This is a genomic window from Leptospira wolbachii serovar Codice str. CDC (genome assembly GCF_000332515.2).
GTDB lineage: Bacteria > Spirochaetota > Leptospiria > Leptospirales > Leptospiraceae > Leptospira_A > Leptospira_A wolbachii.
Window position 1 is genome coordinate 1,279,043 of the sequence record NZ_AOGZ02000014.1, and the last position, 57,671, is coordinate 1,336,713.

General features: G+C 38.8%; 50 protein-coding genes and 2 pseudogenes (2 of these 52 running past the window's edge). 28 read left to right on the plus strand and 24 right to left on the minus strand.

Annotated elements, in window-relative coordinates; genetic code table 11:
• The 9 genes and pseudogenes from LEP1GSC195_RS20175 to LEP1GSC195_RS11420 form a co-directional block, all read right to left on the minus strand.
• Nucleotides 1–747, minus strand: the beginning of a protein-coding gene (locus tag LEP1GSC195_RS20175; protein ID WP_015681707.1) for an ABC transporter substrate-binding protein. It extends 1,422 nt beyond the left edge of the window; 747 of the gene's 2,169 nt are visible here — the first part of the coding sequence; its start codon is at nucleotides 745–747; its stop codon lies off the left edge, out of view.
• Between the two features lie 129 nt (nucleotides 748–876).
• A complete protein-coding gene (locus LEP1GSC195_RS11385) occupies nucleotides 877–1,419 on the minus strand; it encodes a PadR family transcriptional regulator (protein ID WP_015680864.1) in 543 nt (180 codons plus the stop codon).
• The gene (locus LEP1GSC195_RS11390) at nucleotides 1,403–2,308 is read right to left on the minus strand and encodes an alpha/beta fold hydrolase (RefSeq protein ID WP_015681499.1); all 906 of its coding nucleotides are present in this window, start codon (nucleotides 2,306–2,308) and stop codon (nucleotides 1,403–1,405) included. Before LEP1GSC195_RS11390 ends, LEP1GSC195_RS11385 begins: the two co-directional genes overlap by 17 nt.
• Nucleotide 2,309: 1 nt before the next feature.
• Nucleotides 2,310–2,906 (minus strand): NAD(P)H-dependent oxidoreductase, encoded by a 597-nt coding sequence (locus LEP1GSC195_RS11395; protein WP_015681840.1) that lies wholly within the window; start codon nucleotides 2,904–2,906, stop codon nucleotides 2,310–2,312.
• Nucleotides 2,907–3,033: 127 nt separating this feature from the next.
• Nucleotides 3,034–4,083, minus strand: coding sequence for a DUF1554 domain-containing protein (locus LEP1GSC195_RS11400; protein ID WP_015682529.1), 1,050 nt, complete (start codon nucleotides 4,081–4,083; stop codon nucleotides 3,034–3,036).
• Nucleotides 4,084–4,305: 222 nt separating this feature from the next.
• On the minus strand, nucleotides 4,306–5,187 hold the full coding sequence (locus tag LEP1GSC195_RS11405; RefSeq protein ID WP_015681818.1) for a DUF1554 domain-containing protein: 882 nt from the start codon (nucleotides 5,185–5,187) through the stop codon (nucleotides 4,306–4,308).
• A 148-nt stretch (nucleotides 5,188–5,335) separates the two neighbouring features.
• A complete protein-coding gene (locus LEP1GSC195_RS11410) occupies nucleotides 5,336–5,884 on the minus strand; it encodes an NADPH-dependent FMN reductase (RefSeq protein ID WP_015682501.1) in 549 nt (182 codons plus the stop codon).
• Nucleotides 5,885–5,926: 42 nt separating this feature from the next.
• Nucleotides 5,927–6,178, minus strand: a pseudogene (locus tag LEP1GSC195_RS11415) (LA_1737 family protein); the annotation flags it as partial.
• 33 nt (nucleotides 6,179–6,211) lie between these two features.
• Nucleotides 6,212–8,716: a methyl-accepting chemotaxis protein gene (locus tag LEP1GSC195_RS11420; RefSeq protein WP_015681128.1), complete on the minus strand. Its 2,505-nt coding sequence runs from the start codon at nucleotides 8,714–8,716 to the stop codon at nucleotides 6,212–6,214.
• Between the two features lie 977 nt (nucleotides 8,717–9,693).
• Here LEP1GSC195_RS11420 and LEP1GSC195_RS11430 point away from each other — a divergent pair.
• From LEP1GSC195_RS11430 to LEP1GSC195_RS11450, 5 genes and pseudogenes are all read left to right on the plus strand, one after another.
• The gene (locus tag LEP1GSC195_RS11430) at nucleotides 9,694–11,307 is read left to right on the plus strand and encodes an FAD-binding dehydrogenase (protein ID WP_015681930.1); all 1,614 of its coding nucleotides are present in this window, start codon (nucleotides 9,694–9,696) and stop codon (nucleotides 11,305–11,307) included.
• A gap of 34 nt (nucleotides 11,308–11,341) precedes the next feature.
• A pseudogene (locus LEP1GSC195_RS11435) lies at nucleotides 11,342–13,106 on the plus strand (thiamine pyrophosphate-binding protein).
• Between the two features lie 15 nt (nucleotides 13,107–13,121).
• Nucleotides 13,122–14,066, plus strand: coding sequence for a tRNA dihydrouridine synthase (locus tag LEP1GSC195_RS11440; RefSeq protein WP_015681446.1), 945 nt, complete (start codon nucleotides 13,122–13,124; stop codon nucleotides 14,064–14,066).
• Nucleotides 14,067–14,295: 229 nt separating this feature from the next.
• On the plus strand, nucleotides 14,296–14,949 hold the full coding sequence (locus tag LEP1GSC195_RS11445) for a response regulator transcription factor (RefSeq protein ID WP_015681990.1): 654 nt from the start codon (nucleotides 14,296–14,298) through the stop codon (nucleotides 14,947–14,949).
• A 135-nt stretch (nucleotides 14,950–15,084) separates the two neighbouring features.
• Nucleotides 15,085–15,714: a hypothetical protein gene (locus LEP1GSC195_RS11450; RefSeq protein WP_232227771.1), complete on the plus strand. Its 630-nt coding sequence runs from the start codon at nucleotides 15,085–15,087 to the stop codon at nucleotides 15,712–15,714.
• A gap of 41 nt (nucleotides 15,715–15,755) precedes the next feature.
• Here the strand turns inward: LEP1GSC195_RS11450 and LEP1GSC195_RS11455 are convergent, their stop codons facing one another.
• Together LEP1GSC195_RS11455 and LEP1GSC195_RS19740 are read right to left on the minus strand one after the other, a co-directional pair.
• A complete protein-coding gene (locus LEP1GSC195_RS11455; RefSeq protein ID WP_051122365.1) occupies nucleotides 15,756–18,047 on the minus strand; it encodes a sensor histidine kinase in 2,292 nt (763 codons plus the stop codon).
• Nucleotides 18,048–18,466: 419 nt separating this feature from the next.
• Nucleotides 18,467–18,631 (minus strand): hypothetical protein, encoded by a 165-nt coding sequence (locus tag LEP1GSC195_RS19740; RefSeq protein ID WP_156827653.1) that lies wholly within the window; start codon nucleotides 18,629–18,631, stop codon nucleotides 18,467–18,469.
• A 76-nt stretch (nucleotides 18,632–18,707) separates the two neighbouring features.
• Between LEP1GSC195_RS19740 and LEP1GSC195_RS11460 the strand changes: the two genes are divergently transcribed.
• Nucleotides 18,708–19,196, plus strand: a complete 489-nt coding sequence (locus tag LEP1GSC195_RS11460) for a DUF2721 domain-containing protein (protein WP_015680979.1) — start codon at nucleotides 18,708–18,710, stop codon at nucleotides 19,194–19,196.
• 230 nt (nucleotides 19,197–19,426) lie between these two features.
• Here the strand turns inward: LEP1GSC195_RS11460 and LEP1GSC195_RS11465 are convergent, their stop codons facing one another.
• Nucleotides 19,427–19,927, minus strand: a complete 501-nt coding sequence (locus LEP1GSC195_RS11465; protein WP_015680963.1) for a hypothetical protein — start codon at nucleotides 19,925–19,927, stop codon at nucleotides 19,427–19,429.
• The gene (locus tag LEP1GSC195_RS11470) at nucleotides 19,924–20,535 is read right to left on the minus strand and encodes a hypothetical protein (protein WP_015681235.1); all 612 of its coding nucleotides are present in this window, start codon (nucleotides 20,533–20,535) and stop codon (nucleotides 19,924–19,926) included. The genes LEP1GSC195_RS11465 and LEP1GSC195_RS11470 overlap by 4 nt, the downstream gene beginning before the upstream one ends.
• A 606-nt stretch (nucleotides 20,536–21,141) precedes the next feature.
• On the opposite strand from LEP1GSC195_RS11470, the gene LEP1GSC195_RS11480 reads away from it, so the two are divergent.
• From LEP1GSC195_RS11480 to LEP1GSC195_RS11490, 3 genes are read left to right on the plus strand one after another with little or no spacing between them, the layout of a single operon-like run.
• Complete coding sequence (locus LEP1GSC195_RS11480) at nucleotides 21,142–22,452, plus strand: 3-hydroxyacyl-CoA dehydrogenase NAD-binding domain-containing protein (protein ID WP_015680841.1); 1,311 nt, start codon at nucleotides 21,142–21,144, stop codon at nucleotides 22,450–22,452.
• Nucleotides 22,453–22,465: 13 nt separating this feature from the next.
• Nucleotides 22,466–23,731, plus strand: a complete 1,266-nt coding sequence (locus LEP1GSC195_RS11485) for an acetyl-CoA acetyltransferase (RefSeq protein WP_015681437.1) — start codon at nucleotides 22,466–22,468, stop codon at nucleotides 23,729–23,731.
• Between the two features lie 3 nt (nucleotides 23,732–23,734).
• On the plus strand, nucleotides 23,735–24,172 hold the full coding sequence (locus LEP1GSC195_RS11490) for a hypothetical protein (RefSeq protein WP_015682091.1): 438 nt from the start codon (nucleotides 23,735–23,737) through the stop codon (nucleotides 24,170–24,172).
• 82 nt (nucleotides 24,173–24,254) lie between these two features.
• Here LEP1GSC195_RS11490 and LEP1GSC195_RS11495 read toward each other — a convergent pair whose 3' ends face one another.
• Together LEP1GSC195_RS11495 and LEP1GSC195_RS11500 are read right to left on the minus strand one after the other, a co-directional pair.
• A complete protein-coding gene (locus LEP1GSC195_RS11495; protein WP_015682785.1) occupies nucleotides 24,255–24,674 on the minus strand; it encodes an OsmC family protein in 420 nt (139 codons plus the stop codon).
• Between the two features lie 30 nt (nucleotides 24,675–24,704).
• A complete protein-coding gene (locus LEP1GSC195_RS11500) occupies nucleotides 24,705–26,396 on the minus strand; it encodes a methyl-accepting chemotaxis protein (protein WP_015682108.1) in 1,692 nt (563 codons plus the stop codon).
• Between the two features lie 373 nt (nucleotides 26,397–26,769).
• Here LEP1GSC195_RS11500 and LEP1GSC195_RS11505 point away from each other — a divergent pair, with 373 nt between their 5' ends.
• The 4 genes from LEP1GSC195_RS11505 to LEP1GSC195_RS11520 all read left to right on the plus strand — a co-directional run bounded on the left by LEP1GSC195_RS11505 (nucleotide 26,770) and on the right by LEP1GSC195_RS11520 (nucleotide 31,977).
• Nucleotides 26,770–28,608, plus strand: coding sequence for a SpoIIE family protein phosphatase (locus LEP1GSC195_RS11505; protein ID WP_015682415.1), 1,839 nt, complete (start codon nucleotides 26,770–26,772; stop codon nucleotides 28,606–28,608).
• 81 nt (nucleotides 28,609–28,689) lie between these two features.
• Nucleotides 28,690–30,093 (plus strand): MFS transporter, encoded by a 1,404-nt coding sequence (locus LEP1GSC195_RS11510; RefSeq protein ID WP_040506668.1) that lies wholly within the window; start codon nucleotides 28,690–28,692, stop codon nucleotides 30,091–30,093.
• Nucleotides 30,090–31,658: an adenylate/guanylate cyclase domain-containing protein gene (locus LEP1GSC195_RS11515; RefSeq protein ID WP_015682507.1), complete on the plus strand. Its 1,569-nt coding sequence runs from the start codon at nucleotides 30,090–30,092 to the stop codon at nucleotides 31,656–31,658. The genes LEP1GSC195_RS11510 and LEP1GSC195_RS11515 overlap by 4 nt, the downstream gene beginning before the upstream one ends.
• Nucleotides 31,659–31,701: 43 nt before the next feature.
• A complete protein-coding gene (locus tag LEP1GSC195_RS11520; RefSeq protein ID WP_232227772.1) occupies nucleotides 31,702–31,977 on the plus strand; it encodes a hypothetical protein in 276 nt (91 codons plus the stop codon).
• Between the two features lie 11 nt (nucleotides 31,978–31,988).
• On the opposite strand, the gene LEP1GSC195_RS11525 is transcribed toward LEP1GSC195_RS11520, so the two are convergent.
• Nucleotides 31,989–32,474 carry a DUF4468 domain-containing protein gene (locus LEP1GSC195_RS11525; protein ID WP_015681196.1) on the minus strand — a complete coding sequence of 162 codons (486 nt, stop codon included), beginning with the start codon at nucleotides 32,472–32,474 and terminating at the stop codon, nucleotides 31,989–31,991.
• Between the two features lie 261 nt (nucleotides 32,475–32,735).
• Between LEP1GSC195_RS11525 and LEP1GSC195_RS11535 the strand changes: the two genes are divergently transcribed.
• Entirely contained in the window at nucleotides 32,736–33,029 is a 294-nt protein-coding gene (locus LEP1GSC195_RS11535) for a hypothetical protein (RefSeq protein ID WP_015681043.1), read from the plus strand.
• A gap of 1 nt (nucleotide 33,030) precedes the next feature.
• A complete protein-coding gene (locus LEP1GSC195_RS11540) occupies nucleotides 33,031–33,753 on the plus strand; it encodes a lysophospholipid acyltransferase family protein (protein ID WP_015681413.1) in 723 nt (240 codons plus the stop codon).
• Nucleotides 33,754–33,757: 4 nt separating this feature from the next.
• Here LEP1GSC195_RS11540 and dapF read toward each other — a convergent pair whose 3' ends face one another.
• Nucleotides 33,758–34,600 (minus strand): diaminopimelate epimerase, encoded by an 843-nt coding sequence (gene dapF, locus LEP1GSC195_RS11545; RefSeq protein ID WP_040507112.1) that lies wholly within the window; start codon nucleotides 34,598–34,600, stop codon nucleotides 33,758–33,760.
• A gap of 110 nt (nucleotides 34,601–34,710) precedes the next feature.
• On the opposite strand from dapF, the gene LEP1GSC195_RS11550 reads away from it, so the two are divergent.
• Nucleotides 34,711–35,562 (plus strand): class I SAM-dependent methyltransferase, encoded by an 852-nt coding sequence (locus tag LEP1GSC195_RS11550; RefSeq protein ID WP_015680912.1) that lies wholly within the window; start codon nucleotides 34,711–34,713, stop codon nucleotides 35,560–35,562.
• Here the strand turns inward: LEP1GSC195_RS11550 and LEP1GSC195_RS11555 are convergent.
• Entirely contained in the window at nucleotides 35,536–36,309 is a 774-nt protein-coding gene (locus LEP1GSC195_RS11555; RefSeq protein ID WP_015682740.1) for an HAD family hydrolase, read from the minus strand. The two genes, LEP1GSC195_RS11550 and LEP1GSC195_RS11555, sit on opposite strands and share 27 nt — an antisense overlap.
• A gap of 76 nt (nucleotides 36,310–36,385) precedes the next feature.
• On the opposite strand from LEP1GSC195_RS11555, the gene LEP1GSC195_RS11560 reads away from it, so the two are divergent.
• The gene (locus LEP1GSC195_RS11560) at nucleotides 36,386–36,601 is read left to right on the plus strand and encodes a hypothetical protein (protein WP_015682160.1); all 216 of its coding nucleotides are present in this window, start codon (nucleotides 36,386–36,388) and stop codon (nucleotides 36,599–36,601) included.
• On the opposite strand, the gene LEP1GSC195_RS11565 is transcribed toward LEP1GSC195_RS11560, so the two are convergent.
• Entirely contained in the window at nucleotides 36,598–37,560 is a 963-nt protein-coding gene (locus tag LEP1GSC195_RS11565) for a hypothetical protein (RefSeq protein ID WP_015682699.1), read from the minus strand. The two genes, LEP1GSC195_RS11560 and LEP1GSC195_RS11565, sit on opposite strands and share 4 nt — an antisense overlap.
• Entirely contained in the window at nucleotides 37,557–39,479 is a 1,923-nt protein-coding gene (fliD, locus tag LEP1GSC195_RS11570) for a flagellar filament capping protein FliD (RefSeq protein ID WP_015681069.1), read from the minus strand. Before fliD ends, LEP1GSC195_RS11565 begins: the two co-directional genes overlap by 4 nt.
• A 25-nt stretch (nucleotides 39,480–39,504) precedes the next feature.
• Here fliD and ppk1 point away from each other — a divergent pair, with 25 nt between their 5' ends.
• The 8 genes from ppk1 (at nucleotide 39,505) to LEP1GSC195_RS11610 (ending at nucleotide 50,750) form a co-directional block, all read left to right on the plus strand.
• Nucleotides 39,505–41,649: a polyphosphate kinase 1 gene (gene ppk1, locus LEP1GSC195_RS11575; RefSeq protein WP_015680592.1), complete on the plus strand. Its 2,145-nt coding sequence runs from the start codon at nucleotides 39,505–39,507 to the stop codon at nucleotides 41,647–41,649.
• 10 nt (nucleotides 41,650–41,659) lie between these two features.
• Nucleotides 41,660–43,072 (plus strand): FAD-binding oxidoreductase, encoded by a 1,413-nt coding sequence (locus LEP1GSC195_RS11580; RefSeq protein ID WP_015682518.1) that lies wholly within the window; start codon nucleotides 41,660–41,662, stop codon nucleotides 43,070–43,072.
• A 121-nt stretch (nucleotides 43,073–43,193) separates the two neighbouring features.
• Nucleotides 43,194–43,523 carry a hypothetical protein gene (locus tag LEP1GSC195_RS11585; protein ID WP_040507114.1) on the plus strand — a complete coding sequence of 110 codons (330 nt, stop codon included), beginning with the start codon at nucleotides 43,194–43,196 and terminating at the stop codon, nucleotides 43,521–43,523.
• Nucleotides 43,524–43,794: 271 nt separating this feature from the next.
• Entirely contained in the window at nucleotides 43,795–44,172 is a 378-nt protein-coding gene (locus LEP1GSC195_RS11590; RefSeq protein ID WP_040506673.1) for a hypothetical protein, read from the plus strand.
• 98 nt (nucleotides 44,173–44,270) lie between these two features.
• Complete coding sequence (locus LEP1GSC195_RS11595; protein WP_015682552.1) at nucleotides 44,271–45,689, plus strand: TolC family protein; 1,419 nt, start codon at nucleotides 44,271–44,273, stop codon at nucleotides 45,687–45,689.
• Between the two features lies 1 nt (nucleotide 45,690).
• Nucleotides 45,691–46,698, plus strand: a complete 1,008-nt coding sequence (locus tag LEP1GSC195_RS11600; protein ID WP_015682416.1) for an efflux RND transporter periplasmic adaptor subunit — start codon at nucleotides 45,691–45,693, stop codon at nucleotides 46,696–46,698.
• 1 nt (nucleotide 46,699) lies between these two features.
• Nucleotides 46,700–47,449 (plus strand): hypothetical protein, encoded by a 750-nt coding sequence (locus LEP1GSC195_RS11605; protein ID WP_015682090.1) that lies wholly within the window; start codon nucleotides 46,700–46,702, stop codon nucleotides 47,447–47,449.
• Nucleotides 47,442–50,750, plus strand: coding sequence for an efflux RND transporter permease subunit (locus LEP1GSC195_RS11610; protein WP_015681144.1), 3,309 nt, complete (start codon nucleotides 47,442–47,444; stop codon nucleotides 50,748–50,750). Before LEP1GSC195_RS11605 ends, LEP1GSC195_RS11610 begins: the two co-directional genes overlap by 8 nt.
• Nucleotides 50,751–50,843: 93 nt before the next feature.
• On the opposite strand, the gene LEP1GSC195_RS11615 is transcribed toward LEP1GSC195_RS11610, so the two are convergent.
• The 3 genes from LEP1GSC195_RS11615 to LEP1GSC195_RS11625 are packed head-to-tail and all read right to left on the minus strand — an operon-like array spanning nucleotide 50,844 to nucleotide 53,396.
• Complete coding sequence (locus LEP1GSC195_RS11615) at nucleotides 50,844–52,055, minus strand: porin (protein ID WP_015680811.1); 1,212 nt, start codon at nucleotides 52,053–52,055, stop codon at nucleotides 50,844–50,846.
• A gap of 40 nt (nucleotides 52,056–52,095) precedes the next feature.
• The gene (locus LEP1GSC195_RS11620; protein WP_015682792.1) at nucleotides 52,096–52,497 is read right to left on the minus strand and encodes a hypothetical protein; all 402 of its coding nucleotides are present in this window, start codon (nucleotides 52,495–52,497) and stop codon (nucleotides 52,096–52,098) included.
• Between the two features lie 20 nt (nucleotides 52,498–52,517).
• The gene (locus LEP1GSC195_RS11625; protein WP_015681299.1) at nucleotides 52,518–53,396 is read right to left on the minus strand and encodes a DUF455 family protein; all 879 of its coding nucleotides are present in this window, start codon (nucleotides 53,394–53,396) and stop codon (nucleotides 52,518–52,520) included.
• Nucleotides 53,397–53,463: 67 nt separating this feature from the next.
• Between LEP1GSC195_RS11625 and LEP1GSC195_RS11630 the strand changes: the two genes are divergently transcribed.
• Nucleotides 53,464–53,802: an MGMT family protein gene (locus tag LEP1GSC195_RS11630; RefSeq protein WP_015681471.1), complete on the plus strand. Its 339-nt coding sequence runs from the start codon at nucleotides 53,464–53,466 to the stop codon at nucleotides 53,800–53,802.
• Between the two features lies 1 nt (nucleotide 53,803).
• Nucleotides 53,804–54,604, plus strand: a complete 801-nt coding sequence (thiD, locus tag LEP1GSC195_RS11635) for a bifunctional hydroxymethylpyrimidine kinase/phosphomethylpyrimidine kinase (protein ID WP_015682423.1) — start codon at nucleotides 53,804–53,806, stop codon at nucleotides 54,602–54,604.
• An 8-nt stretch (nucleotides 54,605–54,612) separates the two neighbouring features.
• Here thiD and LEP1GSC195_RS11640 read toward each other — a convergent pair whose 3' ends face one another.
• The gene (locus tag LEP1GSC195_RS11640; RefSeq protein ID WP_408605928.1) at nucleotides 54,613–56,730 is read right to left on the minus strand and encodes a sigma-54-dependent Fis family transcriptional regulator; all 2,118 of its coding nucleotides are present in this window, start codon (nucleotides 56,728–56,730) and stop codon (nucleotides 54,613–54,615) included.
• 247 nt (nucleotides 56,731–56,977) lie between these two features.
• On the opposite strand from LEP1GSC195_RS11640, the gene LEP1GSC195_RS11645 reads away from it, so the two are divergent.
• Nucleotides 56,978–57,671 carry the beginning of a GAF domain-containing SpoIIE family protein phosphatase gene (locus LEP1GSC195_RS11645; protein ID WP_015681364.1) on the plus strand. It continues 1,235 nt past the right edge of the window, so 694 of the gene's 1,929 nt are visible here — the first part of the coding sequence; it begins with the start codon at nucleotides 56,978–56,980; its stop codon lies off the right edge, out of view.

Below are 57,671 nucleotides of genomic sequence, written 5' to 3' on the forward strand. Positions count from 1 at the left end.
TATTTCTGCTTGATGGCCCATTGCATATTGCCAACCACGAAGACTTGCTTCTCTAAACGCCTTTACTCTTTCTGGATGTTTTTGAACCTCGTCTTCACTGGTGAAAAAGTTATCACCATAAAAATCTATGCCGGCAACTCTCGGAGAATAAGCAACATACTGGAACTTTGCTTTTTTGAAATCATAAGTTTGTGTGGTCGCATAACCAGAATAGGCGTCTACCGCACCTTGGATCAGGTCATTCGGATTGAATCGGTGTTCTAACAACTGTAAATCGTGTAGGTTAATTCCTTCTTTCTTTAGATAAGCAACAATTTCATCCATGTGCGGAGTTAACATGACCTTCTTCCCTACTAGATCATGAATACTTTGTATATTTGATGTTTTTTTGAAAAAAAGAACAGAAGGTGAATGTTGAAAAATAACAGCAAGAACAACCACTGGTTTCCCTGCGTATCGTTCCTTAATTAATTCATTACTGCCAACACCGTATTGGCCTGTGGATCGGATTACCTTATCATGAATTCCTTTGATTCCAATTGTGCTTTCAATAATCTCAACATCAAGGCCAAGATCTTTATAATATCCTTTTTCGAGGGCAGCATAATAACCGGCGAACTGAAATTGGTGAAACCATTTGAGATGAAGAGTAACTTTTTCGATCCCGAAAATAGGGGAATGGAATAAAAACAGGAGGCAACCGAAGAAGATGCTACAAGATCTTTTAAAGGCACAACTCCTACCCATAGTTTTTTTATATCGATTGTTTTTCCCAAATCAATGAATTAAATCAAAATAGAATTATTTTATTCGAAAGAATACTATACGTTAATCTTAGTATGGATCATACTCTATCATCCCAAATGAAACAGAGACTCAGGCTTTGATTTTTGTCTTAACTTTTTCAATCCAATCCAGATTCAGTTTCGTTTGTTTTTCCGCATATTCGAGTGTCAAAGACCAATATTCTAAATCTGGGTGTTTATCCCAATCAGTATCCAGTTCTTTCTGAAAAAGTTTTAATGATTTTAAATCGTCTTTTTGTTTGCGAATCTCTTCTTCCAACTGTTGAGTTAATAGTTTCGGATTCATATGTCTTCCAAAGAATACCTTAAACAACAATTCGTTTCTCTTGTTTGATTGGATTGGTGATTCATCCATCCAACGCCGAAACGCTTCTAATCCGGGGCGAGTGATCTTATAAACTTTTTTCTTTTTCCCACTAACATCCGTTTTTTCCCATTCGCGAATCAAACCTTCTTCCTCTAACTTGGATAAAGTTGGATATATCTGACCAAAACTTTCACTCCAGAAAAAACTAATGGTAGATTCTATGTATTTTCGGATTTCATATCCATTCATTTCACATTGGGAAAGAATTCCCAATAATGCATACTGTGTTTTACTTTCTCGTTTCATTGGAATGTTCTAGATCTTTGTTAAATTGGTAGTATGTGGCGCAAACTTCTTCTGGCGACTCAATTTGTGGCCAGTGCCCAATAAGTTCTGACAAAAAATACACTGGCTTTGTGGGGTAACTTTCTGAAAAACGATTTGCCATTTGTCTCCCTGAATTTGGATCCGCTGGTCCACAAATATAACAGAATGGGATTTTGGTATCTGACATAGCCTCAATCCAACGTTTTTGATAATGGATCTTATCAAATACCAATCGGCCAATCAAATAAGCAATGGACCTGCCATCCTTAAAATTCAAAACTTCCCAAAAAATTCCAAGCCAATTAGAATCTGGTTGTGTGTTTGGTCCAAACACTCTGGACAAAGAAGATTCTACAGACTTACGACTCAAAATTTTACTTAAAAATTTTCCTATAACATTGGGAGTCTGCGATAACAACCGCTGGATTAGTCTGGGTTTATAAACATCAGTAAACAAACCTCCATTCATAAAAGCAACGGAACGAATGATAAATACATTTTTCTTTGGTGATGCGAACATTTCCTGAACTACACTCACAGCTAAGTCATGGGCTAAAATATCAGCCTCCAGTATATTTAGATGTTTTGCTACTGCGTTCACTATTTCTGCATATTCTTCAAATGAATATTTATGATGTTTAGGTTTATCGGAAAAACCCATTCCCAAAAAATCTAAAAGAATGATCTTCCTATTTTTAGATAATTTTGAAATGACCAAACTCCAATCGAAACTATTAAAAGGATATCCATGTAAGAGAAATAAATTTTCGCCTTCACCGATTGTACGATAAAAAATGGAATACCCTTGAAAATTCAAATACTGACCTTGGGCTTCAAATTCATTTAACTCTAGATTGGAAAAACTCATATCATTTACCTTGAATCGCCAATGACTCTACAAACTTCGTCCATTTGAAAAAATCTGGTTGTTTTCGAGTTCTCACCTGCCCGAAGATAGTTACTTTCACTGGAGATACTCCACAAAATTCTAATGTACCAAACTTTAACAATTGTACACCTGGAGATTTATTGAACCATTTATAATACCAACTGGGAGCATCCATTGTAACGAAGATACGAGCAGTTTTCCCTAACAGTAGTTTTTCGGGAAGTGGAGAGTTCTTTCGATACTTAAAAGTAACACCCGGTAGAAATACACGATCGATCCAAGCTTTCAAAATTGCGGGCATACTCGCCCACCAACTGGGGAAAACAAAAACTAAATGATCTGCTTCTGCTATTAAGTTTTGGCTCCGAATTATATCTGGTTCAAGAGTCTGAATGGTATCTTTTTTGTGACCCGAATACAAATTATAATCAAATTTTAACTCTGAAAGTTTCAGAAAACTAACGGTATGACCGGACGCTTTTGCCGAATTTACATAACTCTCTGCTAAATGACCACAAAGCGAATTTGGGTTCGGATGACCAAGGACAACAAGAATATTCCTTTCCTTTGTTTTCATAACAACTCCATATCTACCAGATATATTTCCCAGCTATATCTAATAGATATATTTTGTCAACAAAAAAAGAATTATAGGCTAATGGAACATTTCGAATTTTTTGAAATTTGCAGGATTTAACTTTGTCCTATTGCTCTACACAATAAAGAGGTAGATTACTGGAACAAGTAAATCCACCCAAAGCAATCGATGAAGTACCAGTCCCGCCAGAATCACCGGCCTGACCATTTCCAGAATTTAATCCCCAAGACCCGCAATGATTAGTTGTATGACTTGTCCAATCCGCACTAAGGCCCGTCCATATAGTGGAAGAGGAAGGTCGAATACCAACGACAGGAAAGGTAAAAAGAGAGTTTGCGGTCGTTGTGGCAATTACCGTCGGAGTGTCATTTCTTACGTAAGTTGAAAAAGGTTTCAACACCCAATCAATTTGCCCATCGCCAAGATTGGCTGTATTCGATGCCTGCCTGGAATCAGAACCAGCATCTACTAACATAGTTTTACAAATTTTACCCGCTGGACATTTTGCATCAGCTTGACAAATAGCATCCGCACCATATACTCCACCCAAAATTCCTGTATAAGTACCTGTAGTTATGAAAATAATTTTATCATTATCAACAATATCCATAGAAATGGTTTGGTCTTGCAATCGCATTGAAGTATCGTTTGAACTTGGAGAGAGTCCAATCGTAAAATTGCGAGTCCCATTGATGAATGTATCATTCACTGCTGTTACGGTAATATATCTTGAGACTTCCCAATCATTTGGTGTCCAAACAAATGATGTTGGCGAAACCGTAGCATAACTTGGATTACTAACTATGACTTGGACGGAAACTGTATCTTTGGGAGCAGCTCCCAAAAAGGATTCAAAAGTGAGCGCACTTCCTTGTATGGCATTGCCACCAAACTCAGAAATCTTTCCCCTGTAAGAACTTAGATTTAAACCAGGATTGGAAACGATCCGAACCCCTGGAAAACAAGGGTGTTTTTTTTCACCTAGTAAGCCTAATAAAATGGAGGTTTCACTATAGGCGCGAGAATTCGGGTCACACACGCTATTATAAACACTTTTTGCGCAAGAGACAAATGTAAAAAAGGAAACTAAAAACCAAAGTGTAATTTTCTTTGAACGAGAAATATATATTTTTTCAAGTTTAAGAACAAAAAGCATAAATAATTCAAATAATTTTTTTCTGCATTTTTTTACAAGTAACTACAAAAATCATCAAGCTAAAAAGTTAATACTCTACGCAGAATAAATTTACTGGGTTATTACAATTATAATTACCACCAAACAAGGTGCTATTTGTAAATTGTGTACGAAACATATAACCCGTAACCGTATTGGTATTGTCCGTCCAATCACTACAACTATTTGCTCCCAATATCCAACCTAAGTTACTACCAAGCCATGTCCCAGGAGCAGTGGCATCCATAACACTGAAAAAGGGAATTTGTAAAAGTGAAGAGGAATTTGTAAAAGTGAAGAGGAATTTGTATTTGCTATTAAAGTTATGTTGTTGGTGAGATAATAATGAGCATTAGGATGTAGAACCCAATCAACCTGACCGTCACCTAAATTTGCAGATTGAGTGGCTACTCGCGTTGAACCTAAAATCATCGCCTTACATGTCGAACCAGCAGGACATTTTATATCAGAAGAACAAATAGTATCTGCCCCAGAAATGCCACCAAAAGATCCACCCATATATGCGATTGTTGAAACAAATAATCGTTTTTCATTGTCCAAAACTTCAATCGGTATAACTATAGGTGTTAGATCTAAATCTGTATCATCCGATTTTGCTATGAGTTGCAGACTAATCTTTCGATTGCCATTCAACAGATTATCATTTTTCGCAGTGATATTAAAAGTCTGCGGAATCGACCACGATTGGGAATCAAATGTAAGATTAAATTGCGATACCGTAACATAAGTTAAATCCGAAAGCGCCAATTGGATTTCAACCTTCGATATAGGTTTTCTTCTTAGTTGGACTGTAAATGTTTGAGAACTGCCTAGTGTTAAATCTCCACCACCTTCGGAAACTTTTCCTTCTTTTCTATTCACAAAAATAATAGATGAATTGAAATCAACTATTCCAGCAGAACAATTACTACTTTGTACACCTAATAGATTATAAATAATAACAGAATTTTTGTAAGAGTCCGAATTTATATCGCATGCATTGTCTAATGATTTTTCTTTACAGTAGATTACAAAGAATAAAACAAAAAAATATCGAAAAATAAATATAGCCTTAACCCTTGGCATATAAAAACCAAAATCCGATTTTATTTACTGTAGCAAAACAAATAAATTATTTTTAATAATTTCACTATTTAAATGCACTCACACCTAAATACTAGTTAGTTGGTATAAGCCATTTACTTACATTAATAAAGCCATATAGATATATACTCTACTCGATTTTATTTCCTAGGGATTTCAGTAAGGAATTCATCAAATTTCCAATGGATTGTTTTGTAACTTCTTCGGTTATTTCACCATCCACAGAAACTTTTCCTTTCACTCCCGAAATCAAAAGGCTAGTCTCCTCGGAAAGTTTGGCACCTATCGTTCTTAAAACTAAAAGTAATGATTCATGTGCTTTTTCACCAACGGAAGCTGCAGTTATCAGCGCCACTGGTTTGTCCGTAAATACAACAGAAGATACAGCCCACTCTAATGCATTTTTCAATACACCTGGAATGCTAAATACATATTCAGGTGAACATATTAATATACCATCTGCATTATCAACTTCGTTTAAGAAATCTTTCACAACCGCTGGTGTATCTTCATCAGAAGTTCCAGAAGCAAAAAAAGGGAAATCAACAATCTTGTCATAAATTACCATTTCACATTTTTCTGAGAAATTCTGTTTTAAAGTTTGGAGAATTTTTCTGTTATACGATGTGGAGCTAATTCCACCTGATATTGCGAGAATTCTTGGATTTGGATTTTTCATGTTCTATATATAGACATGCCCATATTTTTTATGGTTCCATCAGTTTACATTAAGTACTCGTTTGTATTCATGTTTATCAAATTTACTTTGTATACGATAGTAGAAAGGAATTACAGATTTGGTTTTTGCCTTTGGACAGACATAATAGCGATATAATCCTGCGACTCGGACAGAATCACGCCCTGTCCCATTTTCTATGTCATAGAAAATATTACTTGCTATGAATTTGGCACTGTGCTCACTTTCATAAACATTTATTTCTTTTTCCAATTCTAAATCATTCCAAGTTGTTGATTCATAAAAAAAAGAATCCAATCATCATGATTTCTAATATTTATAGGTTTCAACCACTGTTTGTAAATGTTCCCCAGTAACTTCTATGTCTTTTGCTGTTTCAAGAAGAACCAATGAATTTTCAGCAATGACTTGTGTTCCCGTTGCTATTGTTTCGATGGATTTTGAAATCTCTTCGACGGCTATTTTTTCTTGAGAAGCAGCATTTAAAATATGAAGGGAATTTTCATTGATTTTGTGAACTGATTCTACAATGCGATGGGTATCTGCAGTTTGTTTATCTTGAGCAAAACTTACTAGTTTTGCAGTTTCTTGAATCTTCGATATATTACTGAGTAACTCTCGAAAACTATCTTCCGTATTCATCATAAGCCTAACACTTGCTTTAATTGCATTTTTTGTATCTGTGGTCAGCGATTGAATATTTCGAGTATTTAGTGCAGTTTGTTCAGCTAGTTTTCCTATCTCTTGGGCAACAACGGCAAATCCGCGACCGAGATCACCTGCTCTTGCTGCCTCAATAGCAGCATTAAGCGCGAGTAAGTTGGTGCGATCTGATATTTCATTGATAATATTGACAACTTCATCAATCAACTCTGCTTTTTGATTTACAATGTGAATGGAGTCCGCTGTATTTTTCGTGGTCAACATCCCATCATTTGCCTGTTTATAGAATTCTTCTGTTAGATTAGTCATTCCCAACATGGCGTTTGCAACCTCTGCCATTGCGGTTTTGAAATCCGAAGTAACCTTTTCAATTTCTTTTAAGTGATCGGCTTGAGTCGAGATACTTAAAAAAACATTCTCCACAGAGGCTGCCAACTCTTCTGTTGCCGCAGATGTTTCTTCTGTTGAAGCTGCTTGGTCTTGTGTTGTTATAGAATAATTACGAACTAAATTTGCGGCTTCTTTTGATTTATCGGATAACTCACCTGAGACTTGTCTGAGGATAAATACAATTTCGGTAATATTTAAAATAAAAACTCCCATCCATTTCAATAACCCTCCAACTTCATCATGAATCCCATAATCTAAATTTTCTTTCAGCTCCCCAGATCCACGGACAATTTGACTAATGATATTTGTACTATTTCGTATTACCGACATTATACTTTGTATGATTAAGTATTGTAGCACAATAAAAAAGATAAGAATTGTCACTGTAACAACGGTGATAGTTATGGCGTAATTTTTAGCTGCTTTGGCTCTTTCTAAAAACTTCTCAGAAAGTTGTTTTGAAATGATTTCATTCACATTAAAAATTTGATCGATCAAATTTGTTGTAGCATTGTAATACTCGATGGGTTTTACCGTCGGTATTTTTTCTTTGATGACTCTGTTTTGAATGAGTGCATGTAAAGATGGGAAATCGGCTTCTGCATGTTTATAAGTATCAACGATGATTTTACTCTCGGGATTGAACTTTGTGATAAATGCAATGTTTACTGAAATCGATTCAAAATGCCCAAGAGTTGCCCCCATAATTTCTTGAATCAAAATCCTTTCAGAATCTTCTGCCTTTTCTCCTTTACCTAAATACGCCAAACCTGTAGCACGAAGTTGGCCAAGTTTCTCAGCCAAATAAGGCAATTTAGAGAGAGAAACATCAATCATAAAGTAAGTGTCTTTATCTGGATCTAAAAACAACCCGGAGGATTCCCCAACTTCACTATTCACATTCAACATTTTTTTAATTAGACCCACATGTGCGATATAACTTTCTTTAGGTGTCAAGGTAAGGTTTACTTCTTTAAGGTGTTTCCAATCTTTATAAGTTTCTTTTGACAATTCATATACGTGGAAATGTTTACCCTCCTCTTCATTTAACTCTAAGAATTTTTTATATGAAGATTCCAATTCATTTTCGATTTTTAAGGAACCTTCTTTCGCTGACAAATCCCCACTCAAAACTCGAGCCATAAGTCCTCGGTGTTTTGCCGTAAGTCGCATAAGTTGCGCAAGACTTAAATTGTATTCGGCTCCTTTAAGTCGATTAAAGGCATCTTCATATTCAGCTTTTTTGGTTAGTATTAGATTAATACCCAAAACCATCATCATTATTGCCATGAGTCCAAAAACAAACAAGAGTTTGGTTTTTATCCTAAACTTATAGAGTATTTTTTTTGGATTTAAAGTAAATCCCGACTGTTGTGATTTGGGATTCAGATAAAACTGCTCACCATTTTTGATTTGGGTTTCCGAGGCAGTACGTCCTACATACATCTGACCTACAGTTTTCCCCTCGGCATCATAGTAGGGAGTAATTGTAGTGTTTGCCCAGAAAAAATTGCCTGACTTAGTTTGGTTTTTCAACATTCCATTCCAAGGTTCATTTGAATTTAAGGTTTTAATGATGTTGGAATCAACCGATGCGGGCGTTTCTGGATGTTGTATTTTTTTAAAGGATTGGCCTAACAACTCTTGTCTATCAAACTCGGTCAATTTAACCAAATCATCGTTAACGGAGACAATATTGCCCTTCAAGTCCGTTTTGATGGATAAGGTTGTATTTTGCGGGATTTTAACCTGGATAGTCATAGCAATACTCCGAAGTAATAGGATAGAAACTGAAAATTGCTAATTAGTAAATTTGATGAAGCAATCGATTACTTATTTATTTATTTCCAACGTTGGAAATTCTTTTTTGTGGCAGGCGAAAAAAAAAGCTTATCCCCATTCATCTGCTATCACCAAAAGAAAAAAAGAGCTACCGGAATTTGTTTAATTTTGGTTCTTTCTCGGTCTCGGTTTTTATCAATTGGCCAATCCAAAACAGAACCTCACTCGATAAATTTTATCGAATGGGCTCGTGATTCCAATTACAACTTAAAACCGAAAACGGAGACCCTTAGATTCGACCATGTTCCTGGAGTGTATCGAACTTAACAACCTAACAAGTGATTGTATATCATAGGAAACAATTTCGGCTTCCTTTTAATTTTTTCTAAATGGATGCGTCACATACAAAAATGTTTTTTGAAAGTGAGATTCCCTTGCGGCTTCTATAAAATCTAAAAACTAATTTCTTCGTTTGAGAAAATTATTATCTTAGAATATTTTTTTCATAAATTGATCTACAGTGAGCGGGAAGAAAAAACAATTTACTCGAAATAAAAATGACTCCTCTCTATAAATCATTAACATCGCTGACTACTAATGAGTTCAGAAATGATAAGGCTAGGTAACTTATTCCAACCGGAGAAAAACTTTTTATCTTTTTTTTACTTATCAAACCAGCTAACAATAACTAACGCTAAGTATTGATTTTTTAATTTTCTAGAACTATTCTAGTTATAATTATAATTTTTCCCACCCTATCCCTAGATTATTAAATTCATTCTAATATTTTGGATTCACAACTTAGTAAAAAACGAGTCGCATTTGTTTCATTTAAATTATTATCGTGTACATTCTGACATAAAATACATTGCTACTAACAAAAGTAGGCGATTCATTTTATACAAAGCGAAAGTAAGTTCTATTTGATTCACAATAAGTAATCGGAGGGTTTCATAGTGGCCACAAAGAAATACGATGTCATTATAATCGGTGCGGGAATCGCTGGTTTGGTGGCGGCATTTGAATCTCTAAACCTAGGTAAAACTGTTCTAATCATTGAAAGAAATACCAAAGAACATCTTGGTGGACTCGCCAAATTATCATTTGGTGGTATGGCATTAGTTGGCACTCCATTGCAAAGGCGACTGGGGATCAAAGACAGTCCTGCAATTGCCTTGGATGATTGGTATTCGTTTGCCGATTTTGGCACACAAGATGTTTTACCGAAGCAATGGGCAGAACAGTATGTCAATGAAAGTGCCGAACAAGTTTATCACTGGTTACTTGGTCTCGACTTAAAGTTTTTTCCCGTAGTCAATTGGGTCGAACGGGGGCAATACAAAAGAGGGAACTCGGTACCCCGTTATCATGTACTTTGGGGAACTGGCTACCGTTTGGTGGAGCGCTTCGAAGAATTATTAAAAAATCATCCGAATCAGGCTCGTCTGAGTTATCTTTTTGAACATAAGGTCTCTGATTTGATCCAAGAAAATGGAAAAATAGTAGGTTGCATCGCCGAACAGGAAAATACGGGACAAAAGGATTTATCTTTTTTTGCCGAACAGGTTGTCGTGGCGACAGGAGGAATTACCGGTTGTTTGGACAAAGTACGCGAAAACTGGTATAAACCTTGGGGGCAGGCTCCCAAAGAGATGCTAAACGGCTCACACCCTTTTGCTGATGGTTTGGTTCATGATGCTGTGAGTCGGCACGGCGGAAATGTAACCCATCTGGATAAAATGTGGAATTATGCAGCGGGGATTCCCAACCCTAAACCACAATTTGAAGCACAAGGACTCAGCTTGATCCCCTGTAAATCCGCTTTGTGGTTGGACCATACAGGGCGTAGGATTGGACCGGAACCAATGGTGACCGGTTTTGATACCAATGAACTTTGTCGTCGAATTTCGCAATTAGACAAACCCTACACCTGGCAATTGTTAAACTGGAGGATTGCTGCCAAAGAACTGGCCGTGTCAGGTTCGGAACACAATCCGATGATACGAGATCGAAAACTATTTTCCTTTCTCAAAGAAGTTTTACTGGGCAATCACCGCTTAGTAAGACAGCTACAAAAAGAGAGTGATCATTTTATTGTCGCTAGTGATTTACGTGAACTTGTGAATCAAATGAATCACTTAAATGGTGATCATGCGATTGATTACGAAGTACTTAAAAACGAAGTGACTCAGTTTGATGATGTGATTCGGCGTGGCAAAGGACTTTGGAATGACGACCAGTTAAGGCGAATTCAACATGCAAGGGGATGGCGCTCCGATCGAGTGCGCACCTGCAAACCCAAACCCATTCTCGATCCAAGTGCTGGACCACTCATTGCAATCAAACTGCGACTGATTACACGAAAAAGCCTTGGTGGGATTCAAACAGATTTACAAAGTCGCGTATTAAATACGTTAGGTGCTCCGATCACAGGTTTATATGCGATCGGGGAAGCTGCAGGATTTGGCGGTGGTGGTGCTAGCGGTTTTAAATCACTGGAAGGAACATTTCTCTCAGGTTGTATTTTGACTGCAAGAGCTGCGGCAAAGTCGATTGGTGTCGGTGTCTAAAGAATTTAACAAGAAATCACAAAGGAAAAAAAACATGAAAAAAACAGGTGCCTGGTTAGTAAGATATGCTCTGGAACAAATTGGCGTTCGTTATACCTTTGGAATTCCAGGAGTCCATAATACAGAAATCTATGATGAACTGAATAGTTCTGATTCAATCACTCCTATGTTAGTGACCCATGAAGGTTGTGGTGCCTTTATGGCCGATGCCATCAGTCGCACAAGTGATTCAATCGGGACTTTACTCATTGTGCCCGCAGCAGGAGTGACTCACGCAGCCAGTGGTATCGGGGAGGCTTTTTTAGATGGTGTTCCCATGCTCGTCATTGCCGGTGGAGTCCGAAGTGATTCACAATTTAAGTACCAACTGCATGACATGGACCAACATGCACTGCTCAAACCCATTACTAAAAAAACCTTTAAAGTAAAGTCGCAAGAGGAGGTAGTGGAAACTCTTTACGAAGCGTATCAAATCGCTGTTAGTGGGGAACCAGGTCCAGTATTTGTGGAGATTCCAGTGAATATTCAACTTTACGCTGGTCCGGTGGAAACCCTTCCGACATACAAAGATTATTGTAAGGCACAAACCGTAACCTATCCGCCATTTCCTTTTGCCAGTATAGACGAGGCTGTAGAACTATTGGTACAAGCCAAAGCACCAGGTTTGTTTTTGGGATGGGGGGCGGTAGACGCATCAACATCCACTGTGGAAATTGCCGAACTACTGGGTGCACCAGTCTCAACCACCTTGCAAGGATTAAGTGCCTTTCCAGGCAATCATCCATTGCATTGCGGAATGAGTTTCGGTGCAGCAGCAGTCCCCGCAGCCACAAAGGCTTTTTCTGATTGTGATTGTTTACTCGCAGTCGGAACTCGTTTTGCAGAAATTGCAACAGCTAGCTTTGGGGTTACTGTTCCCAAAAATCTAATTCATATCGATATCAATCCAAATGTGTTAAGTGCAAATTATCCAGCCAAAGTGGGAATTACAGGAGATGCCAAATTAATACTACCAGAATTGGCGAAGAGGCTCAAACTTAAGTTAGAGCAAACCAAACAAAGTCGAGAAGAGCGTACGCAAAAAATCCAATTGGATATCCAAAAAAAATAAAAAAGCTTATACGGAAGAATGGTTCCAACATGACAGTAAGGACAGAGTCAATCCAGCAAGATTTTTCAGTGCTTTGCGTAGTACACTACCTGACGATGGATACGTTGTGGTGGATGATGGAAACCATACATTTCTTACGGCAGAACTCATGCCAATCCATAAACCACGCAATATGATTTCTCCAACTGATTTTAATTGTATGGGTTATGCGGTGCCAGCAACAATCGCCACAAAACTTGCCAATCCCGATAAAGCAGTGGTGGGCATCATTGGTGATGGAGCTTTTCTTATGACTTGTATGGAAATCGTGACTGCCAGTATGAACCATATCGGTGCCATCTTTACTGTGTTCAATGACGGTGAGTTATCTCAAATCGCACAGGCGCAACAAGTTCCTTACAATCGGAAAACTTGCACGGTTCTTGGAGTCACACGTTTTGAAGGGATCGCCCAAGCCACCGGTGCCGAATATCTGCGTATAGAATCCAATGACGAGATTCTACAAAAGTTGGAAACAGCCTGGGATCTGACCAAACAAGGACACCCAGTTATTTTGGATGTCCATATTGATTACAGCAAAAAAACCCGTTTCACCCAAGGGATTGTGGGAACTAATATAAAACGCCTACCGTTTGCTGCAAAAATACGAATGATCAGTCGTGCCCTGGTGAGAAAAGTGACGGGATAGGATGATTATTTTCTTTTGCGTATCTTACTTGCACCCATGGAAGGACTTCTCGATTACCGACTGCGTGATACACTAACACGCATAGGTGGATTTGATGAATGTGTCAGTGAATTCATCCGAGTAAACGACACCCTCCTCCCTTCGCATCGGTTCTACCGCTATGTTCCCGAGTTGTATGAAGGGTGCCGAACCAAGGCAGGGGTTCCTGTAAAGGTTCAACTTTTGGGTTCGGATCCCATTTGTATGGCAGAGAACGCAAGTAAGGTGGCATCCCTTGGAGCTTATGGTATTGATATTAATTTTGGATGTCCTGCTCCTACGGTCAATAGAAACCGAGGAGGAGCTGCCCTCCTAAAAGAACCCGATCTTATGTTTGCCATCGTGAAAGCAATTCGCAGTGCTGTTCCGAAAGAAATTCCTGTGACTGCAAAAATGAGGTTAGGTTTTGATTCCACCGAACTAGCGCTTGTTTGTGCAAAGGCTTTAGAAGACGGAGGAGCCGGAGAAATAGTAGTCCATGCTAGAACCAAAACAGACGGATACAAACCTCCTGCCTATTGGGATTGGATCACTAAAATTCGTTCTACTGTAAAGGTTCCTATTGTTGCCAATGGAGAAATTTGGACTGCTGAAGATGCCCAAAGGTGTCTGGAAATATCTGGTTGCACAGACATTATGATTGGACGAGGTGTCGTCGCAAACCCTGCACTTGCTTTAATGATTCGCACGGACCGAAACCAAAGCCTCACTTGGGAAGAAATGAAAGAAATTTTATTTCAGTATTGGTTGAGTTTAGAAGCAGATATGGAGACCAAAAGTCGTGCAGGCAGAATTAAACAATGGTTACACTACCTATCTCGCCAATACCCAGAAGCCGAAAAGGATTTTGAAACCGTTAAACGATTCACAAACCTAGATGCCTTTACAAAGTATCTGAAATCAAAAGTAACACTCACATAAAACAATCGTAATGTGTCAGACAAGTGACTAACTTTATACAAAAACTCTGCATTCAGAAGAATAATGTTCATTTTACTGGGAATTATTCGGTCTTACAGAAGTTGCAGTAATAACTAAAAAAAATTTCTATCTTAGTTCGAGATGGTAGAATCTATTTTCAATTTTCTTTCTCATTTTCCGCTTGATTTTATATCAAATTTTGAAAAGGAAAGTAGGTTAGGTAATCAAATTGTCTTCAAAATCGCCTATTTCTGTTTTTGTCATTGATGACCACCCTATTTTGCGGAAAGGTCTTCAGTCCGAAATTGAATCTGATACGGGTCTTAAATTTGTAGGGGCCACAGATTCGATTAAAGACGGTTTGAATTTAATGAAATTCAAAAATGCTGATGTTCTTATCATGGATATCTCTCTTAAAGACGAAAATGGAATTTTAGAACTATCTAATGTCAAAAATAAGTTTCCATTTCTGAAGATCATATTTTTTACTATGCACAGAGATTGGGATTATTTACATAAAGCCGCAAATCTTGGAGCAGATGCTTATATTTTAAAAACGGAAACATCAGCAAAGATTTCCAATATTATCAAAGATGTATTCAATGGAAAAAAAATATTTCCAGAAGAAATAGCCGGATTACTTAATGAAATAGAATCAAACGAAGATTTAAGCAAAAAATTAAACTCCTTATCGAAAAGGGAGTTAGAAATTCTTGGTCACTTAAAATTAGGGAAACTAAACAGAGAAATCGCTGAAGAATTGCAAATAAGCATTCGAACTGTTGAAACTCATCGATCCTCTATAATACAAAAACTAGAAATCAATTCACCAATTGGATTTGCGAAGTTATTACTTCAAATCCAATCTGCAAATTTAATTTAAAAATTTTGTTAACCTACGTACAATTTCGCAAAAGCAGCCTGATTTTTCCGTACTTACCGATGTAGCGCTTTAAGACATCTTTAGATAAACTACTAAACAGATTCTTGATTGAATCGATTTGGAGTTAAAATGGAAATGTTGAAAAAAATAATTTATTTGGTTTTGCTTGTAGTTTTCTTTCAAAATTGCGAAGCAGAAAAAAAGGATAATAATGCGTTAGTGGCAGGTCTTGCGATTGCAAGTCTTTCCAATTGTTTTTCTGTTCCCGCACAAGCAATAGTAAAGGATGGAAATGCTGCTACAACGGTGACATACAACTGTTCTGTAAGTGGAAAAGTGTATACCTGTGCTCCAACGGATGGAGGAAATAAAGTAGTAAGAACTTATACATCCGCTACAGCTGCAAAATTAAGTGTAGTTGACCCTCCTTCTTTCTCAAACCAACACGTACAACGTGGGTTGGAAAAAAGGGTAGAAGGTGCGACGGAAACTGCTTTTGTATACAACGCATCAAACCAATTACAATCCGTTTCCTCACCCGCAGCAACCTATTCCAATTATGACGAAAAAGGGTTTCCAAAATCCAATTCTACAGGAAGTACAATTACCTATACTTACGAAGGTTCCAGAACCATACCAACCACTGTCAGTGATGCAGCAAATACATATACCTATGATAACAGAGGTTGGGCTACAAAAGTTAGTTTTGGATTTGGAAATCCAACAACGATTGAATACACAGGTTCCCTCGGAATTTGCCAATAAACAGTTACGTTGCTGTCTTACTTTAAGCAATTTTGCTTCCTTTAAACCAATGGAAGCAAAATTGTAAAACGCATTCCACCAGTTGGTCGGTCTGTGATCATAAGTTCTCCCCCATGGGCCAACACGATCTTTCTTACAATGGATAAACCCAATCCTGTGCCATGAGGTTTGTTAGATTCAATTTTCGAATCAAATATTTTTCTTTTTATTTCTTCACTCATCCCTGGTCCATCATCTTGCATCATGAGGAAGAGAGTTGAACCTTCCGGTTGTATTGATAATTCAAATTCTGTGACTCTCGATTCCAAATCTAATGAGTTCTTTGCAATGTTTAAACATAAACGTCTGATTCGAAGGTGGTCAATTTTAAACATTCCAGATGTAATTAAATTCTCATATTTAAATGTTATATTACTCTTCTGGAACAAAACACTAAGATCTTCTGCAACACTTGAAAAGAATTCACTTACATTGGTGATTTTCAAATCCAATATCACTTTGTTTTTTGAAACTTCCAATATATCGATGGATAAGTTCGATAATGTATCAACTTCTTGTTTCGTCTGCCGGAAAATCTCGGCCTTATTTTTAGGATCTAATTCTAATAACTCTAAACTCTTTTGAATGAGCAGTACATGGTTTCCTATATCATGCGCAATTTCAGATGAAAATTCTCCTATGATCGCATATTTTTCCATATCCTGTCGTGTTATATTTTGGATCGAAAGAACTAGGGCATAGGAAATTGCTTTTGCCCAATCTAAATCAGAATCATTTTTTAAAAACTGATTCGCAGGAATATCCAATATCAGCTGAATGATTTCATTTTGCACAATCGGTATAAGGAACCTTTCCCTTATGGTGATTGGTTCGTAGAAGTTTGACAGTTCTTTTCCGATGAATGATTCGATCTTCGCTTTCGTAATATTTTCATATTTGAATCTTAAATAACTATCGATAGAGTATAGTTTCCAGCTTTGATTAGAATGATTAGGAACATAAATGTACAAAATTTCATTTTCTCCAATTTTTGAAGAGAGAATTTGTAAAGCTGATTTTGCGGCAGATTCATAACTTCTCGATGACATAATCTCTTGGGAAGATACTACTAATTTTTTCATCTGAACGGAGAGGTGTTCTGATTCTGAAAGTGAATTTGAATACCTTTTTGATATGATAATAGAATGTGAAAAAATTAAAAAAATTTGACTGTAAGGAACTAAATATCTGCCTTCAATGATTCCGAAGGCTGCCAAAGTATCATTTATATTTGCAAACATAATGGCTAAGTAACTCACAAAAAGACCAATTGCATCTTTTTCTTTTTTAATGACTGCCACTAGTAAGATAATCATCCAACCAGGAACTACCGTTAAATAAATATAAACAATTAGGTAATTCAAAAAATAGGCATACACTGAATTTGGTGCAACGATTGTCAGCAAACACATTATATATAGAGGTGCGTTGAATAAATTTCCGAATCGATTCCAAAATGGGTTGGGTATAAATCGGTATAAAAAAGCGTATAAAACAGGGGCCGTACAAAATGCTGAAAAGTATTCAATTCTATTTAATAGATCCCAAGAGAGAGAATCCAAGAGTAAATGCCCAAGTCTTTCACCTGTTGTCAAAGCTCGAAGTAAAATCAATATACAATGTAACGAAAATAATAAGGGTGTTACATCTGTTTTACGGAACAAAAAAAATACAATATTATAACAAGCCATAAGAGCGGCAGCTATACATACTGCGATAGTAAACCCTAATTGAACTTGTTTTTTCTGAAATATTGTTTCCGCTTTTCCAAAAAGAATGGGGAACCAATAACCTCCCCAACGATTACTAAAGTTTGAGACATGCAGGACAAATTCGTAATTTCCACTTTCTGGTAAAAGAATTATTTGGGGTTTGTACTTTGGAATTACATCCTTTTCTGTGACTCCTACTCGACCAACAGATGTTAGTAATTTTCCGTTTACGTAAAGTTCGTATGAGGTTCCAATGTCCGGTATATAAATGGCAAGGTCCGACCTAGGGTTTTTCAAAGGAATCTGTAAAAGGTAAGTTGCATAACCATAACTCCCAATTCTTTCGCCATAAAACTGGGTATCGTTCCAGGCAGAGGGCGATTGTTTGAATAAAAATGGTAGATTGTTTTTCTCACGTATGACATCGGGGTGGATCAAATTTTTCCAATAGAATTTCCATTCCCCTGAGAGTTCGATCACTTTATTGTTTTCAAGTGAGACTTGAGTTAGATCCAAGATTCCACCAGTTGCCTTTTTACTCGATGTTTCTAATTCGGGACGTGCACAATGAACTATAGGCAAAAGTAGAAAAATTAGTCTCAATAGATGAATGAAAAGATTCGTATTCAATCAATGTTAGGTGTAATGCCCAAATGAATTCAGGTCAATATTTTTTTGGGAATATTTTAAAATGGTAGTTTATGTCAAATAGCAATGTTTAAATGATTTAGATGTAACTCTCTCGGCTTTATAGTTCTAACTATACTATTTGCCGTTTATTTTAGAACATCTGTTTAGAATCAGAAAATAATAAACCTATCGGAACCGTGTTTGTGATTCCACAAAAAGCGTTCTTTGTTTTGTTATGGGAAGTGTATCTTCATAAAATCAATGGATTTGTTTTCCATCATCTTATAACTTAGATTATATTATTAATCATCTATCACTTCTAATTCTTTATTCCTATCAAGGGAAACTTGAATGAAAGCCGACACTTCCAGTCAGATTTCTATGTTAGCGAGACCTTTGATTGTTACCCAAATCAAAGTAGCCGAAGAATCTTTTTCCATCTTATCCACAGTTTCATAGATATTGGTTCTACCGGCGACTCGAATGGACCTTGCAGTGGATCGGTCGAATGAGAATCGGTATAGGATTGGTCTCAAGAAAAAATCCATCTCAAAAATTACACTATTCGTTTTTTTCCTTTAAAAACCTATATGCCTCTCTACACTATTCCTTATGTTCGAATCGTTTTCCAACTCTGAAATCCTTTCCGGTATGATCACTCCAGCGGTTCTTGTTTCCGCCTGCGCCAGTTTGATATTTTCCACAGCCAACAGACTGGGGCGAATTTTTGATCGTGTGAACCTTTTGAAATCGGAAGTGGAATTACTACTCGAAGGCAAACGAGGTTTTCAAAAAGAAAGAATGCTTTACCTTCGTAAACAACTTTCTGTCCAAAAAAAACGGGCCGTCCTCATCCAACGTTCCATGACGTTTTTGTATTTAGCAACTTCCCTCTTTGTGATTTCGAGCCTGACTTTAGCCATAACTCTTGCCTTTGCCAAAGAGTATTCTTGGATACCAACTGTTGCAGCAATCACTGGTGGGATTTGTTTGTTTCTGGCAAGTGCTCTTCTTTTTTATGAAAGCAGATACAATCTAACATTCATTAATCTACAAATTGAATTTACAGAATTTTTGGAAAGGGAAGTGCAAACAAAGTAGAAATTTAGAAATCGTTTCAAAAGAAACAATCCCCAAAAGGAATTTTTGTTTTTCCTTTTGGGCGCCTCGAATCCGTTAGTTGACAAACAGTGGTATTAAAACCGACCGCGTTATCCGCTCCAATCTTTCGCATTGCGAAAGGATTTCCGCTACTACCGCTGGCGCTGGTGTGCCCTTACAGACCGGCAATAATGTTTGTTCACTAAATTTCCAAGAGAATTCTTTCAAGATTAAAGTTTTTGTTTAGATATATCCTCTAAAAATTGCTCCAGACAACGATAAGTTGCTTTTTCAGTTGCAAAACGAATTCTTTCCACCGCCATGAATTTTTCGGAAGCAGTAGCTATTTCATCAGCAATAAAATCCTTTTTATAAATCTCTTTTTTGTCCTTTAATAATATAAATGTTAGTTTTAATTTATGCCGAATGTCCAAGAATTCCACTTCCTGAATTTCATCTTTTCCATTGTTGATGACGCGAAGCTGAAGATCCCCATTAAAATTAACAATTGATTTAAATAAATCAGACTCAATCAATCCTTTCCGAAGAACGGCCCGCATCGAAATATGAGATTTGATTTTATTATGTAATTCATCAGTGATTCCTGGCTCAATGACTTCTAGAGACAAATTGAATTTTCCACTTCCGGGATTTTTATTCTTTAACGGTTGAAGTTCCGCACAAGATATAAAATTCAATAATGCAAAAACAGATAATATTATTAATTTCATTTGATGATTCCTTTTGTTTTCCACTGATCCATGGAAGAAAATATAATATTTTTAATCGCTTTTCTTTCTACAACGGATGAAAAAAAGAAAGGTGATACCGGAATGATTAACCATCCAATAAAACTATCGATATGGATTTTTTCTTCATTTGATGCCAATGGTTTATTTTTTGAATCATATAAAGAAATCTTAACATTAGCATCTACATCTACTACTAGTGGCAACACCATAAAAGTTAGTCCAGAAAAAAAGGCGTATACAAGAGAACTTTGATCATTTAAATCAGCTTCTATGTACAAGACAAGATCGTGTGGTTCATTTTCGTTTAAAGTTACATTTTGAAATAAATTTGTATCGTTAAGAGTGCTAACCATGGATTCCTTGAGAGCATTTAAATCTTGAAAATGAGTGCTATGTTTTCCATATCGCAAGTAGTCTCCGTAATACTTTAAAAGAACAGTTTTCTTTTCTTGTAACTCAGGAGTTGGTGTATTTTTTAAACTTGGATTTTCATACTTCACAAAGGATATACAATTAAGTAAAATTCCTAAGCAAGAAACTGAAATCAATAGGATCCATTGACTAGAGGGTTTTTCTTTCAAATTCATCGGTCAAAGTGCAACAGAAACATATGTTAGGTCAAATGGTTTTTAGCAAATAACAGATATTATTTCAATCCTATAAACAATTTATGTGTATCATAAAATACTGATAAACAAATCTTTCTTTTGAAATAATGCAGTTCTCAAGAATTCACCCAAAGTCATTGGTTCGATTCTAAAAAATGAAATCAAATCACCACTTTTGCCAAAAAGGATTCAATTCCAAAAAAAACCGAAACTTCACTTGATCCCAACTAATCACTGCGTCAGGGACCAGAAGGGCTTGGTCCGAGGAGGCGACGCCTACGAGGACGGGAGCGAACGCGAACCCCGGAAGGGCCCGCCCGGGCGCCCCAGGTCGAAACTGTGAACTTATCAGAATTAAAATTGGGGATTTTGGGAAGTGGGGTGCCAAAAATTGCAGAGCGTGGTAGAGGGAACGCATTGGGCGGCGGGTCTAGTTCCCCACCCTCAAATCGGGCGGGGAGTACAATATCCACACCCCCCACCCCTCCGACCCTCTTTTGTAACAAATCTGACAAAAAAAAACGATTTTCCTGTCACCTTGGCTTTCTAGAACGGTAAGTAAAAATTAGATTCGGAAATTCCTTCATGAGAGAAATCAAAACTGTCACGATTTTAGGTGCCAATGGAGCCATGGGCTCTGGAAGTGCAGGCGTCATTGCCGCCTTCGGTGGTGCTAAAGTCTATATGCTCGCTAGAGATGTTGAAAAAGCAAAACAGGGTATCGAAGCCGCTGTCGCATCCGTAAAAACGGATACTATTCGCGCTAGAATGATCCCTGGTTCCTACGATGCGGATCTGGAAAAAGCTGTCGCAGAGTCAGATTGGGTATTCGAACTCGTGGCGGAAAGTTACGAAGTCAAAGAACCGATCAATATTCGTATTGCGAAGGCTCGTCGTCCCGGAACCATCGTGTCCACAGTGTCTTCTGGTCTTTCCATCGGTCGTTTGGCAAAAGCCTACGATGAAGATGGCCAAAAACATTACTACGGAACGCATTTTTTCAACCCTCCTTATAAAATGATCCTTTGTGAACTAGTCACTCACTCTGGAAACGATAAAAAAGTTACACAAGCGTTAGGTGAATACCTAGACAAAGTTTTAGGCCGTGCTGTTGTTTATACAAACGACACTCCTGCCTTTGCTGGAAACCGCATTGGGTTTCAGTTGATGAACGAAGTGGCTCACTTTGCAGAAAAGTATGCTGACAAAGGTGGAATCGCACTTCTCGACGAAATCATGTCTGGTTACACAGGTCGCGCTATGGGACCTCTGGCAACTGCTGACTTCGTGGGACTTGATGTTCACAAAGCCATCGTAGACAATATCTACGAAAATACAAAAGACGAAGCACACGAAACATTCAAACTTCCTGGTTACTTCCAAAAGTTAATCGATGCTGGTAAACTCGGTATGAAAAGTGGCGGTGGTCTCACTAAAGTGGTAAAACACGCTGACGGAAAACGTGAGAAATTTGTTTATAATATCAAAACTGGTGAGTACGATCCGTATCCAAAATTTGATATTCCTTTTATCAAAGAAGCTCGCCAAAAAATCAAAGAGTCTAACTACAAAGCCGCAATGGATGTAGTAAAAACTGCAAGTGGTTTCGAAGCAGACATTGCTCGTTATTTCATTTCACGTTACATCAGTTATTCGCTTTCACTCGTTGGTGAAGTTGTGGATACAAAAGAAAACACTGACGGTGCGATGGGTTTCGGTTTTAACTGGGTTCCAGCGTCTGCTTTCGTGGATTTCCTTGGTGGCCCCAAAGAAACAATTAAGCTGATGGAAGCGTCTAAGATACCAGTTCCCAAACTTTTAAAAGATGCAAAAGAAGGCAAAAAGTTTTACGAACTCGGTGAGAAACTGGATGCAAGGTCCCTCTTCAAAGGTTAATTAGGAGTATTATATGAGTGAAAAAGTATTTGTACTAGGTGGGGAACAAACCGACTTCCAACGCAACTGGACCAAAGAAGGAAAAACCTTCATGTCCATGATGCGTGAAGTATTAGATGATGCTCTTGAAAAAGTTGGCATCAGCTACGATGAAATCAAACGATTGAATAAAGAAAACAAAGTGGCTGTTTTTGTTGGTAACTTCGATGCAGAACAGTATGCCAACCAAGGCCACTTAGGTGCTTTCCTTACAGAAGTAAACCCTGCTCTTTTTGGTGTTCCTGGTGCTCGTTACGAAGCTGCTTGTGCTTCTGGTTCCGTTGCCCTTGATGCTGCCATTACACATATCCGTGCTGAAGATTACGATCTAGCGATCGTTCTTGGTGTGGAAGTGATGAAAACAGTTTCTTCTTCTGTGGGTGGAGACTTTCTCGGAACTGCTGCTTACTATGAAAAAGAAGCGAAAGGAGTTCAATTTCCTTTCCCAAAACTTTTTGGAAAACTAGCAGACGTTATCTTGGAACGTTACGAACTCAAAGAAGAACGTTTTATGGATGCTCTTGCTGAAATTTCTCGTATCAACTACGCTAACGCAAAACGTAACCCGAAAGCACAAACTCGCACATGGTTCATGAATAAAGAACATGCAATGGCTCGCGGTGGAGATAACAATATGGCTGTGGGTGGAAGACTTTGTATCACTGACTGTTCCCAAGTAACAGACGGTGCTGCAGTGACTCTCCTTGCTTCCAAAGGTTATGCAAAAGAATACGCAAAAAAAACAGGCCGCAAGTTCGACGATATCCCTCGCATCAAAGGTTGGGGACACCGTGTGGCACCAATTACTTTTGAAGCAAAAAAACTAGAATCCGTTGGGGACAAATACATCCTTCCATGGACTCGCCAAACAGTAAAAGATGCTTACAAACGTGCTGACTTAGATGTAAAAAACATTGATGTGTTTGAAACACATGACTGTTTCACTTCTTCTGAGTATGCTGCTATCTCTGCGTTTGGAATTTCTGAACCAGGAAAAGAACATATCGCGATCGAAGACGGAACGATTGACTTTGGTGGTAAAAAACCGATCAATCCATCCGGTGGACTGATCGGTGTGGGTCACCCAGTAGGTGCGTCCGGGGTTCGTATGATGCTCGACCTCTACAAACAAGTGACAAACACGGCAGGGGACTACCAAGTAAAAGGTGCTAAAAATGGCCTGATGCTCAACATCGGTGGTTCTGCGACTACGAACTTCGTGTTCATCTTAGGTAAGTAGATTTTGAGTTCGCTGAATACAGAAAAATGGAATCGGATTTTAGTCCGGTTCCTTCTGGCCTTTTCGTTTTGGGAAGCGGTTTCCATTCCACTCAGGATGTTGTTTTTTTCAAAGTTCTACTTTGATCCAAACTTCAAAGGAATCTTTGTTCCCATAACCGATGTTTTTTGGTTAGCTCCTGTGTTCAGCGATTTGGTATTTACCTTATCCTTTGGAGTTTTGTATTCCTTAATCAAAGAGTCTCTCCCGGAAGGTCTTGTAGGTGGATTTTTAGTGGGAATTTTAGTTTCTATCATTGGATTTGTCTCGCCAATGCTGTGGACACTATCTCTAACAAACTTTGCTCCCCCTGTCCTTGTTTGGGTATGGGTGGCTTATTATACAATCTTTACAACAGTCACCGCAGTGATTTATTCTGTGGGTTGGAATTCAGAAGACTAAAATTCAAAGATTGATAAACATTCTCTATCAAAACATAAATTGATTTTAAGATAAAAAACCTGAAGTTCCCACTTCAGGTTTTTTATTTTCTGCGAATTTCACCAGCCAAATCGGTCCCTGGGGCAATGGTGTTAAACACAGTTCCATATTTTTTTATATTTTCATGTAACAGGTGCAGGCGCTCATCTGATTCCTCTGTATCCACAATGATTTGGTACCGGATGGATTCCATTTTGGGAGGAACATCCTGACGAACCCCATCTACGATGACTTGGATTCCTTTCAACTGAAAATGAAGGATGGGTGTCACTCTTTCCACGCCTTTAATGATACAGGCCGAAAGTGCAGAGAGTAATAACTCGGCAGGGTTAAACGCATTGGGATTTCCCGCCATATCCGTATCTAAGACAATCTCTGCCGACTTACATAAAGATACACTCGAATGTGAATCAACTCTTGAGGTTTCTACATGGAAACTCATTTTTGGTTTTGCGTTTGTCATTTCCTTATCCTGAATTGTGCTTGTACATCATTAAAATTGAAATCGGAAGGCCACAGAATCCAGTCGATCGGCCACTTGGGCTAAGTTCGTAATGGACTCTTCAATGGCGGCGACGGTTTGTTTTTGTTCGTTGGCAGCGGCAGACAACTCCTCCACAATGGCAGAGGTATTGATGAGTTGGGTTTGGATCTTTTCCATATTTCCGAGAACACTTCCAGACATGGACTCCGTCCCTTCTGTGGAGCCATTGATCTTCTCCGCACTAATTTTAGTTTCTTCTGCATTCTTTAAGATTTTATCCATCTCGACTTGAACCGTTTCAAATTCGAGAGAACCCACTTCTACTTCAGTTAGACCTTCTTGGATATCTGCAACTGTTTGCAAAATCTTTGCAGTAAGTTCGGTAATGAAGGAAGATATTTCTTTTGCCGATTTATTAGATTGTTCGGCAAGTTTTCCCACTTCCCCAGCAACCACAGCAAATCCTTTTCCTGCATCACCTGCCCTTGCCGACTCAATGGATGCATTTAACGAAAGTAAGTTTGTTTTTTCAGAAATGGCAGTGATGGTTTCTGTGATTTTCCTGATGGCCTTTGTTTTCTCACCTAAATCTTTAATGGTTTCAGAAGTTTTAAAAATTTGACTCTTCGCTTTTAGAAACTGAGTCATTGCTTTATCGGAACGGTTTTTTCCTACTAAGGAAAATTCGTATGCTTCCGTGGATTCCGATTGTACTGTATTAGATTCATTTCGTATATTACAGATTAGTTGGTTTAAGGAATCCATTTCTTGGAAAATACAATCTGAACTTTCACGAGTGACAATACTCGAATCTGCCAAAGAAAACATTGCCTTGGATAACTCTTGAAATGCGACATGAATATGTTCCACTGCATAAGTGAGGGCTTTGATTTGAGTTTTTACAATTTCAGCATTCCCAATTAATTGAGAAATCATTCCTCTAAATTCAAATTGAGTTTTTTTAATCAATGAAAGGATCTCTGCATAATCCCCTCCATTTTCTAAAACCACGTCAAACTTCAGGAGACCATTGTATAAATTCTCAAGGTATTCCTTTACCTTTAAGAATGATTTTTTGTTTTTTCTGATCTTGAAATATCCAATGGTTGTCACGAGGGAAAACAAAAGAAATCCTAATATAGATACCATAGGATTAGAAAGAAAAACCAAACCAGAATTTGTTTTTTGCGAAAATAAAATCAAGAGAGTTCCACTTACAATTGTTTGTATAAGAAAAATAGTTTGGGAAGATAAAGTAGCGATGATTCCAACATTTGTCTTGGGTTTCCAAGTTCCAGAATTCATTTTACCATACAATGTTTCGGCATTATGGATTTGGTCTTTCGTGGCTTTGGTCCGTACCGACATATAGCCAATATGTTTTCCATCTTCATAGATAGGGGAAACATTTGCATCAACCCAGTAGTAATCTCCGTTTTTACAACGGTTCTTCACAACACCCACCCAAGAATTTTGGGCCTTAATTGTATCCCATAAATCTTGGAACGCAGCAATTGGCATATTGGGGTGGCGGATCAGGTTGTGCGGTTGTCCAATTAGTTCTTCTTCCGTATACCCACTGACGCGCAAAAAATCCTCATTCACATAGGTGATGATCCCTTTTAGATCTGTTTTGGAAGTGATCTTGGTTCCTTCTTGGAATTCGATTTCTGTATCAGTAATGGGCAGATTCTTGCGCATGATTTCTTTGTATTCTAGCGCATTTTGCCGTCCAAGTACTATTTAGAAGATAGGCAATCCAAATACAGAATTTAGGATTTTCCAATTTCCAAACAATAGACGGCAAGTTAACATTGTTCTTTTTTGAAGGCCTTAAATCGAAAATGACTTTCTATTTTAAACCAGATCAACATAACATTGATTAAGTGATAAATTATAGTTCAGAATGAACGCGCCATCTGTATTCTGTAGTTAAGCTAAAAAATTTCTAACAATCCATTGATAAACAAATTTCAATCAAAAGAAATGACAACTTTGAAATAACAGACCATACACAAGTTTATCTAAAAATCCATCCCTTCGACTTGACTTTTATGGATTGGTCCTCCAGTCTATGGAGAAAGGCAGAAAGGTAGGATCAGGTGACAACGCGAAACGAGAAACTCTTTTCTGGGATCTTACCCTTAAACTCGAAGCGTTCACGCACACAGTACCAGTCCCCTTTGCTGTATACTATGCTATCATCACTCAGAAAATGGAACCAGAGCATTGGCGGATCTTCATTGCCCTTTGTGTTTTTTTTGCTACCGGCATTGGTCTGCTTGGAACATTTATTCGCCACCTCCTCTTAAAATACCTATACGCAAAAATTGAGAGAATCCCAGTTCCGTCTTTTGGAGTCTCTTCATTATCTAAAGAGGAATTCGAATATGCAAGATCTGTTAAAATACTTCTTTTCCGTTACCCCCTAGTCGAAGCCATTCTAATCGTTATACGCTGGTTATCTGGTGTGATACCTATCAGTCTTTTGTTTTTTTATTTGGTGGCCTATATGCCATCGGTAGTTCGATCTGCAATCTTTACCTTTGCGATGATTGCACCAATATCTTTTGTAACCTATTATTTTATTTCCGAAAATTCCATTCGTCGTCTTTTCGATCTTCCCCAAATCAAAAATATAGAACTACAGGAAAAGGACATTCCCAAGTTTAACTATTTTTCTCGGATACTTGTAGCTTTTTTTAGTTTGGCGGCCCTTCCCTTTGTTATCTTTTCTTATATTCTCTATTCGCTTGCTATGGGAGAAATCGCTGTAAAAGATCCAATGATTCCCATTGTCACTGTATCATTTATTTTCATCATTCCCCTGGTAGTATGTTCTTATGTAGTGGCTAAGTCAGTAAATGAAGGACTAAACGAAACCAGCAGATCCTTAGGAGAACTGGCCAAAGGAAATTTTGATGTAGTTGTCACTCCTAAATCCAGTGACGATTTCGCCAAACAAGCGTTTTATCTCAACTCGGTGATTACAAAATTGAAAGGAATGTATGAAGAAATTAGAAACCTAAACGAAGGATTAGAAGAAAAAGTAACTTTAAGAACAAATGAATTAAATCAATCCTTACAAGACATCAGCAACCTAAAAATCCAACAGGATGGCGATTATTACCTCACCTATCAATTGCTAAATCCACTTGCAATCAAAGACGTGGAAAGTACCCAGTTGGAAGTGGATCATTTAGTTCGACAGAAAAAAGTATTCGAATACAAAAATAGAAGGTACGATATTGGCGGCGATATCAACATTTCCCATTCTATAGTTTTACAAAATAGAAAGTTTCTACTTTTTGCGAATGCTGATGCTATGGGTAAGTCCATGCAAGGAGCTGGTGGCGCATTAGTATTTGGAGCCGTATTTCAGTCCATTGTTCAAAGAACAAAAACAGATCCAAGATACCAAATGATCAGCCCAGCAGACTGGTTAAAAACAAATCTCCAAGAGATGCATTTGATCTTTGAGGCATTTGATGGAACTATGCTTGTTTCTCTCACCATGGGTCTTTTGGAAGAAGATACGGGAAGGTTATTTTTTTTGAATGCCGAACATCCGCCCATAGTTTTGTATAGGAAGGGAAAAGCAGAATATCTTCAGGCAGATGTTTCCTACAGAAAACTAGGAACTTTAGGCGCTATGCCCATCCAAAATATAATGGAATTCCAACTCCAATCGGAAGATGTAATCATTATAGGATCGGATGGAAAGGACGATTTGTTACGTTTAGATGCTATGGGGAAACCAGAAGTGAATTCAGATGAACAGTTTTTTTTGGCTCTCGTTGAATCCACACAAGGCAACTTACTCGCCATCACAAAACTCATCGAATCCTCGGGGCAAGTTATTGATGATATTTCTTTGATCCGAATCGGTTATTTGCCCAAGACAAAGCAGTAATCTAAAAATCTATTTCCGAAAAGATCGAAAATTTCTTCCTCCAGAATTGGGGTTCCTTCCGTCCAATACTTGAGTCCATGAATGAACCAAACAAAACTTAAGCTCCCAATCAAAATGGGATATGGATCGGCAGAAACTGGTATAACGGCCGTTCAACTTTTTACACAAATTTATCTACTAAAATATTATACAGAAATCGTGGGACTCAATTCTAGTTTGGCCGGGATTGCCTTATCCATATCGGTCCTATGGGATGCAGTAAGCGATCCACTTATGGGTAGGATTTCTGACCATACGCATACAAAATGGGGTCGTAGAAGGCCCTACATTCTTCTTGGCGGGGTTTTACTCTCCCTTGCGGTATTACTCCTCTTCTCACCTCCACACTTGACTACACAACTCGGCAAGTTCGCTTATCTTTTGACTGTGTATCTTTTCGTAAATACTGCAATGACTATCATCTCTGTTCCTCATATTGCTCTAGGTGGCGAACTTAGTTTTGAAAGAAACGAAAGGACATCTATCTTTGGATGGAGATTATTCTTTAGCAATATTGGAATGCTGATTGGAATGATTGTACCTGCTGCCATTTTACAATCTTTAGGTGATGAATCTTCCAAAGATAATATCATAACATCCAGAACCATAGCCGGAGAAATTGTATCCCTTGTAATTTTGTTTTCCTCTATCACTACCTTTCTTGTGACCAGGGGAAAAGACAATATGAGAAATCACACAAAACAAAGGATTCCCTTCCTTACTGCATTTGTATCTGTATTAAAAAACAAAATGTTTCTTATTTTACTTTTTGCCTTTATCATTGCTACAATTGGAAGGACATTTAATTCAGCAATTGCCCTCTATTATTATGAATATAGGTTGGGTCTCAAAGAATCACTTGTGGTCATCAACATCCTCTTGCCATTTTTTCTCGTCCTTATCCTTTCTATAGGATTCTGGGTTTGGATCGCCAAAAAAATTGGGAAAAAGATCCCAGCCTTTTTAGGAGTATTTGGACTTGGCCTTCTGACCGTTATTGTTTACCCTCTCTTCCCTTACGGAGAATTACGCCCTCCTCTCATTGCAGCTTTCGTAGGTGGGATCTGTGCCGGCTCCATCCTCATCATGGACTCTATCCTTACCGATGTTGTGGACTATGATGAATTCAAAACTGGAGAAAAAAGAGAAGGTTTGTATTTCGGAATTTGGAAGATGGGAGTTAAGTTTTCACAAGCTTTTGGAATTGCGCTTACCGGTTTTTTACTCGATGCCATTGGATTCCAAAACGGCACTACCACCCAATCACAAGAGGTGGGATTTCGTCTTGCGATGATCTTTGGTCCTGGCGTGGGATTCTTTTTTATTTTAGGTTCTATTCTCTTTCTATTTTTTCCATTAAGTGATGAAAAACACATCCAAGTCCAAAGAATCTTATTGAAACGTAATACAAAGAGAACCAAGGTACAAGGAACCTTATCTATATGAAACCAGGCCGCACACTCCAATTCATCGCATTTTTATTAATTTACTTTATAGTTCCCTTTTGTGCCTGTTTATTCACGCTTCTCTTTGCCAACTATACGGCCTCTGCTTTTTTACCAGATCAGTTCTTAGGATTATTCGAAGCGACTCAAATCAAAAACGACCGAACATTAGCTATATTTACTTGGGCTCCCTTTCCCATCATCACTCTCATTTTGTTTTTTTATAGCCTACCCATTGCAAAATTTCTTTTTTCTTCCAAAGGTTGCAACTTTATCTCCGAAGAAAGAGCTCGTCATCGAATTGTTCATTCACCGCTAACCATTAGTATATTAGGATTTATTGGTTGGGAACTCTCCAATTTTCTAAGTGTTTGCCGTATCGATACATTGTTTCCTAACGCACCCCACCAAAGCATTGTTACCGTTTCTATTTTATTTGGGTTTTGGGGTCTGTTTGCCTTTGCTTTTTCGTATGCCACAACTACTTACTTAAACAAACTCCTCATCATTCCTTGTGTATTTCCGGAAGGGGGTCTTGGAAAGTATGCTCATGGAAAACAATTTTCCATCGTTACCAAACAGTTTATCTTTTGGTCAGCATCCACACTCTTTCCGATTGTGCTTTTAATCTTTGGTCTACTGCTCCGAACCAACCAAAACATTCTGAATCTTCACGAATTGGTTCATAACGATGTTTTGTTTGAAGTGATTGCTATTATGCTCGTTTTTTCCTTTGCCTTTGCTATGTCTTTTGCATCCAGCTTACAACACCCATTGAACCAAATCGAAAAAGCGACAGAACTCATCAAAGAACAAAAGTTCGATACCAGGGTCAAAATATTCAGTTCTGATGAATTGGGCCTTCTTGGTGATGCGGTGAATGAAATGGCCGAAGGCCTTGCGGAAAGAGAAAGGATCAAAGATACGTTTGGTCGGATTGTTGATCCAAGAGTCCGCGATTATCTATTATCCAACGAACATAGTCTAGGTGGAAAAGTTGTAGATGCTTCCATTCTTTTTTCTGACCTACGAGACTTTACAAAACTTTCGGAAAAAAGAAAACCCGAAGAAGTATTGTACATTCTCAATCGTTATTTCCAAGAAATGAGTAATGCCATCGAAATCCACGGAGGGTTTATCAACAAATTCATTGGGGATGCAATCCTTGCCGTATTTGGAACTCCCATGCCCATGGCAGACCACGCCGAACGTGCGTTTGCAACAGCCCTCCAAATGCAAAAAAACTTAGATTCATTAAATGCTCAGTTTTTATCAGAGGGCCTTACGGAACTCAAAATGGGAATTGGAATCCATACAGGGAGCCTTCTTGTGGGAAACATCGGTTCTGCCAATCGAATGGAATTTACAGTAATTGGTGATACGGTCAATACAGCCTCACGAGTGGAAGGACTTTGTAAGGGACTAAAGAAAAACCTACTCCTCACAGAAAACACTTCCGTTCTTTTACCGGAATCCATTCGATCCAAACTCCAATCCGAAGGAGAATACGAACTAAAAGGAAGAGAGTCCAAAGAGAGGATTTATTCCTATACTGCTGCAGAATAAAATGGTTGAACTCCATCCAAAAAATGTCCAGAATGGAAAAGGAATGAAGAATCTCCTTGGTATTTTATCGTTTTGCCTATTACTCGTTTCGTGTAACGAAATCAAGTTGGTCAACAGACAAGATATTTTGGATCTTTTGGAAGGAGATGGAACTCAAAATGGTTCTTCCCAATCAGGATCTTCAGATTCTTCTTCTAGGTCGTCCACTAACAGTGGTAACTCGAATAATTTAAACCACTACGGGCTTACTGACTCACCTACAGGCACAAACACCTACGGTTCCACGGGTTCCACCGTGGGAAACCCGCTTGGTTATTAGTCTCTTTTCTTCTATTTTATAAATTCAAAAAAATCATCCATTAGCGGTCGAAAGCAGGACCGAATGGTAATTTTGGCTACCTTTTCATTTTTAGGTCCATAGTTCAAAATAATGTCATTCGGATCCCGAATGAAGGAAAAGATTTTGTTGATTTGCATCTCTGCATGCCCTTCTTGCACCTTGATCACATATTCAAATTCATGTTCATTGGCATCCACTTCCCCAATTCCATAGGGAACGTAACATTTAATGAGGCCAATGCCTCGGAGTTCTCCTGTTTCTTGGTTTTCTGATTCGATTTTAGAAAGCTCCGGATCCAACTTGTACTCCAACCATTGTTTGGCCTTCAGATAACTGCGGGTCTTCTGGTAGGATTTATGGTCTCTGGCATCTTCTGTAGTCCGGTATTTGGAAGATACGGTCCAAAGTTTCAAACACATGGAGTTCTGAAAAATTAGGAAAAATAAAGCTAATAGGAGAATTCGTTTTGGCATCATTTCTATGCTTCCCTTTCGTTACCCGGTTCGCAAAACAAATCTTCACAGAGATGCAAAATTTTCTCCTTATTGGGGAGTACGGGGAAGGGTACAACATTCTGAGGCAAAAGGGATGTGTTCTGGTTTGTTTTTTTGATCTTATGTCTCTTGGACTCGATTCTATCTCTCACTTTATTATTTTCGGAACGGCCCTCCCCCATTCTGGAGTGCTCGAATAAAAATTGGATTGAATTTGTCGGGGCATCACTTTCAATCTTGAACATGCCCGATTTTGATCGTATTGATCTTATGAATTATGCCATGTACGGAAATGATTTTGATCCCCAATGGGATGAAATCCGTGCATTTTTAAAATCCAATGCCGCCGCCCAAAAAGAGTTGGAAGAGATTAAAAGAACCGTTCCAAGCCCTCATCTGGGGAAAAAACGTAGAGAAAACCTACTTACTTCTGATCCAGGAGAGTCTCATGGTAGCGGTGGAACAGGTTCCGAACTGCGAAATCCGAACTCGGATCCGACTGCCAAATCTTGGTGGCAAAAAATCTTAGGAGAATGATATGGAAAACACCGTAGACCAAGTCAAAAAGAACGTTGAGAACATCAAAAAGTTTGTCACTCCGTTCTTTAATTTGGCTGTAAACACAACTGTCTACGGTTACCATAACATTGTTCCCAATGGCAAACTCATCCTTACCTGCAACCACAGAAGCGATATGGATCCCTTTGTCATAGGTACAGTTTTCCCCAGGTTTATTTCCTGGATTGCCGCGGAGTATACAACGCGTATCCCCCTTTTCAAAGACTTAGTCGAAAAGACAGGAACCATTCCTATGGCCATTGATGGAAATATCTCTATGGCCAGTATCAAAAAGGTACAGCAGGTCTTTAAGAATGGAGATGTGCTCGGAATTTTTCCAGAAGGCCATGACTATATGGTGCAAAACGATTTCTCTGCCCCACTTGCCAACTTCCATTCCGGATTTGCGGCCTTTAGTCTTCGTAACAAAGTTGATATCCTACCTACTGTAATCATTCCCGATGAAGAAACAGTCACAGACTATCCCATACCTCCTCTGGTTCGTGCCTTTATGGGTATGCCAAAAGAAGTTTGTGATATCAAACGTCGTGTGGTTTACAAAAAAATCAATGTAGTGTTTGGGGAAGTGATTAAGTATGAGAACTACGCCCACCTACCGCTTGACAAGGGTATGGTGGAAGTTTCGAACGAAACCAAACGTAGAATGGGTGAATTACAAAAAGTAGATTATTTAAAAAAATAATCTACTAAATCTCCACTTCTCCCGAAAACACTTCTTTGGCAGGTCCCGTCATCATCACAGATCCATTTTCTTTCCATTCAACATGAAGAGTTCCGCCGCGTAGATCAATTTGTACGGACCGACCTGTTTTTCCATTGAGGATGGATGCCACAGTCACCGCACAAGCCCCTGTCCCACAAGCTAAGGTCTCTCCAGCGCCTCTCTCCCAAGTCCTTTGGTAGAGATGGTCTTTGCCTCTGACAGAAACAAATTCTACATTCACCCTTCTTGGGAATAAGGGATGGTTTTCAATGAGTGATCCGATTTCTCTGACAGGGAAGGCATCGGCATCATCCACATAAATCACACAATGGGGATTTCCCATACTAACAGCTGTAAAATGATATTGTTTTCCTTGGACTTCGATCACTTGGTTGATGACTGCTTCGTCACCAGGCCAAACGATTGGAACAAGAGATGGTTTTAAGATAGGTTCTCCCATATCAACGGTGACCATTTCCACCTTGCCATTGTTTCCCGTTTTTAAGTCGAGGGTGAGGACACCTTTCCCAGTTTCAATGGTGGGTTTATGATTTTTGGTAAGTCCATGGTCAAACACAAACTTTCCAACACAACGAACTCCATTCCCACACATCTCAGAGGAACTTCCATCCGAGTTGTACATGTCCATTTGGAACTCACCCGTTTTTGAGTTACGGATAAAAATCACCCCATCACCACCAATTCCAAAATTCCGGTCGGATAGTTTTTGGATTTGTTCGGGACTCAGGCGAATATCGTTTTTCGTTGCGTCGATATACACATAGTCATTTCCAATTCCTTCCATTTTGGTGAAGTTGATTTTCATCGGTTCCTCTCTTATCTCACCCCATGTTTTTTTTGCCATGGATGTTGGCAAGTCAGATCAAGGTTTTTGGTTTGACCCTTGTTCTCATCGATTAGACTGACTCATAGACCATGAAATCTTGTATCCTTTGCCAATCTTCCGAGTCCAAAACCGTATTCAATGAAAATGGAACCCCCATTTTGGAATGTAAAAATTGTGGTCATGTCTATTCCTCTTATGAACAAGAAGAACATTACGAAGGTTATTGGGACGGGGCAGAACAGACTTACGATTTAAAATGGTGGGATGATGCTCACCGCGCAGTGTATTCCGATTTTATTTCTACTTACTTAAAATCAGACAAAGGGAACCTTCTCGATGTAGGATGTGGACTGGGTTTTTTTGTAAAGGCAGTACTTACTAAAAAAACTGGTTGGTCTGCTGTGGGGTATGAGATTTCCAAACAAGCTGTCAAATTTGCCAACGAACAAAATGGAATGAAAACTGTACATGCAGGTCTTGTGCAAGACTCCAAACTACCCAAAGAAAGTTTTGATATCATCACTTTGTGGGACGTGATCGAACACATTCCGAAACCCCATTCCCTACTCACTTATTTACATGGACTCCTTAAACCAGGTGGGATTCTATTTTTACAAACTCCTAACTTCCCCATCCAACTTGCCAAAGCCAATTTGAAGGTGAAACTAAAAGGGATGCAAGAAGGGGTTCATTACTTAGAAGCCAAAGACCATGTAAACAACTACAAAATGAAAACATTGGCAGAGTTAGGAAAACAATGTGGATTTACAGATCCAAAATACAAAGTACTTATGCCCATCCTTTCTGTATCAGGTAGCAAAAGTAAACTTGCCGTATATTTTAAGTTAGGTTATTATTGCCTTACCAAAATCATCTTTGGTTTGAGTTTTGGAACCATCAATTGGAATAATACTTTATTTCTGACGCTTCGAAAGCCATAACTCGGCAAAGTCCAAAGCTGCCACAGTATTCGGTGCCTTCCAAATTGGTGCCGAAGATTCAAAAGGATATTCATTCACTTCGCGACCCTCATCCCACATTTCGGGAACATGTACACTAGCAATTCCATGACGATTCGCACCGAGCACATCGTCGTCCCAATTGTCCCCAAGTAAAATACAATCCTCGGGATTTTCTTTGGCAAGTTCCAAAAGATATGAAAAAAACTCCGTTGTGGGTTTTTCATGCCCCACCTCTTCCGAAGTGATAAGAGTAAAACGAAAGTGATCTGGCAAAAAGGAAGATACTTTTAATAATTGCGTTCGTAAGGTTTCGTTGGTCGTTAGAAAAATAGGGAACTTATTTGAAAGAGCCAGAAGTTTTGGAAAAAGTTTGGTTTGGTAATTTTCTTTCTTAGATTCATTTTTTAGATAAGAAAGAAAATGGAAATGATATCTTTCTTCCATCCACAAAACATCAATAATGTCTTTGGTTTGGAATCCCGAAGACAAAGACTCATCCAACATCAATTTAAAACACAAAAGTCGCAGCCGGTTCGAACTATGGCCTACAAGTTGGTTTTTTACTTTTGTTCTGGCAGATTCGTATAAGGATAAAAAATCACCACCTAACTTTCGATTCTCCCAATCCTTAGCACATTCGGTTAAAGCATACTTATATGCTGGTTTCGAGGGTAAAAGGGTATTGTCCAAATCCAAAAACAAAGCCATATCAGAAAGGAAAACCATGGATTAACATCCTGTCAACGGTTTGGTTCTTTAATATTGGCTTGTATCGCTACGAAACTTAGGATAAACTAGTGGGATGATTTCCCTATCCTCCATTTTGGCCGCCTTGTTTCTGACCCTTGGACTGATACTCTCATCCTACGGAGTTTGGACCTGGTCCGATCCTATGTATGAAAAGTCCTTGGGATGGAATCTGAATCTGGTTTGGGGTGGAGTAGTTTTTTTGGTGGGGGTTTTGTTTGGAGTGGGGAACCGGATTTTTGCCCAATTCCCCAAAGAACCAAATCTTTAAACAGAAACTCTTTCTAATACAAGAGAGAGAAAAGGAATAAACGCATCGAGTAACTCAGGAAGTTCGTATTCCAAAATATCACCCGCATAGACAATATCATTTTTTTCCATCGCAGAAGCAATGTTAGAAAGTGTTCCATTCAAACTAGTAATCACATCCGATAACTTTTTCTCATCGATAGCAAGAGACTGCCAATCCAATTCTGCATGACGAGTTTGCACTGATACAAGAGCCGACATAAGACCAGTCAACCGACCCACAGCATCATTCAAAATCTCAGAAGCCAAATGATCTTTTCCTGATTGGAAGTTTTCATTCACTGCCATAAAGTCTTTGATAACTTTTTCTTTATCATCCACAAAACGAGAAATGATTTCTATGAGTTCACTTTCATCCATACGCATCACGGCAAGGCGAGTGCTAAGATCCATAAGGAATAGTTTTACATCTCGAAGGTCCTCTAAAAAGGTATCAATGGCTTTTGTAGAATCTAAAACTTCGGATCCACTTTGTAAGGACTCTAAAATTTCTTGGACGTTCTTTCCTTTTCCCATCGGTTGGATAAGAGTCAGGTTTAGATTAAGAATTTTTGTTGTGGTTTGGATCATGGAGATGATCCAGGGGATTCCTTCTTTTAGATCTTCGGTTTCTTTTTCCGTCAGAGAATCGCGACCCACAAGAGTGGTTCCCACTTTGTCTACGTAGTTATCCACTTCCCAAAGACTATCTTCGATGACATCTAATTCTTCACCCACAAATAAATCCAAACGTTCTGTTTCATCCACACCCACAGCATTTAAATCAGAACGATTCAGTTCTTTACCGTTGACCGTGAAATGACGAAGATACTTTCCATTGGATTCAATCCATTTTTGAATTTCATCCAATACTTGGCCGAGGTTTGTTTCGCCATCCAGTTTAGTATCTAATTGTTGTTCGTTGATATAAATATTCATCATTCCCCACCGTTACCTCTAAACATATTATTCTGCAAATAGTTCCCAACTGATTTGTTTTTCCCTACACCTTGTTCCATGTAGAGAAAACGTTGTTTCAGTTTGGCTTCAAAACTAATGAGATGAGACTCATGTTCTTTGATTTTTTTATTATTTCCTGCGACACTTTCTTCAAGAAGTTTTACTTTGCTTGTGACAATTCCAGATGCATACTGGTTGTAAGGTTTCAGGATTTCTAATAAACGAATCCCAACACCTTCTTCCATCTTTGCATCGTTATTCGGGTCAGAGGCAAACAAATCACGAACTCCATCCGGATTTTCAGAAAGAACAGATACAAGTCTTTCTTGGTCGATTTGTAATAGTCCATCTTGGATTTTTTCCCAGTTGGATCCCACAGCCCCAGTGGAGATTCCAATGTCTGTCAGAACTTTAAATCCATTGTCTTTCGGTGCCGGATAGTACGAGTTAGCTGTTGTTTTTAAAGATGCGATTAGTCTTTGGATCGAATTTTCACCGGCTAGGATTCCTGACTTAGATTTGTTATCCCAAAAATCCTTGGAGATATCTGCGGCTTTGGAATCATCACTTTCTTTTTTATCAGAGATTCTTGCATTTTTTTCAACGGAAATCACTTCCTTTGAAAACTTCATAAGTTCGTTATAGGCATCCACCCATTCTTTGATGAGAGCAGAACCCTTAGCATGATCCACATGGATCTTTAAAGTCACAGGTTTTTCTGTGACTTTGTGAACATTAAAAGAAATTCCTTCTAAAACATCAGCGATGGCGTCGTTTGTTTCACGAGTGATTTCCACTCCATCAATTTTGATTTTAAGGTCTTTCCCTTCTTGTAATACCTTTAATGGCTCCGCCGTTCCCGGAGCCGGGGGAGTCACAAGAGTTACTGATTTGATAAGAACTGGTGTGGTCGCCGCATTTGATAGTATAATTGTTGTTAGATTTTTATCCGAAGCATAATCACCCGCAGGGAAAATATATTTGGATTCCGTTTTGGTAATAGGAAGGAATTTATTACGGACACTACCCTCTTTTTCAAAACCAATCCCGAGCTCCATCACCGCAGGAGCTTCCCCAACAATTTCGATTTCGACAAAAGCTCTTTCTTTAATTTCGGTCACAGCAATCGGGACTGCAAACGCAGTGTCTGCTTTAATCGAAATTCCTTCTTCGGTTTGGACCAATTTCTCGGTTTCTGTTTCCGATTTTTTAAACTTTGTCGGTTCCCAGACTTTGGATTTGAGTATATCTAAGGATAATAATTGATTTGTGTTTTCAAGACCCGCCTTGTTTTCCCCAACAAGACCTGCCAGTTTCAAAATTCCATTGGGATCCGAAAACTGGAGTTCATTTTTTTTACCGGTCTTTACGGAAGTTACGGTGAGAATGGAGGAGTCTTTATCAATTTTAATGAGAGATGTTTCGGCAAGACCACCGGCCATATTTTTAATGGCTTGTGTGAGTTCCGTGAGTCCCCCACCAGGAAAGGTGACATTTTCTTTCGACTTTCCAGAGTAGATTGTAAAACTACCTTCTGGCAAACGAATGTCTGTATCGATCGCAACACCAGATAACTGGTGTTTGCTTGCCATTTCTGTGATCTCTAGAGCTCGGTTTCCCGACTTAGCAGCACGAGAGGCTTCACCTGTAATCACCCCTTCTTCGGAAGAAGAGACCGATTTGGTAGCAAAAGGTGCGGTAAAGGAAACAAGGGCGCGCGTTTTGGTTTGGAGGTTTGTGGTCAGGTTTTTTACCTCACCCCAAATTTGCATTTGTGCTTTGGCATACTCGTTTTCCGTTTCCCAACGCCTGATGGGTCTACGCTCGAGTTCGACCAGTTTTTTAACGATATCGTTTGTATTTTGCCCGGTCATCAAACCCGGCATGGTGTATGCTGGCATATCGTCTCAAATTCCTCTGAATCTAATGTCGTCGAATTCTACAAAAGGATTAGGAATTTACAGAATTTTTTCCTTCCCAAATCCTAGAATTATGACTGCTAGCCCTACAGAAAAAATAGAACTGGGGAACCAAAATATCTTCTTCGACCGCGAACTTTCCTGGGTCGACTTCAACCACCGTGTCCTCGAAGAGTCCTTCGACAAAGAAAACCCTCTTCTCGAACGCCTTAAGTTTCTTTGTATCACAGAATCGAATTTAGACGAGTTTTTTATGGTCCGTGTGGCCGGACTTGTGAACCTAAAAAATGCAGGAATTGAAGAACGAAGCCTCAACGGAAAACGAACTTCCGAAACTGTTGCCGAACTTTATTCCAAAGTGGGAGAATTTGTCAAAGGACAATATGAATCCCTAAATGAGATCCTCATTGAACTGAAAACGAACAAAATTGTAGTTGTACAAGACCCAAGTGAACTTGCCGGTGATGATATCCAATTTGTAAAAAACTATTACAAACGAGAAGTGTCTTCTATTCTCACTCCTCTTGCGATTGATCCCTCCCATCCATTTCCTCATATTCTCAACCGAACGTTGAACCTCGGAATCACTTTGTATTCTGATGATGATAAAAACAAAGCAAAAGAACTTTTTGCGATCGTTCAGGTACCAAGTGTTCTTCCTCGTTTTTTACAATTACCACCGAACAAAGAATCGGATGTAAGAAGATACTTCCCATTAGAAGAAATCATTAAACTTCATTTAGGTGACCTTTTTTATGGAATGAATGTAAAACAAATTCATACCTTTAAAATTGTTCGGGATGCAGATATCTCTATCAACGAAGAACAAAACATTGGTGACCTTCTTACCACGATGAAAAACGAACTAAAAAATAGGATGTGGGGAGACGCCGTTCGTTTGGATGTCCATTCGGGTGCAGGTCATATCAAAGAACTATTACGTGGGCTTTTAGAGTTGGAAGAATACCAAGTGATGGAAATTCCCACCTTACTTAGTTTAAACGATATGATGTTTTTTCAGGGTTTAGAAAAAACAAGCCATCTGAAATATTCCTATCCCGTTCCTAAGTCTGGATTTGCTGCCAAAAAAAGTGAATCTATCTTTTCTGAAATTCGCAAAAACGACCACTTACTCCACCATCCTTACGAAAGTTTTAAATCCATTGAGGACATGTTAAAAATTGCAAGCCAAGACCCGAAGGTACTGGCCATTAAAATGACTTTGTACAGAACCTCTGGAGATTCCCCCATCATCCAATTTTTGGGAGAAGCAGCAGAGAATGGAAAACAAGTCACTGTACTTGTGGAACTCAAAGCAAGGTTTGATGAAGAAAGAAATATCCGTTGGGCAAAAAAATTAGAAGATAGCGGTGTCCACGTAGTGTATGGTGTGGTTGGTCTTAAAATCCATTGTAAGATGTTACTCATCGTACGCAGAGAAGATGATAAACTGAATCGTTATGTGCACTTAGGTACGGGAAATTATAACTCCACCACTGCCAGATTTTATACCGACATAAGTTTATTCACTGCAAACCCAGAAATTACAGAAGACGTTGCAATTCTTTTTAATACCATCACAAGTTCGGGGAAGATGCCAAGGCTTTCGAAAATTTATGCTGCTCCCACTTTCTTAAAAGAAGAGTTTCTCCATCTCATCCAAAGAGAAACAGACAATGCAAAGAATGGAAAACAAGCCCGTGTGATCTTTAAAATGAACTCTCTTGTGGACCCTGATGTGATTTTAAAACTCTATGAAGCCTCACAAGCTGGTGTCAAAATTGATCTAATCATTCGAGGGATATGCTGTCTAAGGCCCGGAATTCCGGGGGTTTCGGATAGGATCAATGTTCGCTCCATTGTAGGACGGTATTTAGAACACTCTAGGATTTATAGTTTTGAAAACGGTGGGAAACCAGAAGTGTATTTGGCATCTGCGGATTGTATGCCAAGAAACTTTCTTCGCCGAATTGAAGTTACGTTTCCCATCTTACAAGACAAACATAGGAAAAGAATCGGCAAAATTTTAGAACTCCTCCTTCGAGACAATACCCAAGCAAGGGTTCTCGAATCAGACGGATCCTACACTCGTTTGACACCAGGGGATGATGACCCTGCGGTAAACTCTCAAATTGACATGGTTGATATCTAAAGGATAGAAAATGGATTTTACAAAAACTAAAACTGACTTAGGCCAACTCATTGGCGATAAAAAGGTCATTCAAAAAAATGATGGAACCATGGATGAGGCTTTATTCAATTCCTATGGAACGGATAGAACCAAAGTGTATCCACCCAATTACCAAGTCCTCGTTTTTCCAGAGACAACAGAAGATGTAGCGGCAATCGTTTCTTACGCTTACAAAAATGAAATTGCTGTAGTTCCTTCGGGGGGACGAACAGGTTATGCAGGCGGCGCTGTTGCAAAAAATGGAGAGATCGTTGTTTCTTTATCCAAGATGAACCAAGTAGTTGATTTTGATCCTTTCCTTGGCACCTTACACGTACAAGCTGGTATGATCACGAAAAACCTACACAAAGAAGCTGAAGAACGTGGATTTTATTTTCCTGTAGATTTTGCAGCGACTGGATCTAGTCATATCGGTGGAAACATTGCCACCAATGCGGGAGGCGTTCGCGTAGTTCACTATGGACTGATCCGGGACTGGATTCTTGGCCTTACCGTTGTGAATGGGAAGGGGGAAGTTTACAGGTTCAATGGAGAAATTCTAAAGAACAATACAGGGTATGATCTCAAACATCTGTTTATCGGTTCGGAAGGAACACTCGGAATCATTACAGAGGCTGTTGTCAAACTCACAAAACCTCCGAAAGACATTCGTGTCATTTTCCTTGCTGTCCCCGAATACAAAAACATCTTAGAAATCTTTCGAGAAACACATAACTTCGATTTACCCCTCCTTGCTTTTGAGTTTTTAACTGACTATTGTTTGGATAAAGTGAAAGAACATTTAGGTGTTCCAGATCCATTCCAAGCACCTAGCAAATACTATGTGCTTATGGAATTTGAAGTGAGTGGAGATTCGGATGAAGAAAGACTTTATTCCATCTTAGAGTCCATTACCGAAAAAGAACTAATTACCGATGGAACCATTGCCCAAAACTCACGCCAAAACGAAACGTTCTGGAAGTATCGCGAAGGGATTTCTGAATCCTTATCTCTTGCCTACACAGTCCACAAAAATGATATCTCTCTTCCCCTTCGCAACATGGAAGCTTTTTTAGATGAGATGACAGCGTTGTTAACATCGAAATACCAAGGATTTCACATTGCCCTTTTTGGACACATTGGGGACGGGAATCTCCACCTAAACATTGTTAAACCAAAAGATCTATCTGATGCGGAATTCTTTACCCAATGCAAAAAAGTGGATCCTGAAATGTTCACCCTCATTCAAAAATTCAAAGGTTCGATTTCTGCTGAACATGGAATTGGACTGCTAAAGAAGGATTATTTGAATTTTTCCAGGTCCGAATCAGAAATTGACACCATGCGGGCCATTAAATTGGCATTTGACCCCAAAGGGATCCTAAACCCAGGAAAAGTGCTTTAATTCCGAACAAAGGCAGATCCATCCGAAAATTCAGGTCGATCTGCTTATTTTATAAGCACCTTCCAAAAAAAATGCTAGATTTTAATCAGATGCAGTCTATACTGTATCTATGCTCAGGAATGTGATAAAAATATTTGGGATTTCCCTACTCACCATTGCCCTGGGCAGCGCTTTTCTTTCAGAAGAAAATGTACTCGTGCGCACTCGTGGAGCCAAATCCAGTCGAGTGGGTGGAAAGAGCCAACTCTCAGGTCCACTTTCCATTTCGATTAGCAAGTCTTCTTCTGAAGAAACTTCAGGTACAAAAGATTTAGAAGATGTACTTACATGGAGTGGGAAGGGTCAGTCCTCATTAACGGCCTCTCCCCTAACACATAACAAAAACCTCCATTCCTCTTTTATCTCTGGGCTTCTTGCCTCTCGTTACCTGAGTCTACCTCCACCCGTATAACTCCTCTCTACCGCTTAAACCTGTGTCCCGTAAGGGACACAGGATGTTTTTATATTCTCAACATTTCCTATGATTTGTTTCTCATTTGCCAAAGACTATTCACGACTGTTCCGGGGAATTCCTGACTCTGGGCAGTCTTTTTTTTGAAACGTATCCGTCCAATATCCCGTATCCTATATTCTATTCAATCTGATCAATGTTTAGGATTTGTTTGAAACATTAGAAGTATTTTAGAATTGAGTACCTGAATCAAAATGAATGAGTGGATAATATGACGGCAAACTGGTCGACAAAACTGATAGCTTTCCTCTTAACGGTAACCATTGGTTTCTCGTTGGACGATACGTCAGACACAGTTTCCGATTATCTGGAAGCAAATCTCCACCAGATCAAAAAAGCTTATTCAGCGTCTTTTGAAACACCAGAAGACACGGCAATCGATGGTCCTAAAATCGCTGCCATTGATGATTCAGCGACCATTGGTCGTTCCAGAGCGGACTTTTTAGATTTTATTAATGAAAGTAAATCCACTCTTTTGTCGGAATCGCTTTTAGTTAGTTATGTTGATTTGATTTCAGAGGGAACTTACATTCCCAATTTACTTTCCTCTCTTCTTTTAAATATTCCTCCCCCTCTTTCCTTTGTTTAATCTACTTCGCATTCGTTGAATCCAGAAGTATGTCCCTCTACTTATAGAGTCATACCTATGTTTTCTTTTTCTCACAATCTTTGTATGTTTGGTAATTTATGAGTTTTTATAACAGAATCGGTATCTACCTCTTTCTCGTGTTTTCTACCTCCTATCTTTGGGGGGAGACTAGAGTAGCACAAGCAAGTGAAGCGCTTAAAAGGCAACTTTCAGATGAAAATCCAAGGTCGTCCTTGGGATCCAGTCTGTATCCTGATGACCAAAGGTTCACAAAGGAAATTGATTTAGAATCTGCTGAGACGCTGCTCTGGAAAAACAACCTGTTACTCATTGCCTCCCGCTTTCAAATCGATGTAAAAAAAGCAGGGATTTTACAAGCCGGACTCTATGCAAATCCGAACATAGCAATTGACCAGAGTATATTTGCTGAACCTACACAAAGATACTTTGATACGACGAGGTCTGGGCAATCGGTAATCCAAATCCAACAAGTATTCCTACTTGGTGGTAAAATTGACAAACGAGTGAAAGTAGCAGAACTCAATGCAAAGATCTCTGAACAAGATTTTTACGATTTAGCCCGTGCCGTCATTACTAAACTAAGAAGAACTTTTTATACAGTTTATTTTTACAAGAAGGCAGTTGTGTTTTATGACCAAAGTATCGCCTCTATTGAAAAAACTGTAGATTCCTCGGAACTTGCTTATAAAAGAAGAGCTCTCCTACAAGCAGAGCATTTACGTTTGAAAGCACTTTTGTTTTTCTTAAAAAAAGAAAGAGAAGATTTAGCTATCAAAGTTTTTGAAAAAGAAGCAGATCTAAAAGTTCTTTTGAATGATGATCTGTATCGTGATGCAAGAATTGAATTCAGTCCGATTGTGAATGAAACAAACTTAGATTTGATTGTTCCCAATGAAGTTCGTTTGCAAGATTTAGTCGAAATCGCTCGTGAAAATCGACCCGATCTAAAAAAAGCCCTGCAAACATTACGTTTTGAAGAAGCCAATTTGGAACTTCAATATGCAAATGCCATTCCTGATTTATCATTTGGTCCTGTTTATAACCGTGGTGGTACTGCTTTCCAAAACTATTGGGGGGTCACAGCACAACTTAGTGTCCCACTCTTTGATAGAAACCAAGGAAATATCCAAGCTGCTGAAAAAGCAATTCTTGTCCGCAAACAAGAGTTAAAGAACAATATCCTCGAAGTAGAAAACGAAGTAGCCGTTGCCTACCAATCTGCACGAATTAAAGACGCACTTTATAAACGTTTTAGTAACGCGTATATCAAAGATTACGGAAGTTTATCATTAGATATGATTATGAGTTATGAAAAGAAATACATAACCATTTTAGAATTTGCCGACTTCTTTGAAACCTATCGTTCCAGTATTGTGGAGATGTTAAAACTCCAAACGGATCGAATGGAAGCCATTGAAAATGTAAACTACTCCGTGGGTAAAGGAATCTTTATCCCTAAATCTGAAAATCAAACCAATCCTAAATCTGAGGAATAAAATGTTAATCACCTTAAAATCTCTAAACCAAAAGGCAAAAATCCTCCTGATCTCAGGAGTGGCAGTTGTAGTCATAGCAATCCTATTTATGGTTTTTTCTAAACCAGCAAAACCTGCTCACAAACATCCCGAAAAAGCGGAAGTTTTTGACGGAGGGCTACGCATCGTTTTTAAACCTAACAGTCCCGGCCTTGAAATTGTGAAATCAACGGCAATTGGTGGTGGTGGTGAGTTTGTAAGTCTAGAAGCACCAGCAAGACTCATTGCATCTACTTCTCCTTCTGTAAGTAACGGATCACGAATCATTCTCTTCGAATCAGCTGAGTTAAACGATCTTTATGTTGGTTATATCCATGCAAAAAACAAATTACATAGATCTAACAAAAACTTAAGCCGGATTAAAGATATGTTTGTTCACCGAGTCGCCACAGAAAAAGACTTAGTGGAATCTGAAACAGACTCTGGAAACGATGCGGCAGAACTTGCAGAATTCGAAGGAAAACTGAGAGCACAAGGTTTAAACCCAAGTGAATTGAGTACTGCAGGAAGTTTAAAAGCTTGGATCATCACTGACGTTCCTGAATCCCAAATCTCTACCTTACGCAAAGGGAAAAAAGTAAAAGTAGTATTCGCATCTTTCCCTGATGAAGAATTTATCGGAACCGCAGAAGCCATTGGAGATAACGTAGATCCTCTGACAAGAACTGCAAAAATGAGAATCATCGTTGTAAACGATAAATACAGATTAAAACCAGGTATGTTTGGAGTTGTGAAATTCCCAGAACAAACTGGCGGTGATAGTGTTGTCCTCCCTTACACAGCGATTGTGACTGTTGAAGGTAAAAATTATGTATTCGTGGAAGAACAACCTTTAACATTCAAAAGGCGAGAGGTAGTATTGGGAATCTCTACAAAAGAAAGAGTCAATATTATCGAAGGTCTTACCCCTGGTGAGAAGGTAGCCATCCAAGGCTCCATTCTTCTGAAAGGTTTAAGTTTTGGTTTTTAATATGAAAAAACTGATCCTTCTATTCATTACCGTTTTTTTACTCGCTCCTTCTTTGTTTGCACAAACTTCTCCTTATCCTAAAGATAAAGAGGGAAATGAAATCAAACCAGAATGGGCACCAACTAAGTCTGACCAGTCGGCCTTTGGTGAAGATGAAAAATTAAAAGCCGATAGTTTAGATGCTAAACGACTTCCAAAGTCTACCAATTTCTGGGTTTACGGTGCGTCGATTGGTTCTCCAGCAAGTTTGAATTTTAATTTAGGATATTACTTCAAAGATGTCGTATTACGAGGATCAGGCGGAGCATGGGGACCTCATTGGTATGGTGGTCAGGTAGATTTAGGATATACATTCTGGAAAACACCTGTCATTGCCCATAGCATTTCCATTGTCGGTGGTTATTTTGAAGTGAATCCATTTGCACCGGAAGTGGGTCGCGGTGGACAATCTTCCTATCCCACAGGTCTCAATATTCCTGGATACAACCGCAGAGATCCTTCGCAGGAAGACTTACTCATTCGTTCCTACGTAAACTCCATTGATAGTAACTTTGGAACTTATTTAGAATACGAAAGCAGGGAAAGGCAGAGAGTTCATCTTTCACAAAGGTACATCGGTTTGACTTACGACTTTCTACTTGGGAACTTCTTTTTGCAAGTAGGTGGTGGGGTCGGACAAGGCGACTACAAAAACCCGCAGTTATTACTACAGATGGGTTACCTCTTCAATACGAGGGAATATCATGATTAAAGATTTTATAGAAAAAGCACTTAAAAACCGTATCACCACACTCGTCGCGGCAGCTGTTGCCGTACTTTTTGGACTCTGGGCATGGATTGACATTCGTAAAGAAGCTTATTCCGATATTGCCGACACACAAGTTCGTCTCATTGCAAAATTTCCTGGTAAAGCCGCAGTGGAAGTAGAAGAACGAGTTACACTTCCCATTGAACGGGTGCTAAATGCCATTCCTAAAGTAGCAGTAAGAAGATCCAGAACCATCAACGGATTAGTTGTATTTCAATTTGTTTTTGAAGATGGAACAGACGATTATTTCGCACGTATGCGACTTATGGAACGTGTTGCGGATGCAGACATTCCTGAAGACGTTCATCCGGCACTTGGGCCTATGAGCTCACCAGTGGGTGAGATCTATCGCTACGTTGTAGAATCTTCAGAAAACCATACACCAATGGAACTTCGAACCATCCAAGATTGGATTGTGATGCCAAAGATGTTACAAATTCCGGGAATCGCCGATGTTGTTACATTTGGTGGACTTCCCAAACAATACCATGTGGTCACTTCCCCTGATAAGTTAATTCGTTTCAAATTGACCATTGGCGATGTGATCAAAGCCATTCAAGAAAACAACTTAAACACAGGAGGGAACTTACTTCTCCAAGGAGAACAAGGTTTTCCTATTCGTTCCCTTGGTGCCATCAGAGATCCGAAACACATTGAAAACATAGTTGTTAAAACGGTAAATGGTGTTCCGGTTTTTATCCGGGATTTAGGTTCTGTTGAAATTTCTCATCCCATCCCCAGTGGGGTGTTAGGTTATACCATCCAAAATGATGATGAAGGTCTTATTGATGTAGATTCATCTGTCCAAGGTTTGGTGGCCATGCGCCGTTGGGGAGACCCAAATGAAATGGGGGAAAGGATTCGTGAAAAAGTCAAAGAAATCAACGAAAACTATCTTCCAAAAGGAGTACAACTACGCAATACTTATGACAGAACAGACTTAGTAAATTATACTCTTCGCACGATAGGTAAAACACTAGTCGAAGGTGTCGTCGTCGTTAGTTTAGTATTGATTTTCTTTATCGGAAGTGTACGTGCTTCTCTTGTTGTGGTTGCAACAATTCCATTTGCGATGTTGTTTGCTTTCCTACTCATGAACCTGACAGGAATTCCGGCAAGTTTACTTTCATTAGGTGCCATAGACTTTGGTATCATTGTGGATGGGGCCGTGATCATGGTGGAAAATATCATGAGGAGATACCGAGATGCAACTCCAGAAGAAAAATCACATGGTATCTTAGCATTTACACGCGACGCAGCATCGGAAGTAGGAACAGAAATCCTATTTTCCATTTTGATTATTATTTTAGCCTACCTCCCCATTTTCTCTTTTGAAAGGATCGAAGGTCGTTTATTCAAACCGATGGCTTTCACCATCTCCTTTGCAATCCTAGGCGCCTTAATTTTTGCGATGGCTGTGATTCCTGTACTCATGTCCATCATCTACAAAACTTATTTCGAATCAAAAAATCCGGGACCCATCGAATGGCATAACCCGGTATATGATTGGATAGAAATACGTTACAAACGAATCATCGAATTCATTGTCGATAGATCACGTAAAGCCGTAAAATACACATTCAGTGTAGTGACCATTTTTCTTGCCATCGGTATGTTTTCACTCGGAACAGAATTCCTTCCTGAGATGGACGAAGGTGGATTTAACATTCGTATCTTCTTTCCTGTAGGTATCTCCCTACCGGAAGCAAGAAAGTTTATGCCAAAAATCCGTCAGACTATTTATAAAAATGAACAAGTCAGCGTTGTGATTTCTCAGTTAGGAAGAAATGATGATGGAACAGATCCACTTCCACCAAACCGATTAGAGGTTCTTATTGGTTTGAAAGACTACAATAAATGGAAAGAAAAGATCACCAAACAAGAATTACTCTTTCGAATGCGAAATGATTTAGAAGCAACGCTTCCTGGTGCGCGAGTCAGCTTTTCACAGCCAATTATGGATAACCTATCGGAAGCCATTATGGGAACCATTGCAGATTTAGCTGTCTTTGTCTCCGGTAACGACTTAAAAATCATGCGAGGGATCGGAAATGAAGTCCTTGAAGAAATCAAGGAAATGAAAGGTGCAAGTGAATTCGGTATTGAACAAGAAGCGGAAAGCCCTCAGCTAACCATCAGTATCAATAGAGAAGCTGCTGCACGATTTGGAATTAACGTCATTGACATCCAACAAATGATTGAAGCTGCCATTGGAATGCAACGAGTGAGCACCCTATACGAAGGCCCTTCTGATATTCCTCCAAAAACTCCGGCACGATTTGGAATTGTAGTTCGATTTTCGAAAGAATACCGTGCATCCAAACAAGCTATCGAAAACATGCCAATCATTTCACCGAAGGGAGAAAGGATTCCTTTATCGCAGTTGGCTGATATTGAAGTGATTGATGGACCTACTATGATCTTCCGGCAAGAAGGTCGCCGAGTTGTAACTGTTCGGACGAATATCCGCGGTCGTGACCAAGGTGGATTTGTTTCTGAACTTCAAAAACGAGTGAAGAAAAAAATCAAACTTCCTGATGGATATGAAATCCGATTTGGAGGACAATACGAGAACCTATCACGTGTTGGTAAAAAGTTAGCCCTTGTCATACCAATTACGATTCTCATTATTTTCGGTGTCCTCTATATGTTGTATAGAAACCTCAAGTATGTATACGTTGCCTTAGCCTGTATTCCACTCTCACTCCTCGGCGGTATCTATGCTCTTCTAATGAGAGGTTACTACTTCAACGTTTCCGGTGGTGTGGGTTTTATCTCGCTCTTTGGAATTGCAACAATGGCCGGTGTATTGTTCGTTTCCAGAACCAACCATTTATTAATTGAAGAGCCTGAAATTACCACAAAGGCCGCTGTGAAGAAAGCTGCGGTAATCCAGTTACGTCCAATGCTAATGACAATGTTACTTGCGTTACTTGGTCTAATTCCAGCAACTCTCGGAACAGGGGTGGGTTCGGACGTTCAAAGACCGCTTGCTACCGTAATTGTAGGTGGATTGTTCTCTGCAATGTGTCTTGTTTTAACCATCCTTCCTTCTCTTTATTTGGTAGTTGTAGGGGAAAGAAAACCAAATGCAAAGGAACTTGAAGAGATGAGCCACAAAAAGCATATCCCTTTCCTTGACTTTGTGACTGAACTAAGCGAAGAACCTTTGGAAGATGATGATGAAGAAGACGAAACCCCAAAGAAAAAGAAAAAACAGGCAAAGAAAAAGAAGAAAACCTAAATACATTTAACAATAAAGAAACTTAACGTTTCCCAACTCTCCTAACTTAAACTCCAAACCAGTATAGTGGTTTGGAGTTTTTTCTTAAAATACCTAATACCGAACAGAAGCCGCTACAACGAACAAACGTTCTACGCGAGTGTGTTTATTTTTATCTGTTTCAAAAACAGGATCCATAGATTCTCTTTGGATCATTTCAAAACGAATCATACCAGGATTCCAATGTAATAAATCAAATGTAACCGTGTAACCATTGGTCATAAATCCATTGCGTGTATACGTAGTAGCCATTACTTGTTTTGGATCATAAAATCGTTCCATGCGAAAACTAAGACGATACAAATCCTCATAACGAAAACTTGTCCAAAACGTTCCATGATACCACTGATTATAAACACCAGACTCTCGATTGGTATAAATTCCAAGTGTTGGATTGATTTCTTTCCACCAAGGTTCGTATTGGAATGATTCTTTTGCTTTTTGTGCACCAACATCGCCGGAAACAGCAAATGACAACCAATCCAACGCCTTCCATTCTAAAATTGTATTATTATAAAGTCTTGTTTGTTTCCGTTCATAATCAGGAGCTTCATTCCCAACAAATTGATTTGCCGTAATTGTAAAATTAGGTGCCAAAAAAAACTTAAACTGAGATCCAAGAGATTTGTCTTTGTTTTGATCTGTAATGTTTTGCCAACCATTCATCACATGAAATTGAAATTGAAATTTATCGGTAAACTTGGTTGTAAGGCGAACCCCAGAGGAATAATAGGGAACGTAATCAAGAGCCAGTGCCCGAGTATAATTCCAGTTATCTGAAGAAATCCATGATTCATGACCTATATGGCCAAAATAAATTCCCCCATCCACCCAAGTATCTTTTGCTAACTTAAAGCCGACGTATGCCTCTTGAATGTGTTTTACTGAATTTTGATTGGAGCTGACATCTTTGTTTGCTTCTGCCGCATAATTTGTATTTACCGATGTCCCAAACTGAAAAGCCAACCGACCTCTGATTTTTTCTTCCTGCCACTTAGCATCCACAAAACCTAAATTGATATTAAACTCATCGTTACGAACAGCTTGAGTTGTGTATTGACGTTCTTTCGATAGCGGGTGATTTCTATTATGCGAGTAAAAAGTATCCACAAAGGCACCAAACTTCAAGCTAGTCGGAAACGGACTCTTTGCTAAAATAGGTGATTCTGTCGTCTGCGGTTTTGTTTCCTCTGCATTCAATATAGAGAAATATAAGAACAATCCAAAAACCAGGATTGGAAATTTGAAATTACGGATTTGTGTCATGAGAATCCGTTCCCGCACAAACAGGAACGGAAGAATCAATTTACTTCTTTAATAGCGCTTTGATTTCCGCAGGAAAACCGAGGAGGTCTTCTGGAATAGGAATGAGTTTTTTTCTATACTTGGCTTTGTATTCTTTCTTGAATTTTGTATGACATGACTTACAAGTTTCATCAGGTTTTCCCACCGCTAACTTGGCATCAATGATTTCTTTCCACTCTACCTTTTGGTCATCCGGTGCCATGTCTGGTACCTTTTCTAATATTTTGTTGAGATAGTCTGCGTTATCTTTTTTGTCATACAACTTCGTAGCCGGTTTTGTATAATCTTCCATAAAATCATGAAGATTCATTTCTACAGAAGCAGTGGCTTTTTTTTCCGCATTCAGTACAATTCCGAGTGCTGACAAAAACAATAATAAACTCAACATCATTCTCAATTTCATAATCACCTTCCTTCTAGATCTTAAAGGTTCGGGGAATGAGAATCAAGTCTGTTTTTTCTAAGGATGGTCTCGCCAAGTCCGAATTTTTTTACAGATTCCAAATTCACTCGCCCCGTGTATTCATCTTCATAATTTCCGAGAGATTGGATAAACTCTGAATCCATACCGGCAAGTGATCTAGTTTCTGGAAGGTAAAGATACCCTTTCGCTCGTCTAGGAGTAAAAGGGAATTGAATGAGTGAGAGGTAATGATCCCAATGGTTCGTATTATCTGGAACAGAACGTTCAAAAGCACGAAGTCCTCTTTTCACATGTTTCACTTCATCTTCAAATATAGTAAGCATTATATCAGATGTTAGCTGATCACCAAAATAGGAAAAAACTTGTGCGTAAACTTGCGCATAGTCCAAGTTTGCACCTTCGAAAGAAATAGACATAACCGCAGAAAAAGATTCTAAACTTCCAAATTGTCCTAACTGTTTCCAAAATATATAATTCAAAGGAATGTCACCAAAATCGATTCCAAACTCTCTCATTCGTTGCAAATACAATTTTAAATGAGTTTGTTCTTCTTCGATTGTTTTTAAAAATCCATTGCGGATGGATTTAGGTGCCAAAGGAAAGGCGAGCAACGCCCAAGCAAATAACTCAATTGCCATAAGTTCATGATTTGCAAAATGATGAAGACTGAGGCCCCGATTGGATTCTAAACCCAGATGTTCCAAACGAGGGATTTTTACTTTCTTATCGGAAAACTGGAATTTAGTCGAACGTCCGGGTGTTTCGATCCGCAACGCAGTAAACTCCGTTTCCTCCTCCCATTGGCGACTTGGAGGTAAAAGTTTATCTTCTAAGTTTGGAGCAAGTAACAAATGTTTTGCGTATTCTGAGATTTTCATTTCAATGATGGTTTTTAAAAAGGAATTTACAAAAGAATTAAATAATTAGGATATAAATCCAAATTCAATGGACACAGCTAAAACTAAAAGTACGAATTTTTACGATTCTGTCTATGCGGTCGTAAAAAAAATTCCCAAGGGAAAAGTAACTACCTACGGGCATATCGCTTTACTTCTGGGGAGTCCTAGAGCTGCACGGGCCGTCGGATATGCTTTGAACGCGCTCAAAAAAGAAATGGAACAAAAAATCCCCTGGCAACGAGTGATCAATGCCCAAGGTAGCATTTCGTTTCGAGGTGATGGTTTCCGCGCAGACTTGCAGAAAAAAATCCTACAATCCGAAGGTGTTATCTTTGATTTAAACAATGATCGCTTAAATTTTGACAAGTACGGATGGTTTCCATAATATGAAAAAAGATTTCCCCATTACCTTAACAATTGCCGGTTCCGACTCGGGAGGTGGTGCCGGTGTACAAGCGGATCTAAAAACATTTTCATCCCTCGCTTCTTTTGGAACCACTGTCTTTACTTGTTTGACAGCTCAAAATCCCGATGGAGTGAGCGATATCTTTGAAATTTCCCCAGACTTTGTTTCCGCGCAGCTAAAAGCTGTCGCAGGATATTTTCAAGTCAAAGCAGCAAAAACGGGAATGTTATATTCTGCAAATATCATAGAAGCAGTTGCCGATTTTTTTTCCGAGAATCCCGACATACAACTAGTCGTTGATCCAGTGATGGTCGCCACAAGTGGTGCAAAACTCTTAAAAGACGATGCAATTCAATCTTTAACCAAAGACCTTTTACCACTTGCAAAACTAATTACACCTAACTTGGACGAGGCGTCGCTACTTCTAGGTGAAAATATTCACCAATACGACCAATTGGTTCCTATGGCAGAAAAATTATTTCAAAAATACAAAGTTCCTGTTCTTTTAAAAGGGGGACATTTACCAAACGCAACGGAAGCCACGGATGTTTTGTTCGATGGAAAATCTTCTTATATTTTTTCCAAACCATTCTTAAAAGGTAAAAATACACATGGAACAGGCTGCACTTACTCCGCTGCGATTACCTCTTTCCTTGCGCATGGAAAAAACTTACCCGAAGCAGTTGGTTCTGCAAAAGAATACCTTCACCTAACGCTAGAAGATGAAATAAAAACTGGACCGATTCATCATTTAAATCATTTCCCAGAACCAACGAACTGAATTAAAATCTAATATTCGATATTTAGTTCTTTGATTTTTTTATCCAAAGTGTTTCGGTTAATTCCCAAAAATTTTGCCACACGGGTTTTTGTATAACGGAACTTTTTCATTGCATATTGAATGAGTCTTGATTCTACTTCACTGACAACAATTTCCATAGCACGACCGTCTAGACCATCGAGTTGTCCTGGTGTCAATCGCCCCGATCCTAAATCTAATGGTTCCGCACCAGATGCGGTTTCCACATGATTGAGTTGCGCCACTTCCGTTGTATGTTCTGGCATATCTTCCAAACTAGCAAGGATATCTGAGAAATCTTCTTCACTTAGTATTTCATCCTGAGCCAGAACCACTGCCCTTTCAATGACATTTTCCAACTCACGAACGTTACCTGGCCAACGGTATTTCAAAAGGAGCTTAGAAGCTTCCCGAGAGATACCTTTAATTACCTTATTATTATCTTTAGTATATTTTTCCAAGAAGTGATTCATTAGTAACGGGATGTCTTCTACTCGATCACGTAACGGTGGTGTGTTGATCTTTACTACGTTCAATCGATAAAAAAGATCTGCTCTAAACTTTTTTTCAGAAACAAGTTGTTCCAATTCGGCATTGGTTGCAGCAATAATTCTTACATCTACTTTTTTGGCCTTTACAGAACCAATCGCTTCAATCTCACGTTCCTGCAAAACGCGAAGCAATTTGGATTGTAGGTTTAAATCCATTTCACCGATCTCATCTAGAAAGATAGTTCCAGTATCTGCTAATTCAAACTTCCCTTTTTTATCAGTAACTGCTCCGGTAAAGGATCCTTTTTTATGACCAAAGAGTTCACTCTCCAGTAGGTTCTCAGGAATGGCAGCACAGTTGATTTTGATAAATGGATTTTCAGAACGCGAACTATTGTAATGAATTGCGTTGGCAATCATCTCCTTTCCTGTCCCCGATTCTCCCGTAATCAAAACCGATGCTCTGGAATCCGCAACAAGTTGGATTTTTTCAAACATCTTCTCCATACTCGCTGCTTTTCCAATGAGTGATCCAAACTTATATTTATTCTTTAATTCTCTTTTGAGTTGGATATTTTCACGAGAAATCTCTTTTTTAGCCTCTTCTACCAGATTTTGAATTTTAATCGACTGAGAGATAATGGAGGCAACCACTTGCAAAAAATCTAAAAAGGATTTTAAATCTGTATGTTTGTTTTGAACAATAAATGCATTTACAACACCTAACATTGTTTGTTCACTTAATATTGGAGCACACAACAAACTTACATTATGTGGATCATGTTTAAAATGCGATAGGTATCCTACTCGATTCAAAAAGTCTGGATGACTTGCAACAGACTCAATGATAATTGGTTCTCCAGATTCATATACCTTTCCCGTAATGCCTTCACCTGGTTGGTAAGTTCCTTTATCAATTTCTTCCGGGGAAAGACCCGATGCCGCAACAATGCGAAGTAGTCCTTCCTCTTTATTAAATAATACAATACTCCCTTTTTCCAATCGAAGGGATTTTTCCATAGTGACCATTATGGAATCAAAAACCTCATTTTGGTCCAAAGTGGAGCTAACCACCTTGGAAATCTCAATGAGTGTTGCCTGGATTTTAGTTCGTTGTTCTAAACTACGAATCGTTTGTAGATTTTTAAAAATTTGTCCGGCTTGGTTTGCAAGCACGCTAACAATCTCTAACATCTCAGCGGTAAAGGCATTCAGGCGATTGGAGTCAAGTGAGATCACACCAATGATGTCATCTTCTACAATCATAGGGGCAACTAACTCTGATTTGATTTCTTCTTTAACCTGAATATAGTCTGGATCTTTTGAAACATCGTTAACAAGTTTTGCTTTCCCCGTAGAGGCCGCCATCCCCGTAATCCCTTGCCCAATTTTGAGTTTGGTTTCGCGAAGCAGCTGTTGGTTCATTCCCCGAGAGGTGACAGCGTCCAGAACCCCATGTTTTTCATCGATGAGCATTAAGGATCCAGACTCCACTCCGCAGATTTGGATGCATCGATCCAAAATAAGCTCAAGAAGCCCGTCCGGGTCTTGGGTGGAATTCATAGCGGTTGCTACTTCATGGATGGATTGGATGGGATTAAATTTTTTCACGCTCATAGTTCTTGCTCTTTAGTATTACGCTCTGCCTCGAAAGAATACAGAAAGACCTTGCTAGTGACCAAAACAGTATGCTTATTTAATGAACAAATAAACCATTTTTTAACCATATATGCCGACATCCTTCCGATTTCTACAGAAAAAACAACTTTTGCCTATAGATTAAGCATGAATCGTACCAGGTTTCTCGGATCTGAAGGAAATTCTTGTAGCTTATGAAAAAAGAAATCAAATACCTTGGCTTAGGATGAACCGTGAGCCCACTGACGATCGGATTTGTTTGCTCTGCGCCGAACCGCAGCTCCCGAACGGGATCACAAAAAATGGGAGGTTCTTCTGCCAAACCTGTGACCGAGAGTGGATTTTAGAAAAAAGAAAAATCGCACGGATTGGGAAAAACATCCTGAGTTCCCAGGAGAAAACGGAATTTCTCTTAGATAATCTCTCCCTTTTCAATTCTTCCATGGGGTTGGAAGAATTGATGCAAAGGTTTACGGAACTTATATCCGTTCGTTTGAAACGCGATAAGGTTGCCGTTTTCATCACAAACTTAGAGTTAGGTGAAATTAAACTAGCCTACTATTCAAGCCGACAGAAAACCTTACAAAGAGCTATCAAACGAATCACATTAGATTATGATTTGAGTTATGGTGTTTTGATCGAAGCGATGGCAAAAGGGGAACCTTGCTTTTACAAATTTTCCGAACAAAGCCATCCGTTTTACGAATTCTATTCAAAACTCACTGGAACAAAATCTCAACTAGTCATTCCCATTCTTTATGCCAATACTGCGGTGGGAATGGTAACGATTGATTACGAAGAGGAGGATTATTCGGACTTTTTCGAAGACCAAGAAATTTTGCAACTTGTAGTGGGTCAATTTGCAGTATCACTTCGAAATTCTCTGTTATTTTCCAAATCAGAAAGCCAATCCAAAAACT

Excerpts from the sequence above, each read along its gene's own strand:
- LEP1GSC195_RS11540 (WP_015681413.1), top strand. The coding sequence starts at position 33,031 with ATGGAAAACACCGTAGACCAAGTCAAAAAGAACGTTGAGAACATCAAA.
- LEP1GSC195_RS11495 (WP_015682785.1), bottom strand. The coding sequence starts at position 24,674 with ATGACAAACGCAAAACCAAAAATGAGTTTCCATGTAGAAACCTCAAGA.
- LEP1GSC195_RS11515 (WP_015682507.1), top strand. The coding sequence starts at position 30,090 with ATGAAACCAGGCCGCACACTCCAATTCATCGCATTTTTATTAATTTAC.
- LEP1GSC195_RS11580 (WP_015682518.1), top strand. The coding sequence starts at position 41,660 with ATGGATTTTACAAAAACTAAAACTGACTTAGGCCAACTCATTGGCGAT.
- LEP1GSC195_RS11390 (WP_015681499.1), bottom strand. The coding sequence starts at position 2,308 with ATGAGTTTTTCCAATCTAGAGTTAAATGAATTTGAAGCCCAAGGTCAG.
- thiD (WP_015682423.1), top strand. The coding sequence starts at position 53,804 with ATGAAAAAAGATTTCCCCATTACCTTAACAATTGCCGGTTCCGACTCG.
- LEP1GSC195_RS11410 (WP_015682501.1), bottom strand. The coding sequence starts at position 5,884 with ATGAAAAATCCAAATCCAAGAATTCTCGCAATATCAGGTGGAATTAGC.
- LEP1GSC195_RS11450 (WP_232227771.1), top strand. The coding sequence starts at position 15,085 with ATGTTGAAAAAAATAATTTATTTGGTTTTGCTTGTAGTTTTCTTTCAA.
- LEP1GSC195_RS11465 (WP_015680963.1), bottom strand. The coding sequence starts at position 19,927 with ATGAAATTAATAATATTATCTGTTTTTGCATTATTGAATTTTATATCT.
- LEP1GSC195_RS11520 (WP_232227772.1), top strand. The coding sequence starts at position 31,702 with ATGAAGAATCTCCTTGGTATTTTATCGTTTTGCCTATTACTCGTTTCG.
- LEP1GSC195_RS11525 (WP_015681196.1), bottom strand. The coding sequence starts at position 32,474 with ATGATGCCAAAACGAATTCTCCTATTAGCTTTATTTTTCCTAATTTTT.
- LEP1GSC195_RS11505 (WP_015682415.1), top strand. The coding sequence starts at position 26,770 with ATGGAGAAAGGCAGAAAGGTAGGATCAGGTGACAACGCGAAACGAGAA.
- LEP1GSC195_RS11535 (WP_015681043.1), top strand. The coding sequence starts at position 32,736 with ATGCCCGATTTTGATCGTATTGATCTTATGAATTATGCCATGTACGGA.
- LEP1GSC195_RS11510 (WP_040506668.1), top strand. The coding sequence starts at position 28,690 with ATGAACCAAACAAAACTTAAGCTCCCAATCAAAATGGGATATGGATCG.
- LEP1GSC195_RS11480 (WP_015680841.1), top strand. The coding sequence starts at position 21,142 with ATGAGAGAAATCAAAACTGTCACGATTTTAGGTGCCAATGGAGCCATG.
- LEP1GSC195_RS11630 (WP_015681471.1), top strand. The coding sequence starts at position 53,464 with ATGGACACAGCTAAAACTAAAAGTACGAATTTTTACGATTCTGTCTAT.
- LEP1GSC195_RS11640 (WP_408605928.1), bottom strand. The coding sequence starts at position 56,730 with ATGAGCGTGAAAAAATTTAATCCCATCCAATCCATCCATGAAGTAGCA.
- LEP1GSC195_RS11395 (WP_015681840.1), bottom strand. The coding sequence starts at position 2,906 with ATGAAAACAAAGGAAAGGAATATTCTTGTTGTCCTTGGTCATCCGAAC.
- LEP1GSC195_RS11460 (WP_015680979.1), top strand. The coding sequence starts at position 18,708 with ATGTTCGAATCGTTTTCCAACTCTGAAATCCTTTCCGGTATGATCACT.
- LEP1GSC195_RS11615 (WP_015680811.1), bottom strand. The coding sequence starts at position 52,055 with ATGACACAAATCCGTAATTTCAAATTTCCAATCCTGGTTTTTGGATTG.
- LEP1GSC195_RS11550 (WP_015680912.1), top strand. The coding sequence starts at position 34,711 with ATGAAATCTTGTATCCTTTGCCAATCTTCCGAGTCCAAAACCGTATTC.
- LEP1GSC195_RS11485 (WP_015681437.1), top strand. The coding sequence starts at position 22,466 with ATGAGTGAAAAAGTATTTGTACTAGGTGGGGAACAAACCGACTTCCAA.
- LEP1GSC195_RS11420 (WP_015681128.1), bottom strand. The coding sequence starts at position 8,716 with ATGACTATCCAGGTTAAAATCCCGCAAAATACAACCTTATCCATCAAA.
- LEP1GSC195_RS11620 (WP_015682792.1), bottom strand. The coding sequence starts at position 52,497 with ATGAAATTGAGAATGATGTTGAGTTTATTATTGTTTTTGTCAGCACTC.
- LEP1GSC195_RS11555 (WP_015682740.1), bottom strand. The coding sequence starts at position 36,309 with ATGGTTTTCCTTTCTGATATGGCTTTGTTTTTGGATTTGGACAATACC.
- LEP1GSC195_RS11500 (WP_015682108.1), bottom strand. The coding sequence starts at position 26,396 with ATGCGCAAGAATCTGCCCATTACTGATACAGAAATCGAATTCCAAGAA.
- fliD (WP_015681069.1), bottom strand. The coding sequence starts at position 39,479 with ATGCCAGCATACACCATGCCGGGTTTGATGACCGGGCAAAATACAAAC.
- LEP1GSC195_RS11600 (WP_015682416.1), top strand. The coding sequence starts at position 45,691 with ATGTTAATCACCTTAAAATCTCTAAACCAAAAGGCAAAAATCCTCCTG.
- LEP1GSC195_RS11470 (WP_015681235.1), bottom strand. The coding sequence starts at position 20,535 with ATGAATTTGAAAGAAAAACCCTCTAGTCAATGGATCCTATTGATTTCA.
- LEP1GSC195_RS11605 (WP_015682090.1), top strand. The coding sequence starts at position 46,700 with ATGAAAAAACTGATCCTTCTATTCATTACCGTTTTTTTACTCGCTCCT.
- LEP1GSC195_RS11565 (WP_015682699.1), bottom strand. The coding sequence starts at position 37,560 with ATGATGAATATTTATATCAACGAACAACAATTAGATACTAAACTGGAT.
- LEP1GSC195_RS11400 (WP_015682529.1), bottom strand. The coding sequence starts at position 4,083 with ATGCTTTTTGTTCTTAAACTTGAAAAAATATATATTTCTCGTTCAAAG.
- ppk1 (WP_015680592.1), top strand. The coding sequence starts at position 39,505 with ATGTCGTCGAATTCTACAAAAGGATTAGGAATTTACAGAATTTTTTCC.
- LEP1GSC195_RS11385 (WP_015680864.1), bottom strand. The coding sequence starts at position 1,419 with ATGAAACGAGAAAGTAAAACACAGTATGCATTATTGGGAATTCTTTCC.
- LEP1GSC195_RS11560 (WP_015682160.1), top strand. The coding sequence starts at position 36,386 with ATGATTTCCCTATCCTCCATTTTGGCCGCCTTGTTTCTGACCCTTGGA.
- LEP1GSC195_RS11625 (WP_015681299.1), bottom strand. The coding sequence starts at position 53,396 with ATGAAAATCTCAGAATACGCAAAACATTTGTTACTTGCTCCAAACTTA.
- LEP1GSC195_RS11405 (WP_015681818.1), bottom strand. The coding sequence starts at position 5,187 with ATGCCAAGGGTTAAGGCTATATTTATTTTTCGATATTTTTTTGTTTTA.
- LEP1GSC195_RS11595 (WP_015682552.1), top strand. The coding sequence starts at position 44,271 with ATGAGTTTTTATAACAGAATCGGTATCTACCTCTTTCTCGTGTTTTCT.
- dapF (WP_040507112.1), bottom strand. The coding sequence starts at position 34,600 with ATGAAAATCAACTTCACCAAAATGGAAGGAATTGGAAATGACTATGTG.
- LEP1GSC195_RS11590 (WP_040506673.1), top strand. The coding sequence starts at position 43,795 with ATGACGGCAAACTGGTCGACAAAACTGATAGCTTTCCTCTTAACGGTA.
- LEP1GSC195_RS11610 (WP_015681144.1), top strand. The coding sequence starts at position 47,442 with ATGATTAAAGATTTTATAGAAAAAGCACTTAAAAACCGTATCACCACA.